This window comes from Methylibium sp. Root1272, assembly GCF_001425905.1.
GTDB lineage: Bacteria > Pseudomonadota > Gammaproteobacteria > Burkholderiales > Burkholderiaceae_C > Methylibium.
The window spans coordinates 329144-384395 of the sequence record NZ_LMDY01000013.1 but is presented as its reverse complement, the minus strand read 5'-3'; the positions used below and the strand labels follow the sequence as shown (position 1 = coordinate 384395).

55 protein-coding genes (1 of these 55 only partly in view) are annotated in these 55252 nt (G+C 68.1%); 40 read left to right on the top strand and 15 right to left on the bottom strand.

Features of this window, described 5'->3' with window-relative positions:
• Positions 1–204 precede the first annotated feature (204 nt).
• From ASC67_RS10840 to dnaA, 5 genes are all read right to left on the bottom strand, one after another.
• Positions 205–513, bottom strand: a complete 309-nt coding sequence (locus ASC67_RS10840; protein WP_056319631.1) for a hypothetical protein — start codon at positions 511–513, stop codon at positions 205–207.
• A gap of 95 nt (positions 514–608) precedes the next feature.
• Entirely contained in the window at positions 609–1406 is a 798-nt protein-coding gene (locus ASC67_RS20595) for a hypothetical protein (protein ID WP_156466735.1), read from the bottom strand.
• A gap of 95 nt (positions 1407–1501) precedes the next feature.
• Entirely contained in the window at positions 1502–4057 is a 2556-nt protein-coding gene (gene gyrB / locus ASC67_RS10830) for a DNA topoisomerase (ATP-hydrolyzing) subunit B (protein WP_056319624.1), read from the bottom strand.
• Between the two features lie 97 nt (positions 4058–4154).
• Positions 4155–5261, bottom strand: a complete 1107-nt coding sequence (gene dnaN / locus ASC67_RS10825; protein WP_056319621.1) for a DNA polymerase III subunit beta — start codon at positions 5259–5261, stop codon at positions 4155–4157.
• A gap of 234 nt (positions 5262–5495) precedes the next feature.
• Positions 5496–6899 (bottom strand): chromosomal replication initiator protein DnaA, encoded by a 1404-nt coding sequence (gene dnaA / locus ASC67_RS10820; protein WP_056319619.1) that lies wholly within the window; start codon positions 6897–6899, stop codon positions 5496–5498.
• A gap of 280 nt (positions 6900–7179) precedes the next feature.
• Between dnaA and ASC67_RS10815 the strand changes: the two genes are divergently transcribed.
• The gene (locus tag ASC67_RS10815) at positions 7180–7416 is read left to right on the top strand and encodes a hypothetical protein (RefSeq protein WP_056319616.1); all 237 of its coding nucleotides are present in this window, start codon (positions 7180–7182) and stop codon (positions 7414–7416) included.
• Positions 7417–7847: 431 nt separating this feature from the next.
• Here ASC67_RS10815 and ASC67_RS20590 read toward each other — a convergent pair whose 3' ends face one another.
• Positions 7848–8450: a hypothetical protein gene (locus tag ASC67_RS20590; protein ID WP_156466734.1), complete on the bottom strand. Its 603-nt coding sequence runs from the start codon at positions 8448–8450 to the stop codon at positions 7848–7850.
• Between the two features lie 138 nt (positions 8451–8588).
• Here ASC67_RS20590 and ASC67_RS10805 point away from each other — a divergent pair, with 138 nt between their 5' ends.
• Positions 8589–9413 carry a hypothetical protein gene (locus ASC67_RS10805; protein ID WP_056319610.1) on the top strand — a complete coding sequence of 275 codons (825 nt, stop codon included), beginning with the start codon at positions 8589–8591 and terminating at the stop codon, positions 9411–9413.
• 7 nt (positions 9414–9420) lie between these two features.
• On the opposite strand, the gene ASC67_RS10800 is transcribed toward ASC67_RS10805, so the two are convergent.
• Positions 9421–9996: a hypothetical protein gene (locus tag ASC67_RS10800; RefSeq protein WP_235566284.1), complete on the bottom strand. Its 576-nt coding sequence runs from the start codon at positions 9994–9996 to the stop codon at positions 9421–9423.
• Between the two features lie 664 nt (positions 9997–10660).
• Between ASC67_RS10800 and rpmH the strand changes: the two genes are divergently transcribed.
• From rpmH to ASC67_RS10770, 6 genes are all read left to right on the top strand, one after another.
• Positions 10661–10795 (top strand): 50S ribosomal protein L34, encoded by a 135-nt coding sequence (rpmH, locus tag ASC67_RS10795; protein WP_011831400.1) that lies wholly within the window; start codon positions 10661–10663, stop codon positions 10793–10795.
• A gap of 24 nt (positions 10796–10819) precedes the next feature.
• Entirely contained in the window at positions 10820–11254 is a 435-nt protein-coding gene (locus tag ASC67_RS20285; protein ID WP_082535950.1) for a ribonuclease P protein component, read from the top strand.
• A complete protein-coding gene (gene yidD, locus ASC67_RS10785; RefSeq protein WP_082535949.1) occupies positions 11251–11613 on the top strand; it encodes a membrane protein insertion efficiency factor YidD in 363 nt (120 codons plus the stop codon). Before ASC67_RS20285 ends, yidD begins: the two co-directional genes overlap by 4 nt.
• Positions 11610–13283 carry a membrane protein insertase YidC gene (gene yidC, locus ASC67_RS10780; protein ID WP_056319604.1) on the top strand — a complete coding sequence of 558 codons (1674 nt, stop codon included), beginning with the start codon at positions 11610–11612 and terminating at the stop codon, positions 13281–13283. The genes yidD and yidC overlap by 4 nt, the downstream gene beginning before the upstream one ends.
• 87 nt (positions 13284–13370) lie before the next feature.
• Positions 13371–14786 carry a tRNA uridine-5-carboxymethylaminomethyl(34) synthesis GTPase MnmE gene (gene mnmE / locus ASC67_RS10775; RefSeq protein ID WP_056319602.1) on the top strand — a complete coding sequence of 472 codons (1416 nt, stop codon included), beginning with the start codon at positions 13371–13373 and terminating at the stop codon, positions 14784–14786.
• Between the two features lie 106 nt (positions 14787–14892).
• Complete coding sequence (locus ASC67_RS10770; RefSeq protein WP_056320790.1) at positions 14893–15354, top strand: cyclic nucleotide-binding domain-containing protein; 462 nt, start codon at positions 14893–14895, stop codon at positions 15352–15354.
• Positions 15355–15443: 89 nt separating this feature from the next.
• On the opposite strand, the gene ASC67_RS10765 is transcribed toward ASC67_RS10770, so the two are convergent.
• The 3 genes from ASC67_RS10765 to ASC67_RS10755 form a co-directional block, all read right to left on the bottom strand.
• Entirely contained in the window at positions 15444–15983 is a 540-nt protein-coding gene (locus tag ASC67_RS10765; RefSeq protein ID WP_056319598.1) for an adenine phosphoribosyltransferase, read from the bottom strand.
• Positions 15984–16060: 77 nt separating this feature from the next.
• Positions 16061–16663 (bottom strand): histidine phosphatase family protein, encoded by a 603-nt coding sequence (locus ASC67_RS10760; RefSeq protein ID WP_056319594.1) that lies wholly within the window; start codon positions 16661–16663, stop codon positions 16061–16063.
• A 14-nt stretch (positions 16664–16677) separates the two neighbouring features.
• Entirely contained in the window at positions 16678–18675 is a 1998-nt protein-coding gene (locus tag ASC67_RS10755; RefSeq protein WP_056319590.1) for a monovalent cation:proton antiporter family protein, read from the bottom strand.
• Between the two features lie 169 nt (positions 18676–18844).
• Between ASC67_RS10755 and ASC67_RS10750 the strand changes: the two genes are divergently transcribed.
• The 4 genes from ASC67_RS10750 to ASC67_RS10735 are packed head-to-tail and all read left to right on the top strand — an operon-like array spanning position 18845 to position 21889.
• The gene (locus tag ASC67_RS10750; RefSeq protein ID WP_056319589.1) at positions 18845–19804 is read left to right on the top strand and encodes an SIS domain-containing protein; all 960 of its coding nucleotides are present in this window, start codon (positions 18845–18847) and stop codon (positions 19802–19804) included.
• Positions 19804–20412 (top strand): HAD family hydrolase, encoded by a 609-nt coding sequence (locus tag ASC67_RS10745; protein WP_056319586.1) that lies wholly within the window; start codon positions 19804–19806, stop codon positions 20410–20412. The genes ASC67_RS10750 and ASC67_RS10745 overlap by 1 nt, the downstream gene beginning before the upstream one ends.
• On the top strand, positions 20409–21110 hold the full coding sequence (gene lptC, locus ASC67_RS10740; protein ID WP_082535948.1) for an LPS export ABC transporter periplasmic protein LptC: 702 nt from the start codon (positions 20409–20411) through the stop codon (positions 21108–21110). The genes ASC67_RS10745 and lptC overlap by 4 nt, the downstream gene beginning before the upstream one ends.
• Positions 21107–21889 (top strand): SDR family oxidoreductase, encoded by a 783-nt coding sequence (locus ASC67_RS10735; RefSeq protein WP_056319583.1) that lies wholly within the window; start codon positions 21107–21109, stop codon positions 21887–21889. Before lptC ends, ASC67_RS10735 begins: the two co-directional genes overlap by 4 nt.
• A gap of 126 nt (positions 21890–22015) precedes the next feature.
• On the opposite strand, the gene ASC67_RS10730 is transcribed toward ASC67_RS10735, so the two are convergent.
• Complete coding sequence (locus tag ASC67_RS10730) at positions 22016–22522, bottom strand: RNA-binding protein (protein WP_056319579.1); 507 nt, start codon at positions 22520–22522, stop codon at positions 22016–22018.
• A gap of 261 nt (positions 22523–22783) precedes the next feature.
• Here ASC67_RS10730 and ASC67_RS10725 point away from each other — a divergent pair, with 261 nt between their 5' ends.
• The 7 genes from ASC67_RS10725 (at position 22784) to ASC67_RS10695 (ending at position 30150) form a co-directional block, all read left to right on the top strand.
• Positions 22784–23422 (top strand): MarC family protein, encoded by a 639-nt coding sequence (locus ASC67_RS10725; protein WP_056319575.1) that lies wholly within the window; start codon positions 22784–22786, stop codon positions 23420–23422.
• Positions 23419–25065, top strand: a complete 1647-nt coding sequence (locus ASC67_RS10720) for a GMC family oxidoreductase (protein ID WP_056319571.1) — start codon at positions 23419–23421, stop codon at positions 25063–25065. Before ASC67_RS10725 ends, ASC67_RS10720 begins: the two co-directional genes overlap by 4 nt.
• Before the next feature lie 321 nt (positions 25066–25386).
• A complete protein-coding gene (locus ASC67_RS10715) occupies positions 25387–26148 on the top strand; it encodes a TSUP family transporter (protein WP_056319568.1) in 762 nt (253 codons plus the stop codon).
• A 39-nt stretch (positions 26149–26187) separates the two neighbouring features.
• Positions 26188–27669: an alpha/beta fold hydrolase gene (locus ASC67_RS10710; RefSeq protein WP_056319564.1), complete on the top strand. Its 1482-nt coding sequence runs from the start codon at positions 26188–26190 to the stop codon at positions 27667–27669.
• Positions 27666–28454, top strand: coding sequence for an ATP-binding cassette domain-containing protein (locus ASC67_RS10705; protein ID WP_056319561.1), 789 nt, complete (start codon positions 27666–27668; stop codon positions 28452–28454). The genes ASC67_RS10710 and ASC67_RS10705 overlap by 4 nt, the downstream gene beginning before the upstream one ends.
• Positions 28451–29644 carry an ABC transporter permease gene (locus tag ASC67_RS10700; protein ID WP_056319557.1) on the top strand — a complete coding sequence of 398 codons (1194 nt, stop codon included), beginning with the start codon at positions 28451–28453 and terminating at the stop codon, positions 29642–29644. Before ASC67_RS10705 ends, ASC67_RS10700 begins: the two co-directional genes overlap by 4 nt.
• Before the next feature lie 35 nt (positions 29645–29679).
• Entirely contained in the window at positions 29680–30150 is a 471-nt protein-coding gene (locus tag ASC67_RS10695) for a GNAT family N-acetyltransferase (protein ID WP_082535946.1), read from the top strand.
• A gap of 19 nt (positions 30151–30169) precedes the next feature.
• On the opposite strand, the gene ASC67_RS10690 is transcribed toward ASC67_RS10695, so the two are convergent.
• Positions 30170–30496: a hypothetical protein gene (locus ASC67_RS10690; protein WP_056319555.1), complete on the bottom strand. Its 327-nt coding sequence runs from the start codon at positions 30494–30496 to the stop codon at positions 30170–30172.
• Positions 30497–30703: 207 nt separating this feature from the next.
• On the opposite strand from ASC67_RS10690, the gene ASC67_RS10685 reads away from it, so the two are divergent.
• The 8 genes from ASC67_RS10685 (at position 30704) to ASC67_RS10655 (ending at position 39691) form a co-directional block, all read left to right on the top strand.
• On the top strand, positions 30704–31498 hold the full coding sequence (locus tag ASC67_RS10685; RefSeq protein WP_156466732.1) for a LuxR family transcriptional regulator: 795 nt from the start codon (positions 30704–30706) through the stop codon (positions 31496–31498).
• A 134-nt stretch (positions 31499–31632) separates the two neighbouring features.
• On the top strand, positions 31633–31800 hold the full coding sequence (locus tag ASC67_RS20585) for a hypothetical protein (protein ID WP_156466731.1): 168 nt from the start codon (positions 31633–31635) through the stop codon (positions 31798–31800).
• 85 nt (positions 31801–31885) lie between these two features.
• Positions 31886–33169 (top strand): HlyD family secretion protein, encoded by a 1284-nt coding sequence (locus tag ASC67_RS10680; RefSeq protein WP_156466730.1) that lies wholly within the window; start codon positions 31886–31888, stop codon positions 33167–33169.
• 13 nt (positions 33170–33182) lie between these two features.
• Entirely contained in the window at positions 33183–35321 is a 2139-nt protein-coding gene (locus ASC67_RS10675; protein WP_056319539.1) for a peptidase domain-containing ABC transporter, read from the top strand.
• Positions 35322–35402: 81 nt separating this feature from the next.
• On the top strand, positions 35403–36167 hold the full coding sequence (gene otsB, locus ASC67_RS10670; protein ID WP_056319528.1) for a trehalose-phosphatase: 765 nt from the start codon (positions 35403–35405) through the stop codon (positions 36165–36167).
• Positions 36164–37963, top strand: coding sequence for a glycoside hydrolase family 15 protein (locus ASC67_RS10665; RefSeq protein WP_056319524.1), 1800 nt, complete (start codon positions 36164–36166; stop codon positions 37961–37963). Before otsB ends, ASC67_RS10665 begins: the two co-directional genes overlap by 4 nt.
• A 19-nt stretch (positions 37964–37982) precedes the next feature.
• Positions 37983–39374 (top strand): alpha,alpha-trehalose-phosphate synthase (UDP-forming), encoded by a 1392-nt coding sequence (otsA, locus tag ASC67_RS10660; protein WP_056319520.1) that lies wholly within the window; start codon positions 37983–37985, stop codon positions 39372–39374.
• A 95-nt stretch (positions 39375–39469) separates the two neighbouring features.
• On the top strand, positions 39470–39691 hold the full coding sequence (locus ASC67_RS10655; RefSeq protein ID WP_056319517.1) for a DUF2061 domain-containing protein: 222 nt from the start codon (positions 39470–39472) through the stop codon (positions 39689–39691).
• 28 nt (positions 39692–39719) lie between these two features.
• Here ASC67_RS10655 and ASC67_RS10650 read toward each other — a convergent pair whose 3' ends face one another.
• Positions 39720–39980, bottom strand: coding sequence for a hypothetical protein (locus tag ASC67_RS10650; RefSeq protein WP_056319510.1), 261 nt, complete (start codon positions 39978–39980; stop codon positions 39720–39722).
• A gap of 111 nt (positions 39981–40091) precedes the next feature.
• On the opposite strand from ASC67_RS10650, the gene mnmG reads away from it, so the two are divergent.
• From mnmG to ASC67_RS10590, 12 genes are all read left to right on the top strand, one after another.
• Positions 40092–42095, top strand: coding sequence for a tRNA uridine-5-carboxymethylaminomethyl(34) synthesis enzyme MnmG (gene mnmG, locus ASC67_RS10645; RefSeq protein WP_056319506.1), 2004 nt, complete (start codon positions 40092–40094; stop codon positions 42093–42095).
• Entirely contained in the window at positions 42092–42757 is a 666-nt protein-coding gene (gene rsmG / locus ASC67_RS10640; RefSeq protein ID WP_056319501.1) for a 16S rRNA (guanine(527)-N(7))-methyltransferase RsmG, read from the top strand. Before mnmG ends, rsmG begins: the two co-directional genes overlap by 4 nt.
• Before the next feature lies 1 nt (position 42758).
• Entirely contained in the window at positions 42759–43352 is a 594-nt protein-coding gene (locus ASC67_RS10635) for a lipocalin family protein (RefSeq protein ID WP_056319497.1), read from the top strand.
• Positions 43353–43446: 94 nt separating this feature from the next.
• Positions 43447–43686 carry a type II toxin-antitoxin system Phd/YefM family antitoxin gene (locus ASC67_RS10630; RefSeq protein ID WP_056319491.1) on the top strand — a complete coding sequence of 80 codons (240 nt, stop codon included), beginning with the start codon at positions 43447–43449 and terminating at the stop codon, positions 43684–43686.
• The gene (locus ASC67_RS10625; RefSeq protein ID WP_056319486.1) at positions 43686–44105 is read left to right on the top strand and encodes a type II toxin-antitoxin system VapC family toxin; all 420 of its coding nucleotides are present in this window, start codon (positions 43686–43688) and stop codon (positions 44103–44105) included. The genes ASC67_RS10630 and ASC67_RS10625 overlap by 1 nt, the downstream gene beginning before the upstream one ends.
• Positions 44106–44108: 3 nt before the next feature.
• Positions 44109–44882: a ParA family protein gene (locus ASC67_RS10620; RefSeq protein ID WP_056319480.1), complete on the top strand. Its 774-nt coding sequence runs from the start codon at positions 44109–44111 to the stop codon at positions 44880–44882.
• A 12-nt stretch (positions 44883–44894) separates the two neighbouring features.
• Positions 44895–45440, top strand: a complete 546-nt coding sequence (locus tag ASC67_RS10615) for an alpha/beta hydrolase (RefSeq protein ID WP_056319475.1) — start codon at positions 44895–44897, stop codon at positions 45438–45440.
• A 55-nt stretch (positions 45441–45495) separates the two neighbouring features.
• Positions 45496–46407 carry a ParB/RepB/Spo0J family partition protein gene (locus ASC67_RS10610; protein ID WP_056320779.1) on the top strand — a complete coding sequence of 304 codons (912 nt, stop codon included), beginning with the start codon at positions 45496–45498 and terminating at the stop codon, positions 46405–46407.
• A 386-nt stretch (positions 46408–46793) separates the two neighbouring features.
• Positions 46794–48716: a PrkA family serine protein kinase gene (locus ASC67_RS10605; protein ID WP_056319468.1), complete on the top strand. Its 1923-nt coding sequence runs from the start codon at positions 46794–46796 to the stop codon at positions 48714–48716.
• A 71-nt stretch (positions 48717–48787) separates the two neighbouring features.
• Positions 48788–50098: a YeaH/YhbH family protein gene (locus ASC67_RS10600; RefSeq protein ID WP_056319463.1), complete on the top strand. Its 1311-nt coding sequence runs from the start codon at positions 48788–48790 to the stop codon at positions 50096–50098.
• A 25-nt stretch (positions 50099–50123) separates the two neighbouring features.
• The gene (locus tag ASC67_RS10595; protein WP_056319458.1) at positions 50124–51740 is read left to right on the top strand and encodes a SpoVR family protein; all 1617 of its coding nucleotides are present in this window, start codon (positions 50124–50126) and stop codon (positions 51738–51740) included.
• A gap of 128 nt (positions 51741–51868) precedes the next feature.
• Positions 51869–52912 (top strand): sensor domain-containing diguanylate cyclase, encoded by a 1044-nt coding sequence (locus ASC67_RS10590; RefSeq protein WP_082535944.1) that lies wholly within the window; start codon positions 51869–51871, stop codon positions 52910–52912.
• 37 nt (positions 52913–52949) lie between these two features.
• Here the strand turns inward: ASC67_RS10590 and ASC67_RS10585 are convergent, their stop codons facing one another.
• Together ASC67_RS10585 and ASC67_RS10580 are read right to left on the bottom strand one after the other, a co-directional pair.
• The gene (locus ASC67_RS10585) at positions 52950–53501 is read right to left on the bottom strand and encodes a class I SAM-dependent methyltransferase (RefSeq protein ID WP_056319447.1); all 552 of its coding nucleotides are present in this window, start codon (positions 53499–53501) and stop codon (positions 52950–52952) included.
• Between the two features lie 70 nt (positions 53502–53571).
• Positions 53572–54987, bottom strand: a complete 1416-nt coding sequence (locus ASC67_RS10580) for an FAD-binding oxidoreductase (RefSeq protein WP_056319442.1) — start codon at positions 54985–54987, stop codon at positions 53572–53574.
• Between the two features lie 90 nt (positions 54988–55077).
• Between ASC67_RS10580 and ASC67_RS10575 the strand changes: the two genes are divergently transcribed.
• On the top strand, positions 55078–55252 hold the beginning of the coding sequence (locus ASC67_RS10575; RefSeq protein WP_056319438.1) for a cob(I)yrinic acid a,c-diamide adenosyltransferase. The gene runs 404 nt beyond the window's last position; only the first 175 of its 579 coding nucleotides appear in the window; the start codon lies at positions 55078–55080; its stop codon lies off the right edge, out of view.

Below are 55252 nucleotides of genomic sequence, written 5' to 3'. Positions count from 1 at the left end.
CACCGTACCAAGCTCCACGTGCTCCGCGATCGACTCAAGCGCGCCACGCGCGATGCCAAGCGCGGCCTCGCGGGCGCCGCGGAACGGGTGGCCGCGCACAGCGCGAAGCGCGCGGCCTACCGCGCTGCCAATCCCTGACGGCAGCGCGCACAGCACAGCACAGCGGGGGACGATCATCGGCCAGCGGCTGAGCCGCTTGTCCCCCTACGGCGCGAGCGCCGGCCACTCCAGCAGCTCCGCCAGCCGGCGCACCACCCAGTGCGCCTCACCGGGCATGACGACCGAATCGGCTGTCTGCAGGCCGCGAAGCAACTGCCCCAGCACGTCGAGCTCGGTGACGCCCAGGTCGGCGCGCGTCGCCACGGCGTGCTCGGTCAGCATCTGCGCCAGGTCTTCACACAGCTCGTAGCGCGCGGCGATGACCTCGCGGCTCTCGCTCGGGCGCGTGGCGCCGCGGGGGATGAAGAGGGCGATGAACGAGGAGGGGACTTCGTTCTGGTTGATTTCGTACACCTTTGTCGGCCCTGAAGTGTTGTTAGATCGCCAGCGACTTTCGGTGCGGCTTCAATGGTTCACCACGAAGCCGATTGCGCTATCGCACTTCAGAATCAAGCGTAGGGCGGCTGATAGTGCAGCGACTGGATGATGCGATTTTCAGGCACGCCCAACTCTCGTACGAGCTTACGCAGTTGATCTTGGTGCTCGATGTCGGTCGTCGGCCCGATCATGACCGCCTCAATTAGCTTTAGCGGTTGTACGGCGACTTCGATCTCTTCTTGCGGTTGGTCCTTGCCAACCCACAAGAAGCGAACCTCGTTCTCAAACTGATAGGCCCGACGCTTCATGCAAAGCGCTGTAGCTGCCGTGCTGTTTTTGGCGGCAATAGCTCGCGCGCGGTAGCTGGCAGCAAACTCGATGGGTTCTCGGCTGCTCTTTGCATAACTTACGTGTCCGACATATGCCTTGCCGCGCTTCGCTTGAACAGCATCTGTCGCGACGTCTAACAGACTGCCCACCTTGACCGCAATTCGAACAGCTGGGAGTGGGGCCGGCTGACCGTGGCACCGGCAGGTGTAGAGCCGCCAGAATGGTTCGTCCGCAAAGTTGAAGGTCCAGCACGAAGCGTAGGCTTGTGTTGAGTTCATTGGCCCGTCGACGCCGAACAACTGGTCGCACCACCAACCCTCGTAGGGGTCAGCAGCAATCCACATTCGCGGCGATTTCAGAACCAAGCTCTTGGTCGTGAATAGTTCGCGAAGCTGTTCAAGCCGCATGTACCGGTAAACGGTGTCTGCAGGCGAAACGCCGCGGTACAGGACGCGCGCCTTGTTCTGGAATGAGCAGAATGTCTTCCACCCCTTTGGGCGCTCCACGGAACCGGCTTGCAGAACGGTTCGATCATTCATCAAACGACTGCGCGGTAAGCTGTCCCGACTGCTGGTCAAGCGTCGTGAAGACTTGCGGGCACGGTCTCGAGGTTATCCCTGTTCGTCGAGACCGCTCACACGTCGATATTCGCTGCCCTCAACGCATTCGTCTCGATGAAGTCGCGCCGCGGCTCCACCTCGTCGCCCATCAGCATGGTGAACACGCGGTCGGCCTCGATGGCGTCGTCGATCTGCACGCGCAGCAGGCGGCGCACCGTGGGATCCATGGTGGTTTCCCAGAGCTGTGAGGGGTTCATCTCGCCCAGGCCCTTGTAGCGCTGGCGGCCCACGCTGTTCTCGGCCTGCAGCATCAGCCAGGCCATGGCCTCGCGGAAGTCGGTCACCTTGGCTTCTTTCTGCTTCTCGCCTTCGCCCTTCTTCACCACGGCGTCGGCCGACACCAGGCCCTTGAAGGCCAGGCCGGCGGTGCTGAGCGCCTCGTAGTCGGCGCCGTGCACGAAGTCGGCGGTAATCACGCTGCTCTTGGTGTTGCCGTGGTGGCGGCGGCTGATGCGCAGCAGGTGCTTGTCGACACGGGCGTCGAACTCGGCGCTCACGTCGGCGTCGTGCAGCGCCGCCTTCAGCGCGGCGGCGGAGGTCTCGGCGTCGGCCAGGGTGTCCAGGTTGAGCACCAGGCCGGCGGCGATGGTGCGCAGCGCCTCCACGTCCATCCAGTTGGCCAGGCGGGCGGTCACGTTGTTGGCCAGCACGTACTGGCGCGCCAGCGATTCGAGCGCTTCGCCCAGCAGCACGGTGCCGCCCACGCCGGTTTCCAGCCGCGCGTCGCGCAGCGCCACGCGCAGCAGGTAGGCGTCGAGTTCGGTGCCGTCCTTCAGGTACTGCTCTTCCTTGCCGAGCTTCACCTTGTAGAGCGGCGGCTGGGCGATGTAGATGTGGCCGCGCTCCACCAGCTCGGGCATCTGGCGGTAGAAGAAGGTGAGCAGCAGCGTGCGGATGTGGGCGCCGTCCACGTCGGCATCAGTCATGATGATGATGCGGTGGTAGCGCAGCTTGTCGGGGTTGTACTCGTCCTTGCCGATGCTGGTGCCCAGCGCGGTGATGAGCGTGAGGATCTCGTTGCTGGTGAGCAGCTTCTCGAAGCGGGCGCGCTCCACGTTCAGGATCTTGCCGCGCAGCGGCAGGATCGCCTGGAACTTGCGGTCGCGGCCCTGCTTGGCGGAGCCGCCGGCGGAGTCGCCCTCCACGATGTAGATCTCGCAGAGCGCCGGGTCCTTCTCCTGGCAGTCGGCCAGCTTGCCGGGCAGGCCCATGCCGTCGAGCACGCCCTTGCGGCGCGTCATTTCGCGGGCCTTGCGCGCGGCCTCGCGGGCACGCGCGGCCTCCACGATCTTGCCGCAGATGATCTTGGCGTCGATCGGGTTCTCGAGCAGGTAGTCGGTGAGCAGCTTGCCCACGATCTCTTCCACCGGGCCGCGCACTTCGCTGGACACCAGCTTGTCCTTGGTCTGGCTGCTGAACTTGGGCTCGGGCACCTTCACGCTCACCACGCAGGCCAGGCCTTCGCGCATGTCGTCGCCAGCGATCTCGACTTTGGCCTTCTTGGCGAGCTCGTTGTCCTCGATGTACTTGTTGATCACCCGCGTCATGGCGGCGCGCAGGCCGGTGAGGTGGGTGCCGCCGTCACGCTGCGGGATGTTGTTGGTGAAGCACAGCACCTGCTCGCTGTAGCCGTCGTTCCACTGCATCGCCACTTCGACACCGATGTTGGTGTTGAACTCGCTCATCTTGTCGCCCAGCGCGTGGAAGATGTTGCCGTGCAGCACCTTCTTGCCGGTGTTGATGAACTCCACGAAACCCTTCACGCCGCCGGCGTAGGCGAAGTTGTCTTCCTTGGCGTTGCGCTCGTCCACCAGGCGTATCTTCACGCCGTTGTTCAGGAAGCTCAGCTCGCGCAGGCGCTTGGCCAGCACGTCGTAGTGGAAGTCGATGTTGGTGAAGATCTCTTCGTCGGGCAGGAAGTGCACCTCGGTGCCGCGCTTCTCGGTGTCGCCCACGATGGCCATCGGCGAGATCTCGAAGCCGTTGCGCATCTCCAGCACGCGGTCCTGCGGGAAGCCGCGGCGGAACTCCATGAGGTGCACCTTGCCCTCGCGGCGCACGGTGAGTCGCAGCCACTTGGAGAGCGCGTTCACGCAGCTCACGCCCACGCCGTGCAGGCCGCCCGAGACCTTGTAGCTGTTCTGGTTGAACTTGCCGCCGGCATGCAGCTCGGTCAGCGCAATCTCGGCGGCACTGCGCTTGGGCTCGTGCTTGTCGTCCATCTTCACGCCGGTGGGGATGCCGCGGCCGTTGTCGGTGACGCTGATGGAGTTGTCGGAGTGGATGGTGACCACGATGTCGTCGCAGTGGCCGGCCAGTGCCTCGTCGATGGAGTTGTCGACCACCTCGAACACCAGGTGGTGCAGGCCGGTGCCGTCGGACGTGTCGCCGATGTACATGCCGGGCCGCTTGCGCACCGCCTCCAGGCCTTCCAGGATCTGGATGGAGCCCTCGCCATAGGCCACCGACGCGTCCGACCCCACGGAGATGGCATGGCCTTCTGCCGACGGCACGGGTTGCTGCGTGACGCCGCTCTGGGCGTCGTGTTGCGGGGTCTTGGGGTCGCTCATGGGGGCTCTTTTCCATCACGGGGCCGGTGGACCGGCCCCTTCAAAAACGCTGCAGCGGGCTCTCGGCCCGCTGTGCTGGTGTCGGCAGCGTGGCGCGCTAGATGCGCATCGGCATCACCACGTACTTGAAGCCGCCTTGCTCGGGCACGGTGACGAGGGCCGAGCTGTTGGAGTCCTGCAGCGACAAGGTGACCATCTCCTGGCCCATGTTGGCCAGCACGTCCATCAGGTAGGTGACGTTGAAGCCGATCTCGATGGCGTCGCCGCCGTAGTCGATCTCGAGCTCTTCCTTGGCCTCTTCCTGCTCGGCGTTGCTGGAGGCGATGCGCAGCGTGCCGGGGTCGAAGTTCAGGCGCACGCCCTTGAACTTCTCGCTGGTCAGGATGGCGGCGCGCTGCAGGCTGGCCAGCAGCGGCGCACGGCCCAGCGTGACGTGGTTCTTGTGGTTCTTGGGGATCACGCGGTTGTAGTCGGGGAACTTGCCCTCGACCAGCTTGGTCACGAACTCCATGCCCGAGAACGCGAACTTGGCCTGGTTGCCGGCGAAGCGCATCTCGATGGCGGCGTCTTCGTCCTTCAGCAGGCGCTGCAGTTCCAGCACCGTCTTGCGCGGCAGGATGACCTCCTGCTTGGGCATCTCCACATCGAGCGTGGCCTGGGCCAGCGCAAGGCGGTGGCCGTCGGTGGCCACCAGCGTGAGGCTCTTGCCTTCGGCGACGAACAGGATGCCGTTGAGGTAGTAGCGGATGTCGTGCACCGCCATCGCGAAGTGCACCTGGGCGATCAGTGCCTTCAGGCTCTTCTGTGGCACGCTGAAGGCCGGACCGAAATCGGCCGCCTCCTGCACCAGCGGGAAGTCTTCGGCGGGCAACGTCTGCAACGTGAAGCGGCTCTTACCGCCGGTGAGCGTGAGCTTGCTCTGCGCGCTGCTGAGCGTCACGTTCTGGTCGGCCGGCAGGGTGCGCAGGATGTCGATCAGCTTGCGCGCACCGACGGTGGTGCTGAAGTTGCCGGCATCGCCGTCGAACTCGGCCTGGGTGCGGACCTGGATCTCGAGGTCGCTGGTGGTGAACTCGATCGCGTTGCCGGTCTTGCGCATCAGCACGTTGGCCAGCACCGGCAAGGTGTGGCGCCGCTCGACGATGCCGGCGACGGCTTGCAGTGCACCCAGAAATTTTTCCTGCGGGCTCTTCAAGACAATCATTTAAACCTCTTCAGATAGTCGTTTTAGTAGGGGCCGGCACTTCGTGTGGACAAGGCCATTTTCGCTTGTTCCGGCAATCACTTAGCTTGGCTTCAACCCTGTGGGCCGTGGCTCGGTTTGCGCGGGAGCCGCCGACAACAACTCTGGCGGTCGGCCTCGGGCTGTGGATGACTCGATGCTTGTTCCGAACTTGTCCCCAGGCTTGTCACTTGACGGCATCGGCTTGCGCATGCTTCAACCCTTGAGAGTCTGTTCCAGCACGTGGAGCTGCTGGTTCAGTTCGGTGTTCTTGCCGCGCTCGCCGCCGATCTTGCGCACCGCGTGCAGCACCGTGGTGTGGTCCCGGCCACCGAACAGCTCGCCGATCTCGGGCAGGCTCTTCTGCGTCAGTTCCTTGGCGAGGTACATCGCGATCTGGCGCGGCCGGGCGATGCTGGCGGGGCGCTTCTTCGAGTACATGTCGGCGACCTTGATCTTGTAGAAGTCGGCCACGGTCTTCTGGATGTTCTCCACACCCACCTGGCGGTTCTGGATCGACAGCAGGTCCTTCAGCGCCTCGCGGGCCAGCGCGATGTTGATGTCCTTCTGGCTGAAGCGCGCATAGGCCAGCACCTTGCGCAGTGCGCCCTCGAGCTCGCGCACGTTGGCGCGCACGTTCTTGGCCACGAAGAAGGCCACGTCCTCGGGCATCGGCGTGCCTTCGACGTCGGACTTCTTCATCAGGATCGCGACACGCATCTCCAGCTCGGGCGGCTCGATGGCCACCGTGAGCCCGGCGTCGAAGCGCGAGGTGAGGCGCTCGTCGATGTCGGCCAGCCCCTTGGGGTAGGTGTCGCTGGTCATGATGATGTGCGCGCGCTTGGCCAGCAGCGCCTCGAAGGCGTTGAAGAACTCCTCCTGGGTGCGCTCCTTGCCGGCGAAGAACTGCACGTCGTCGATCAGCAGCAGGTCGAGCGAGTGGTACTTGGCCTTCAGCTCGTCGAAGGTCTTGCGCTGGTAGTTCTTCACCACGTCGGTGATGAACTGCTCGGCGTGCAGGTAGAGGATGCGGGCATCGGGCTTGTCGCGCAGCAGCGCGTTGCCCACCGCGTGGATGAGGTGCGTCTTGCCCAGGCCCACGCCGCCGTAGATGAACAGCGGGTTGTACATGACGCCCGGCGCGCCGGCCACGTGCAGCGCCGCGGTGCGCGCCATCTGGTTGGCCCGGCCCGGCACCAGGGTGTCGAAGGTCAGGGCGGTGTTGAGCCGGTGCTGCGGCGTCGGTGCGGCGGCCTGCGCGTAGGCCCCGGCGTTCGATGACGAGGGGGCACCGAGCCACTGGCCGGCGGCCTGCGGATGGCCGTTGCTGCGCGGCGCCTCGGACGACGGCCGCGGTGGGGCTTCGCGGGCGGCGAGTTGCAGGTCCAGGCGCACCGGCTTGCCGGCCAGGTCGCTGAGCACGGATTCGATGCGCGCGGCGTACTGGTTGCGGATCCAGTCGAGCTTGAAGCGGTTGGGCACCCGCAGCGTGGCCACGGCCGAATCACCGCGGTCGACGAGTTCGGCCGCGGGGAGAGGACGGATCCAGGTGTTGAACTGCTGCTCGGGCAGCTCGGTCGCCAGGCGTTCGCAGCCTTGGGACCAGACGTCGGCGCTCATCTTTCTTGTGGACAATTCTTTCTTCAGCCGAACGATTCTAGCGGTCGAAGAGCGGCTGGGAAGAGGTTATCCACAGTCGTTTTGCGTCTGACGAACCGGCCGTGAGCCCAGGGTTCTCGGTGGGTAGTGTCTCAGTTTGAAAGTAAGAAAAACCCACTTGACGGACGCCTGTGATAGTGTTTGTCCACTTGCCGACCCCGTCAGCCGTCGAGGCTGTGCATGGATTCACCCTAGCTCACCGGACTAGCCGTCCGGTGTGGCTGCCAGAGAAGCTCAGCGTATGCCCAAGAAGGATCTGAACCAGCTTGCTAAGTCCATCGTCGACCAGGCCGTCGGCGACGAGGCGAAGTACATGGATGCGCGCCGAGCGGCGTCCCGCAAGGGGGGTCTTGTGGGCGGTCAGAAGCGCACGGAGTCGATGACGGAGGCCGAGCGCAAGGCGTTGTCAGCAAAGGGCGTCGCCGCGCGGAAAAAGGCCCCGGCGGGTGAGGCCGGGGCGGGTCTGGTTAAGAAGTGATCAGTGGAACAAGTCCATCTGATCGGGGTGTGAGCGGCAATGCTCGCAGACGTTTTCCCACCGGCCGAACCGGAAGCGGACGTAAGCGCGCACATGAACGCCCTTGGGGTACATGCAGAAGTGCATGGTTTGTCCTCAAGGATTGAGGGCAAATTTCGTCCCATCACCGCTCCAGACCGCTTAAAATCTGGGGTGTTCTATCCGAACTGGTGGTGGGTGGCGCGAGCCCTAACCAACGCCAAAAGCGCCTCGGCTCCTACCCCGGGGCGTTTTACTTTCCGCCCTACGTTGCGGACATGGTTCCTCCATGATTCTTGGCTAGAATACGGACGTCCTTCCGGCGCATGACGCTTACACGCGCCGTCGCAACCAAGATGCCGCTGAAGGATAGAACGGCCACGGTCCCCAACGTGGCCGTTCGCCTTTGTGCGCTACTTGAAGATCGCATTCATGATCTCCTGCGCCTTAGCGATACCTTGGTTGTTCAACTGGTAGCGGCGCCCGCGGTGTGACCCCGCCGTCAGCACATAAGCAGCGTTCGGTGTCATCGCTCGGTCCACGCGATCCAACTGATGAAGCCCGGATTGTTTTGCGGCCTGCATGAGGCGAACGCCTGTCACGGGATACTCGGACGCCTTCAACTCCTGGTAGCCATACAGCAGCAGTAGAAGTGCCTCGCTAGCCGTCTTCGGCAGCGCCAGCAGCGAGACGATGGCGTTCTTCTCGGCAAAGACCCGACGCATACTCACCGTTTCCACGCCAGGCTGCGATGGTGGTGCTGCAGGCGTCGCGGCCAACTTCGATGGATCGTCGCCGTCGCCGCTCGGGGCAGGCGCAGGAGTTGGTGCAAAAGAGGCGGCAGCCGGGGCAGGAGTGGGTGCCACAGGCGGCGCTGCAGGAGCGATCTTCCCAATACCACCGACCGCCGCGAGGAAGGCTTTGTACGCTTCCGCCGCATCCTCTGGGCGCCCCTCGAACTCGAACTCATGCTCGCCGAGTTTGAACTTGATCTTTGACGTGCCAGAGTCAGCCATCGCAACCATCCTACGAAGCCGGTCCCCACCAGCTCGCGCCGATTATGGCATCCGTCACGCCGTGACGCAACTACACGTCGCCTGCTGTTGACGTGTAATTTGCTCTGGTTTATAGTTCAGTTCAAACGAGGCCTGAACATGAACCGACTCCCCATCGAGAAGCGCGCCCAGATCATTGGTCTGCTGGTCGAGGGCATGTCGATGCGGGCCGTGACCCGGATCACCGGCGTCTCGATCAACACCGTCACGAAGTTGCTGGAAGATGTGGGCATGGCCTGCAACTTCTACCAAGCGCAGACGCTCGTGAACCTGCCGTGCAAGTCGGTTCAGTGCGATGAAATCTGGGCCTTCTGCGGCAAGAAGCAGAAGAACGCGCGCGGCGCCGAACTGGACGGGCTGGGCGTCGGCGACGTGTGGACCTGGACGGCCCTGTGCGCCGATACCAAGCTGATCGTGTCGTACATGATCGGCAAGCGCGATGTGACCTACGCCGGCCCGTTCATCGCCGATCTGGCGTCGCGCTTGTCAAGCCGCATTCAACTGTCCACGGACGGCCACCACGCCTACGTCAAGGCGGTGGATATGGCCTTCGCTGGCGATGTCGACTACGGGATGCTCAAGAAGGTCTATGGCTCGCCGATGGAGGGTCAGCGCCGCTACAGCCCGGCCGAGTTCGTTTCCGCTGAGAAGCGCGTCATGGTTGGCAACCCTGACGACGCGAAGATTTCGACCAGCTTTGTCGAGCGTCAGAACCTGACCATGCGCATGGGGATGCGCCGCTTTACGCGGCTGACCAACGGCTTCAGCAAGAAGGTACAGAACCTAGAGCACGCAGTCTCGCTGCACTTCATGCACTACAACTTCGCGCGCATCCACAAGACGCTGCGCGTCACGCCAGCGATGGCGTCCGGCGTCAGCGATCATGTTTGGTCGCTTGAGGAGATTGCAGCGCTGGCAGACTAACCGCCAACTACAGGCCCGGAAGACGAAAGTAGCCTTTGATGCAGTTCGGATCGCACACAGCAATCTGAATGTGGTTCTTCTTTCGGAAGCCGGCATTTTCATAGAGTTCCGGGCCTTCGAAGAAGGCCGCGCGGACCGACTGAAAGGGCGTGAGTCCTTCTTCTCGCCGAAGGTCGTGCATGGCTTTGACGACTATCCTGTCGCGATAACGCCGAACCCGATCCGGGCCAAGATCATTTTCCGGCATCGGACGCCCCGCTGCAGCGTAAATCTGGCTGATGAAATTGAAGGCGCGCTCAAGTTCTTCACTTCGCTCCAAGTCGAGCAGATTGCAGCAGTGTCCCAAGTCGATGATTGCGCCGACAACAAAGGGTTCGTCAATCGAACCTGCGACCTGCGCGGGCTTCAGTTTTGCTTCCCAAGCCCAATCGTGGGCTCGCCACGGATCGTTCTCCCAGAAATAGATACCTTCGCCGAGCCAGTCGTGCGAGTTGCTACTGGTACGCAGATGCTTGCCAGAACTAAGCACGGCTTCTCCATGGCTGCGGTCGCAGCCGTGAAAACCGAGCACAAGACCTGGCATTCGCTTGTATTCAGGCCACTCCGGTGGCGCTGGTCGAGCGGTTGGCGGCTTAGCCGCCATACTTCTTCGGAGTGTTCCCGTGCGCGGTGACGAACCCGCTTTGCTTTAGGTAGTCCATCGCCCTCGATGGATTGCTAGTCAGCCGCTCTTGCAGCCGATCAACCCGACCAGCTACGTCTGGGTCGGTTAGCCTCCGACCATCATCCCGAACTGCACCAGCGGAGGACGCGCTTTTCCCTCGACGTGAAGTCACGCCAGAAGTTGCCATGTCATTTCTCCTGATGAACCGGCGGCCGGCGGCCACCTGTTGGACGCTTTGAATGTAGGCATAAGTGCTTGTGGATAGTGTGGACAACCACGTTATATGTTGACGACTTAGCAAAAACCCCACTGCGACTGGAGAGGCCAACCGGAGCACCCGCAGCGACCGTTACATCTCAAACTGAGACACCACCTCTCGGTGCAAGTCGTTGACCGAAAAGGGGATTTTTGATGTAATCCTGGGTTCCCCGCATCGGGTACGCGGCTGGTTCGGGCAAGGTGCTCGGGCCGCTGCAGGCTCACTGCAGCATTGCCTGAACCCGGCCTTCCCGCGAGTCCGGCCCCTCGGCACGCTGACGTTCCCTATGCCCCCGCATTGCCCGTCCAGGGGCCAGAGGCTCACATGAAACGCACCTACCAACCTTCGAAGACCCGCCGCGCCCGCACCCATGGCTTCCTCGTGCGCATGAAGACGCGCGGCGGCCGCCGGGTGCTGAACGCACGCCGCGCCAAGGGCCGCAAGCGCCTGGGTCTCTGATCCAGCCGCTTCCGCTCGCGAGGCGTGAGCCGCACCACCGCCCCTGCGGGGTTGCGCGCTGCCGATTTCGAGCGGGTGCTCGCCCAGCGGCCCTGTGCCCGGACCGAACACTTCGTGCTTCACCACCTGTCCGCCACGAAAGAGGGCGCCGCCGGCGAGTTGTCAACACCGGCGAGCAGCGTGCCCGATGGGCTTGTGGATGAACCGCTGCGTTTCGGCCTGGTGATCCCCAAGCGCCATGCGCGCCGCGCCGTGACGCGCAGCCTGATCAAGCGACAAGGGCGCAACGCCTTCCAGCGCGGCGCGGCCGCCTTGCGCGCGGGCGACTGGGTGCTGCGCCTGCGCAGCCCGTTCCCGGTGGCCCAGTTCCCCAGTGCTGCATCGAACGCACTGCGCACGGCCGTGCACGGCGAGCTGGCCGCGCTGTTCCTCGCGGCGGCTTCCGGGGCACGGCGATGAGGGCCGCGCCGGGTGCGGCGGCCTGGCTGGGCCGCCTGCCGCAGCGGCTTCTGATCGGGGCGGTGCAGGGCTATCGCCTGTTCTTCAGTGCCTGGCTCGGCAGTGGCTGCCGCTTCACGCCCACCTGCTCCGTCTACGCGATCGAGGCGCTGGAACGCCACGGCGCGCTGAGCGGCAGCTACCTGACCACGCGACGCCTGCTGCGCTGCCATCCTGGCTGCGACGGCGGCCACGACCCGGTTCCCGGTCGGCCGCCCGGCTGGCTCACCGGCCACCGTGCCGCTGAATCGTCTTCTTCTTCCTCTTCCAGCGAGGTGGCCGCATCGGCACCGCGCGCTCCCTGCGAGATCTCGTCATGACCGATATGCGCCGCACCCTGCTGTGGGTGGTGTTCACGATGTCGCTCGTCCTGTTGTGGGACGCGTGGAACAAGCACACCGGCCAGCCTTCGATGTTCTCCCCCGCGACACGGCCGGTCGCGGCCGGCAGTGCACCCGGGGCGACGCCGCCGGCCTCTGCCGCGCTGCCGTCGGCCACGGCGGCGGCGCCCGCTTTCGGCGCGGCTGACGGCGGCAGCACGCCGCCGGCCCTGGTGGCACCAGCGGCCACCGCGCCGACCGTGACCGTGAGCACCGACGTGCTGAAGCTCACGCTCGACGCGCGCGGTGGCGACGTGGTGCACGCCGAACTGCTGACGCAGGTGGATCAGAACGACCGCACCCGCAACGTGGTGCTGTTCGACCGCTCCAAGGAGCGCGTCTACCTCGCTCAGACCGGTCTGGTGGGCGCGCCCAACCTGCCCAACCACCTGACGGCCTATACGCTGGTGCCCGGCGAGACCAGCCTGGCCGCCGGCAAGGACGCGCTGGAGGTGGTGTTCGAGTCGCCCGAGCAGGGCGGCGTGAAGCTGAAGAAGACGCTGACCCTGCAGCGCGGCAACTATGCGGTGCAGGTGCGCCACGAGCTGGTCAACACGGGCGCGGCCGCGATCTCGCCGCAGCTGTACGTGCAACTGGTTCGCGACGGCAATGCGCCCCCTGGGGAATCGAGCTTCTACAGCACCTTCACCGGCCCGGTGGTCTACACCGACGCCAGCAAGTTCCACAAGGTCGACTTCAAGTCGATCGAGAAGGGCAACGCCGAGCACGACAAGACCGCCGACAACGGCTGGGTCGCGATGGTGCAGCACTACTTCTTCTCGGCCTGGCTGCACAACGACAAGGCGCCGCGCGAGTTCTACACGCGCAAGATCGACGTCAACCTGTACGCGGTGGGCCAGCTGTTCCCGCTGGGCGAGATCGCCCCGGGCGCGAGCAAGCAGTTCGACAGCGTGCTGTTCGTCGGCCCGCAGGAAGAGAAGAAGCTCGAGGCGCTGTCCCCCGGCCTGGAGCTGGTGAAGGACTACGGCTGGTTCACGATCATCGCGAAGCCGCTGTTCTGGCTGCTCGACCAGCTGCACAAGCTGATCGGCAACTGGGGCTGGGCGATCGTGGCACTGGTGGTGCTGCTGAAGGCGGCGTTCTACTGGCTCAACGCCAAGGCCTATGCGTCGATGGCGAAGATGAAGGCCATCAACCCGAAGATCATGGAGATGCGCGAGCGGCTGAAGGACAAGCCGCAGCAGATGCAGCAGGAGATGATGCGCATCTACAAGGAGGAGAAGGTCAACCCGCTGGGCGGCTGCCTGCCGATCCTGGTGCAGATGCCGGTGTTCATCGCGCTGTACTGGGTGCTGCTGTCGAGCGTGGAGATGCGCAATGCGCCGTGGCTGGGCTGGATCACCGACCTGTCGGTGCGCGACCCGCTGTTCATCCTGCCGGTGGTGATGACCGGCACCACGCTGCTGCAGACCTGGCTGAACCCGACGCCGCCGGATCCGATGCAGGCCAAGATGATGTGGATCATGCCGCTGGTGTTCTCGGTGATGTTCTTCTTCTTCCCGGCCGGCCTGGTGCTGTACTGGATCACCAACAACCTGCTGTCGATCGCGCAGCAGTGGGTGATCAACCGACGGCTGGGCGTGAACTGATTCCAGGCGTCGTCGGCCCGCCCCGGCCGATCCGTCACGACGCCCCGCTCGCGGGGCGTCTTGCTTTCCGGGCCGACAATCGCGCGCATGCAGCTGCCCCGCCACCACGACCCCATCGTCGCGATCGCGACGGCGCCCGGGCGCGGCGCCGTGGGCATCGTGCGCGTGTCCGGGCGCGGCCTCGGGGCGCTGATCGAAGCGGTGTGCGGACGCGCGCTGAAGCCGCGCCACGCCCACTACGGCCCCTTCCTCGACGCGCAGGGCGAGGCCATCGACCAGGGCCTGGCGCTGCACTTCCCGGCGCCGCACAGCTACACCGGCGAGGAGGTGCTGGAGCTGCAGGCGCACGGTGGCCCGGTGCTGCTGCAACTGCTGCTGGCGCGCTGCCTGGAGGCCGCCGCGCAGCCCGATGCGCGCAGCGGCTTGCCGCGCCTGCGCGGCCTGCGCGTGGCCGAGCCCGGCGAATTCACCGAGCGCGCCTTCCTGAACGACAAGCTCGACCTGGCCCAGGCCGAGGCGGTGGCCGACCTGATCGACGCCAGCACCGAAGCTGCGGCTCGCTCGGCCGGCCGGGCGCTGGCCGGTGCCTTCTCGCAGCAGGTCGACACGCTGCGCGACCGGCTGATCGAGTTGCGCATGCTGGTCGAGGCCACGCTCGACTTCCCCGAGGAGGAGATCGACTTCCTGGAAAAGGCCGACGCACGCGGCCGGCTCGCCCGCATCGCCGACGCGCTGGACGCGGTGCGGGCGCGGGCGAAGCAAGGCGCGCTGCTGCGCGAGGGCTTGCGCGTGGTGCTGGCCGGGCAGCCCAACGTCGGCAAGAGCTCGTTGCTGAATGCGCTGGCCGGCGCCGAGCTGGCGATCGTGACGCCGATCGCCGGCACCACGCGCGACAAGGTGGCCGAGACCATCCAGATCGAAGGCGTGCCGCTGCATGTGGTCGACACGGCCGGCCTGCGCGCCGAGGACGATGCGCGTGACGAGGTCGAGCGCATCGGCATGCAGCGCAGCTGGGGTGCGATCGGCGAGGCCGATGCGGTGATCTTCCTGCACGACCTCACGCGTGCCGGCGATCCGGGCTACGACGCCGCGGAGCGCGACATCTCGCAACGCCTGCCGGCCGGCGTGCAGGTGCTCGACGTGCACAACAAGGCCGATGCGGCAGCGGACAGCGCCGCTACGCTGCCACCGCAGGCGCTGCGGCTGTCGGCGCGCACCGGCGAGGGCCTGGACCCACTGCGCCGCCGGCTGCTGCAGCTGGCCGGCTGGCAGGCCGGCAGCGAGGGCGTGTTCATCGCCCGCACGCGGCACCTGCAGGCGCTGCAGGCGACGGCCGAGCACCTGGTTCGCGCACAGCAGCTGGCGGCCCGCGCCGACGCCGCGCTCGACCTGCTGGCCGAGGAGCTGCGGCTGGCGCACGATGCGCTCGGCGTGATCACCGGCCGTTACACGCCGGACGACCTGCTGGGAGACATCTTCAGCAGGTTCTGCATCGGCAAGTGACGCACTTCACGTTCGGCACCGCGACCCTCCCCGAAGCACGCGTTTGGCGTGCATGGCCGACCTGCCGATAATCGGTTCCCGCCAGGGCTTCGAACCAGACACCGCCATGACCACCGACGAACTGATCCACGCGATCCAGTCGCTGAACGCCGAAGACGCGTTCCGCCCGCGGCTCGACCCACAGCAATGGCGCACCTTCACGCAGTACCTGACGCGCCACGAGATCCGCTCCGGCGAGCTGCTGCTCAAGCAGGGAGAGCAGGACCGCACGCTCTATTTCCTGGGCCAAGGTTCGCTGCAGGTGTATGCGACCGGCGGCACGACGAACAAGATCGCGATCCTGCGGCCCGGCGCGATGTGCGGCGAGCCCGGTCTGTTCGCCGACGGCGAGCGCACCGCCTCGGTCGAGGCGATGACGGCCAGCGTGGTGTGGGCGCTGCGCCTGCCGCGTTTCGAGGAGCTGTGCGCCCGCGTGCCGGTGATCGCGCTCGAGGTGCTGCGCGCGGCGGGTTCGGTGATGGCGCTGAGGATGCGCGGCAACATCGCGCGGCAGACGCCGATCACGTAAGCGGTTCGCTGCGGTGAGGAATGTCGACGAGGGCCGCATTCGCGGCCCTTGGTCTTGCTGCGCGGTGAGAAACCGCCTGGTGATGAGGCTCAGTGCCCGTCGAACGACACCAGCGTGAACAGAGACAGGCCGGCGGCGCGCAGCTTGGCGGCGCCGCCGAGTTCCGGCAGATCGACGATCGCCGCGCCCTCGATCACGGTGGCGCCGAGCCTTTCGAGCAGGCGCTTGCCGGCCATCATGGTGCCGCCGGTGGCGATCAGGTCGTCGATCAGCAGCACGCGGTCGCCGGCCTTCACCGCGTCGGTGTGGATCTCCACCGCGGCCGAGCCGTACTCGAGCTCGTAGCTTTCCTCGACGGTGGTGTAGGGCAGCTTGCCTTTCTTGCGGATCGGCACGAAGCCGATGTTGAGCTCGTAGGCCAGCACCGAGCCGATGATGAATCCGCGCGCATCCAGCCCGGCGATCGCATCGGGCCGCAGGTCGAAATAGCGGTGCACGAACTGGTCGATCAGCACGCGGAACACCTTCGGGTTCTGCAGCAGCGGCGTGATGTCGCGGAACTGCACGCCCGGCGACGGCCAGTCGGGCACGGTGCGGATGGTCTGGCGGATCAGGCTGCGGTCGTCCATGCGGGTGGCGTGCCGGTGAGTTGAAGCGCGTAGCGAGGCCGGCCATTATCGGCAGCCCGACCGACGAGCGGGCCGTGTCAGGCCGGCGGCAAGCGGCCGAGCAGCACTGGTGGCCCGCCGCCTGACGCCGCGCGCAGCACCAGACCTTCGCCCGACGCGGTGCTCTCGCCGAGCAGCGCGCTCAGCGTGAACTGGTGGCTGACCCACACCTCGAAACTGCCCGGGGGCACTTTCGCGAGCGCCTGCCGTAGCGCGGCGACCTGTGACGAAGCGGCGTCGGTTCCTGTGCGCACCGAGCCGAGCGCGTCCCAGCGTTCCACCGTGCCGAACGCGAGCGTGGCGGTCTCGATGCAGCGGCACCACGGGCTCGATCTCACGGCCGACGGCTGCAGGCTTTGCGCCGCGAACCACGCACCGATCCGGCGAGCCTGGGCTCGCCCGGCGTCATCGAGGTTGCGCTGGGTCGTGCATTGCTCGAGCGTGAAGCCCGGCGGGTCGAACGTGCCGGGGGCGTAGGCATGGCGGAACGCGGCCACCACGGCGCCGGCCCGCAGCGCCTGCGCCAGATCCGGCGCGGCGAGCAGCTCCGCGCCTGCGGCCGACCGGTGGAACGACAGGCCGGCGGGCGCGGCGGTCACCAGCGTGGCGTTCAGCAGCAGCGAGCGGCGCGACAGCAGCATGGTGAGACCACCGCTCAGCCGCGCAGCAGCCGCGCCTCGGCGCGAGCCAGCGTTTCGGGCCGACCCGACAGCACCAGCGTGTCGCCGGCGGCGAGCACCAGCGTCTCGTCGGGGTGCACCACGTTGCCGCGGGCGCGGCGCAGCGAGACGACCTGCACCTGCAGTTCGTCGAGCGCCTGTTCGATGATCGTGCGGCCGAGGCTGGCGCTGCTCTCGGACAGCGTGATGCTCTGCAGGCGCCGCTGCTGCAACTCCTCGACGGTGTCGTCGTCGGCGCCGTGGAAGTAGCCGCGCAGCAGGCCGTAGCGTGCGTCGCGCTGGTCCTGCACGAGACGGATCACGCGCCGCATCGGCACGCCGACCAGCGCCAGCACGTGCGAGGCCATCATCAGCGAGCCCTCGATCGCCTCGGGCACCACCTCGGTCGCGCCGGCGGCCTGCAGCGGCTCGAGGTCGCTGTCGTCGAGGGTGCGCACGATCACCGGCACCGTGGGGGCGTGCTCTCGCACCAGACGCAGGATCTTCAGCGCCGACGGGGTGTCGTGGTAGCTGATCACCACCGCCGTCGCGCGCGCCAGGCCGGCGGCCATCAGGCTTTGCAGCCGGGCCGCGTCGCCGAACACCACGTTCTGGCCGGCGGCGGCGGCCTGGCGCACGCGGTCGGGGTCGAGGTCGAGCGCCATGTAGGGGATGTGCTCGGAACTCAGCAGCTGCGCCAGGTTCTGGCCGCTGCGGCCGTAGCCGCAGATGATCACGTGGGCCTCGGCGTGGATCGCCTTGGTGGCGATGCTGGTCAGCGCCACCGACTGCAGCAACCAGTCGCTGGCCGCGAGCCGCATCACGATGCGGTTGCTGTAGAGGATGAGCAAGGGCGTGGCGAGCATCGACAACACCATCGACGCCAGCACCGGGCTCTGCAGGCGCGCGGGCAGCAGCTGGTTCTGCGTGGCCAGCGCCAGCAGCACGAAGCCGAATTCGCCGGCCTGTGCGAGGTAGAGCCCGGTGCGCAGCGCCACGCCGGCCGGCGCGCCGAAGACGCGTGCCAGCAGCGTGACGAGGCCGAACTTGAACAACACCGGCAGCACCGTCAGCGCGGCCACCACCATCCACTGGTCCCAGATGGCGCGCCAGTCGAGCTTCATGCCGATGGTGATGAAGAACAGGCCGAGCAGCACGTCGTGGAAGGGCCGGATGTCGGTCTCGACCTGGTGCTTGTATTCGGTCTCGGCGATCAGCATGCCGGCGATGAAGGCGCCGAGCGCGAGCGACAGGCCGGCGTGCTCGGTCAGCCAGGCCAGACCCAGCGTGACGAGCAGCAGGTTGAGGATGAACAGCTCCTCGCTGCGACCGCGCGCGACCAGCGTGAGCCACCAGCGCATCACCCGCTGTCCGCCTACCAGCAGCAGCGTCAGCAGCACCGCGGCCTTGAGCGCGGCAAACAGCAGCGCGCGCGTCATGTCGCCGGCCGATTCGCCGAGCGCCGGGATCAGCACCAGCAGCGGCACCACGGCCAGATCCTGGAACAGCAGCACGCCCATCACGCGGCGACCGTGCGGCGTCTCGAGTTCGATGCGCTCGGCCATCATCTTGACGACGATGGCGGTGCTGCTCATCGCGAGCGCCGCGCCCAGCGCGATCGCGCTTTGCCAGCCCAGCCCCCAGGGCTTGCCGGCGAGCGCGAGGCCCCAGGCCAGCAGCGCGTTGCCGGCCACGGCGGCGGCGATGGTCAGCGACACCTGAGACAGGCCGAGGCCGAACACCAGCGTGCGCATGCTGCGCAGCTTGGGCAGGTTGAACTCCAGCCCGATCACGAACATCAGGAACACGACGCCGAACTCGGCGAGGTACTGCACGCCGCCGGAGTCGCGCGCCAGCGCCAGCGCGTTCGGGCCGATGAGCACGCCGGCGGCCAGGTAGCCGAGCATCGGCGGCAACTTCAGGGAGCGGCAGGCCGCGACGCTGAGCACCGCGGCCACCAGGTAGAGCAGGGCGAGTTCGAGGGAGGAGGCCATCCGTTGGGGGCTTGCAGGATCGGTGCCGCGGGCGGCGACCCGCGCGAGAGGCGGCGCCTAGAATGGTCCGATGCTACCCAAGGCCCTGCGGCGCGAGCCCGGGGTGCACCCTGTGACGCCACCCTCCGCTTCTTCTTTCTCCTCCTATTCCCCGCAGCGCAGCGTCGAGATGGGCGCGCAGGCGCTGGCGGTCGAGACGCAGGCGCTGGATGCGCTGCAGCAGCGCATCGCCGGGCCGATGGCCGACGCGTTCGCGCGGGCCGTCGCGGCCATGTTGGACTGCCGCGGTCGCGTGGTCGTGATGGGCATGGGCAAGAGCGGCCACGTGGGCCGCAAGATCGCCGCGACGCTGGCCTCGACCGGCACACCGGCGATGTTCGTGCACCCCGCCGAGGCGAGCCACGGCGATCTGGGCATGGTGACCCTGTCCGACATCGTGCTGGCGATCTCGAACTCCGGCGAGAGCGACGAGCTGGCTGCCATCCTGCCGGTTCTCAAGCGCCTGGGCGTGATGCTGATCGCGATCACCGGCCGGGCCGACTCCAACCTCGCGCGGCACGCCGAGCTGGTGCTCGACAGCGCGGTCGCGCAGGAGGCCTGCCCGCTGAACCTGGCGCCGACGGCCAGCACCACCGCGCAGATGGCGCTGGGCGACGCGCTCGCCGTGGCGCTGCTCGACGCGCGCGGCTTCAAGGAGGAAGACTTCGCGCGCTCGCATCCGGGTGGCTCGCTGGGGCGCAAGCTGCTGACGCACGTGCGCGACGTGATGCGCGGCGGCGACGCGGTGCCGAGCGTGGGGCCGGCGACAGTGTTTACCGACCTGATGCGCGAGATGAGCGCCAAGGGGCTGGGCGCCACCGCGATCGTCGATGGCGCCGGCCGGGTGCAGGGTATCTTCACCGACGGCGACCTGCGCCGCCTGATCGAGAAGGGCGGCGACCTGCGCGCGCTGACGGCCGCCGAGGTGATGCACCCGGCCCCGCGCACGGTGCGTGACGACGCGCTGGCCGTCGACGCCGCCGACCTGATGGAGACGCACCGCATCACCAGCGTGCTGGTGGTCGACGCGCAGGGCGCGCTGGTGGGTGCGCTGAACATCAACGACCTGCTGCGCGCGAAGGTCATCTGATGCGCGAGGACACCCGGCGCGAACTCCGCGCGACGCTGCAGTTCGCGCCGTCGCTGCTGCTGAAGGCGCAAGGCCTGCGTGCGGCGATCTTCGACGTCGACGGCGTACTGACCGACGGGCGGCTGTACATCGGCGAGCACGGCGAGACCGTCAAGGCCTTCAACTCGCTCGACGGCCATGGCCTCAAGCTGCTGGCCCAGGGCGGTATCGCGCCGTTGGTGATCACCGGCCGCGACTCGCCGGCGGCGCGCCGGCGCGTGGCCGACCTGGGCATCGCGCACGCGGTCTACGGCGCGCACGACAAGCTGGCGGCCGCGAGCGCGCTGCTGGCGACGCTGGGGCTGGACTGGCCGCGGGTGGCGGCGATCGGCGACGACTGGCCCGACCTGCCGCTGCTGGTGCGGGCCGGCTTCGCAGCGGCGCCGGCCAATGCGCATGCCGAGGTGCGCGTGTTGGTCGACCATGTGACGGCGGCGACCGGCGGCCACGGTGCGGCGCGCGAGTTCTGCGACCTGCTGCTGGTGGCCAGCGGGCGCTACGCCGACCTGCTGCAGGGCCATCTCACCACGCTGGACGGCGGGACGCCGGCGGCAGCGTCCACGCCATGACCGATCGCGGCGACAGCCCCGAACCGCCGTTCGCCGAGCTCCTGCCGCTGGCCCCGCAGGGCAGCGTGCGTGAGGCGGTCGGCGGCCCGTGGACCGCGCGCGCGCTCGATCACGTGCTGCGCTACCTGCCGGTGCTGCTGATGGGCGCGCTGGCGGCGCTGAGCTGGTGGCTGGTGAAGAACACCCCGGTGCCGGGCGACACCAAGGCGGCCCAGGCGCTGCGGCACGAGCCGGACTACACGATGCGCGGCTTTTCCGTCGTGAGCTACACGCCGAGCGGCCAGTTGCGCTCGCGGCTCGAGGGCGACGTGATGCAGCACTACCCGGACACCGACACGATCGAGGTCGAGGGCGTGCGCCTGCGGGCGGTCGACGAGACGGGCCGCGTCACGCTGGGCAGCGCGCAGCGGGCGCTGAGCAACGGCGACGCGACCCAGGTGCGGCTGACCGGCGGTGCGCGCGTGATCCGCGAGCCGGGTCCGGGCGAAGGCCCGTCGGCGCGACTCGAGATCCGCGGCGAATTCCTCGAGTTGTTCACCGAGACCGAACGGGTGCGCTCGCACCTGCCGGTGACGCTGTTCACCGGGCGCGGCGAGATGCGCGCCGGCAGCCTCGACTACAGCCACCTCGACCGCATCGGCCAGTTGAGCGGGCGTGTCACCGGCGAGCTGCTCGCCACGCCGCAGGCGGCGCCGTGAGCGCCGCCGCGCCGCTGGTCTTCATCACCGGGGCGTCCAGCGGCATCGGTCAGGCGCTGGCGGCGCGCTTTGCGCACGCCGGCTACCGCCTCGCACTGGTGGCGCGCCGCGCCCACGAGATCGAGGCCTGGTGCCGTGCCCAGGGGTGGCCGCCCGAACGTTGGGCGGTCTATGCGGCCGATGTGCGCGATGTCGCCGGCATCACCGCGGCCGGACGCGACTGCCTGCAGCGCCAGGGCCTGCCCGACGTGGTGGTGGCCAACGCCGGCATCAGCGTCGGTGTGGATACCGCGGAGTACGAGGACCTGGAGGTGATCCGAGCCACCTTCGAGACCAACAACCTCGGCATGGCCGCCACCTTCCAGCCCTTCCTGAAGCCAATGCGCGAGCGGCGTGCGGGCACGCTGGTCGGTGTGGCGAGCGTCGCCGCGATCCGCGGCCTGCCGGGCCACGGCGCCTACTGCGCGAGCAAGGCGGGCGTGGTGAGCTACTGCGAGAGCCTGCGCGGCGAGTGCCGCGCCTTCGGCATCCGGGTGGTGACGCTGGTGCCCGGCTACGTGGCGACGCCGCTGACCGCCGGCAACCGCTACGGCATGCCCTTCCTGATGACGCCCGAGGCCTTCGCCGAGCGGGCCGTGGCGGCGATCCGGGCCGGGGTCAGCTACCGGGTGATCCCGTGGCAGATGGGGCTTGTCGCCAAGCTGTTGCGGCTGTTGCCCAACGCGGTGCTGGACCGGGTGCTGGTGGGGCGGGGCCGCAAGAAGCGCCAGGGCGAATAGGGCCGGTTGACGCGCCCGGCGCGGCAGGCAGCGCGCCGTCCGGCAAGGCAAAAGGCGGTGGGCCGAAGCACCACCGCCTTTGATGTATCCCTGGAGCCGGCATCGACCGGCTCGTGCAACGTGGACTCAGTAGCCGCCGCGGCCACCACCGCCGCCGCCGTAGCCACCACCACCGCCGCTGCGACCACCGCCGCCACCGCCGTAGCCGCCGCCACCACCGCTGCGACCACCGCCGCCGCCGCCATAGCCACCACCACCGCCGCTACCGCCGTAGCCGCCACCACCGCCGCTGCGGCCACCACCACCGCCGCCACCGCCGTAGCCGCCGCCACCACCGCCGGCGCCACCGCCGCCGTAGGGACCACGGAAGCCGCCCGGCCGCTCTTCACGGGGACGCGCTTCGTTGACGACGATCGCGCGACCGGACAGGGACTGACCGTTCATGCCCTCGATCGCGGCCTGAGCCTCAGCGTCGGAGCCCATCTCGACGAAGCCGAAGCCCTTCGAGCGGCCGGTGTCCCGGTCCATCATGACCTTGGCCGAGGTGACGGCGCCGAACTCGCCGAACGCCTGTTGCAGATCGTCGTCGCGCACACTGTAGGCAAGGTTGCCCACATACAGCTTGTTGCCCATGGGAGAGCGCCTTTCTTCCTCTGAAAACCGGTACAGCGGTACCGAACAATATGTGGAGCCTCAACCCGCCGGAACCGATCCAGAGAAGGCGCCGCATCCAAACACGAAAGCCCATTATGTGTGAAGAGGTGACTTTCGGTGTAGTGGGCCACCCGAGTGTTGTATCGGAGTCGAGCAAACATGCGGCCTGGCGGCCCCTCGAGTGGCGGCCGGACACGCCTTCGGTCGACAAGCGAATGGCCGGGGGCTGAGAATCCCGCGATGGATCTGAAACCCCTGATCGCTCTCCTGGCCATCGTCAATCCGATCGGCGCCATTCCGTTCTTCATCACCTTCACCAGTGGTTTCAACCGGCAGCAGCGCCAGCGCACCATTCGGGTGAGCGCTTTCAGCGCCTTCCTCGTGATCGCGATCAGCGCGGTGGCGGGGCTGAAGATCATCGAGTTCTTCGGCATCAGCATCGCGTCTTTCCAAGTGGGTGGCGGCACGCTGCTGCTGATCAGCTCGCTGCAGATGCTCAACGCCCAGCCGGCCGACACCAGCAAGGAAGACATGAGCGAGGGTGCCGAGAAGGCCGACGCCGGCGCCAGCATCGCGGTCGTGCCGCTGACGATCCCGCTGCTGACCGGCCCCGCGACGATCTCGACGATGGTCATCTACGCCGAGCGCACGCGCCACTGGTGGCAACTGGGCACGCTGGTGCTCTACGGGGTGGTGATCGGCGCGGCGGTCTACCTCGCCTTCATGGCCTCGGGCCGCATCGCGCGCGTGCTGGGCAAGACCGGCATCAACGTGATGACGCGGCTGATGGGCCTGATCCTGGCGGCGATGGCGGTGGAGATCATGGCCGAAGGGCTGGCCAAACTGTTCCCGGTGCTCGCATCGGCGATTCCGCGATGAACGACGACGACACCCCCACCTTCGATTACGTGATCATCGGCGGCGGCACGGCCGGCTGCCTGCTGGCCAACCGCCTGAGCGCCGATCCGGCCAAGCGAGTGCTGTTGCTCGAGGCCGGCGGCCGCGACGACTACCACTGGATCCACATCCCGGTCGGTTACCTGCACTGCATCGGCAACCCGCGCACCGACTGGCTCTACCAGACCGAGCCCGATCCGGGGCTGAACGGCCGCTCGCTGCGCTACCCGCGCGGCAAGGTGCTCGGCGGCTGTTCGAGCATCAACGGCATGATCTACATGCGCGGCCAGTCGCGCGACTACGACCACTGGGCAGCGGTGACCGGCGACGACGGCTGGCGCTGGGACGCCTGCCTGCCGGTCTTCAAGCAGCACGAGGACCACCACGGCGGCGCCGACGAGATGCATGGTGCCGGCGGCGAATGGCGCGTCGAGAAGCAGCGCCTGCGCTGGGACGTGCTGGAGGCGTTCGCGCAGGCCGCGCAGCAGGCCGGCATCCCGGCGAGCGCCGACTTCAACCGCGGCAACAACGAGGGCGTGGGCTACTTCGAGGTCAACCAGCGCGCCGGCTGGCGCTGGAACACGGCCAAGGCCTTCCTGCGGCCGACCTGCTACGGCCGGCCGAACTTCGAGATGTGGACCGGCGTGCAGGTGACGCGCCTGCTCGTCGAGCGCGGCGCCGGCGGCGCCTTGCGCTGCACCGGCTGCGAGGTCCAGACGCCCCACGGTCCCGAGACCGTGCGGGCCAGCGCCGAGGTGCTGCTGAGCGCCGGCGCGGTGGGTTCGCCGCAGCTGCTGCAGCTGTCGGGTCTCGGGCCGGCGGCGTTGCTGCAGCAGCATGGCATCCCGGTGGAGCACGACCTGCCCGGCGTCGGCGAGAACCTGCAGGACCACCTGCAGATCCGCGCCGTGTTCAAGCTGCAGGGCGTGCCGACGCTGAACACGCTGTCGGCGTCGTGGTGGGGCAAGGCCCGCATCGGGCTTGAATACGCGTTCAAGCGCACCGGGCCGATGAGCATGGCGCCATCGCAGCTCGGCGCCTTCACGCGCTCGTCGCCAGCGCACGTGTGGCCCAACCTCGAGTACCACGTGCAGCCGCTGAGCCTGGAGGCGTTCGGCGAGCCGCTGCACCGCTTCGATGCCTTCACCGCGAGCGTCTGCAACCTCAACCCGACCAGCCGCGGCGCGATCCGCATCCGCAGCCCGCGGTTCGAGGACGCGCCGCTCATCGCGCCGCGCTACCTGTCCACCGAGGCGGATCGCCAAGTGGCCGCCGACAGCCTGCGGGTGACGCGGCGCATCGCGGCGCAGCCGGCGTTGGCCAAGTATCGGCCCGAGGAGGTGAAGCCCGGCCTGCAGTTCCAGACCGACGCCGAGCTGGCGCGGCTGGCCGGCGACATCGGCACCACGATCTTCCACCCGGTGGGCACCTGCCGAATGGGGCGTGACGACGATCCCCAGGCCGTCGTCGATGCACGCCTGCGCGTGAGGGGCGTGGCCGGACTGCGGGTGGTCGATGCGAGCGTGATGCCGACGATCACCAGCGGCAACACCAACAGCCCGACGCTGATGATCGCGGAGAAGGCGGCCCAGTGGATCCGGGCCGATCACGGCCACCGGCGCTGACGGCTGGGTGCGATGGCCGCACCAACATGCTGCGGAAAACCCCGATGCGGTGCCCTGAGGGGCTCCCTATAGTGCGCTCACTCGCGGCGGGCCAGTCCCGTCAGGCGGGGGTTCGAGGAGACAAGCGAAGACTGCGGCGGAGTGGACGACCGCCAGCATCCAGGAGACGACAGCGCGGGCCCATCCGCTACGCGCCAAGAGCGCCGGTACCCCCGGCGCTCTTTTTATTTGCGGCGCTCGTTGTCGTTGCGCCGGGCGGTGTCTGACGGTGAGCAGGCATCATGCGCGGCGCCCCGCGCAACACCGCTGCCTGCCCGTCCCATGCTCGATCTCGCCACCGTCACTCTTGCCTCGCTGTTCGCCGGTTTCGTCGATGCCATCGTCGGCGGGGGCGGACTGATCCTGGTGCCGGCGCTGTTCAGCGTGTTCCCGAACACGGCCCCGGCCACGCTGTTCGGCACCAACAAGGGCGCGGCGGTGTGGGGGACGGCCTGGGCCACGGCCCAGTACGCGAAGCGGGTCACGCTGTCCTGGCATGCGCTGCTGCCGGCGGCCGGCGCGGCGCTGCTGGGCAGCTTTGCGGGGGCCTGGGCGGTGATGCAGGTGTCGGCCGACGGCCTGCGGCGTGCCCTGCCCTTCATCCTGCTGGGCGTCCTGTTGTACACGCTGGCCCGCAAGGACCTGGGCCGGACCCACCAGCCGCAGCACCGAGGCCGCCGCGAGGCGGCCTGGGCCAGCGGCATCGGCGCCGTGGTGGGCTTCTACGACGGCTTCTTCGGCCCGGGCACCGGCAGCTTCTTCGTGTTCCTGTTCGTGCGCTTGCTCGGCTACGACTTCCTGCACGCCAGCGCGAGTGCCAAGCTCCTGAACACGGCGACCAACCTGTCGGCGCTGGCGGCCTTCGCGTGGACCGGCCACGTTTGGTGGCATGTCGCGCTGGTGATGGCCGTGGCCAACGTGGCGGGCAGCCTGCTGGGCACGCGGCTCGCGCTGCGGCACGGCGCGGGCTTCGTGCGCGGTGTCTTCATCGTCGTCGTCTCGCTGCTCATTGCGAAGACGGGCTACGACGCGTTCCTGCGCTGAGCCGTGCGGCGCCGCCGGCCTCGCGCAGAATCGCGGCGCATGAGAAGAAGCCGAATCCTCCGCTGGGCGGCCTGGCTGCCGGCGCTGTGGCTGGCGAGCGCGGCCACCGCCGGCGCTGCGGAGGACGCGGCGCCGGCGGCCTGTCGCGTCAAGGGCCTGAAGCACGAGGTGCTGTGCGGCCACGTGACGCGGGCCTTGGACCCGGCGCAGCCCGGGGGCACGACGATCGCGGTGCACTACGTGGTCGTGCCGGCCGCGGCGCGCTACAAGCGGGCCGACCCCGTGTTCTTCTTTGCCGGTGGCCCGGGGCAGAGCGCCATCGCGCTGGCCGGTTCGGTGCTGCCGCTGTTCCAGCGCCTGAACCACCGGCGCGACCTGGTCTTCATCGACCAGCGCGGCACCGGGCGCTCGGCGCCGCTGGCCTGCGACGCCGAGGATGGCCTGCCGCTGGCGCAGCGCCTCGACGCCAAGCGGGGCCTCGCGCGGCTCACCGCCTGCCTGGCTTCGCTGCGCGAGCTGCCGCACGGCGATCTGCGCCAGTACACGACGAGCATCGCGATGGCCGATGCCGATGCGGTGCGGGCCGCGCTGGGCGCGCCGCAGATCAACCTGGTGGGCGGCTCCTATGGCACGCGGGCGGCGCTGGACTACCTGCGGCAGTTCCCGTCGCGTGTGCGGCGGGTCGTGCTCGACGGCGTCGCACCGCCCGACATGATGTTGCCGGTCAGCATGGGCCAGGACGTGGAGGCCGCGCTGGCGCGACTCTTCGCCGACTGCGAGCGGGAGCCCGCCTGCAGCACGCGCCACCCGCGGCTGCGGATGCATTGGCAGGAGCTGCTGGGCGGTGCGCCGCGGCGCGCGAGCGTGGTGGATCCGCTGGACGGTCAACCGACCGAGGTGAGCATCGACGCCGACCTGCTGGCCACCGCGGTGCGCGGGCCGCTGTATGCACCGGGCCTGGCGGCGGCGTTGCCGTTCGCGATCGACGAGGCCGCGGCGGGGCGCTATTCGGCCCTGGTCGGTCTGGCCGGGGCGCTGGGCGGTGGGGCACGGGCGGTGCGGCTGTTCGAGGGCATGCATTTCTCGGTGGTGTGTGCGGAAGATGCGCCGGATCCGTCGGCTTCGCCGACGTCGGGGCTGGGCGCCGTCTACCAGCGGCCTTATGCGGCGCTGTGCCGCGACTGGCCGCGTGGCAGCGTGTCGCCGGCCTTCCGCGACCTGCCGACCAGCCCGGTGCCGGTGCTGGCTTTCAGCGGCACGCTCGACCCGGTGACGCCACCGCGCCATGGCGAGCGCGTGGTGAAGGCGCTCGGGCCGCGCGCGCGCCACGTGGTGGTGCCGAATGCCGGCCACGGTGTGATGGCGATCGGCTGCACGCGCGAGGTGACGCACCGCTTCATCGATGCCGAGGACGAGGCGCAGGCGCTGGCGGTCGACGCCGGGTGCCTGGCGCGGCTGCCGCGTCCGCCCGCCTTCGAGCCGCCGCGGCCCGCGCCGCCGCCATCAGGAGCCGCGCGATGATCCGAGTCGATGCCCTGCACAAGCGCTTCGCCGTGCCGACGCGCCGCTGGCTCGCGCGGGACCGGCCGGCGCCGGTCGTGGCGGTGGAACAGGTGGGCTTCACCGCGGTCGACGGCCGCATCACCGGCCTGTTGGGCCCCAACGGGGCCGGCAAGACGACGACGCTGCGCATGGTGGCCGGCCTGGTCGTGCCCGACGCGGGCGCGATCGAGGTCGATGGCATCGACGTGCTGCAGGCGCCGCGGCAGGCCTTGCGCCGCATGGGGGTGCTGAGCGACGCGCGCGGCCTTTATCCCCGCCTGAGCGCGCGCGAGAACATCGTCTACTACGCGGCATTGCATGGGCTGGAGCGCGACGCCGCGCACGCGCGTGTCGATGCGCTGGCGCAGATGCTCGACATGAAGCCGCTGCTCGACCGGCGCACCGATGGCTTCAGCCAGGGCGAGCGCATGAAGACGGCATTGGCGCGCGCGCTGGTGCACGATCCGGCCAACATCATCCTCGACGAGCCGACCAACGGACTCGACGTGCTGGCCACCCGCGCGCTGCGCGAGGCGCTCAGGCACCTGTGCAGCCCCGCCGGTGGCGGCAAGTGCATCGTGCTGTCGAGCCACATCATGCAGGAGGTGGAGCGGTTGTGCGACGAGGTGGTGGTCGTCGCGCACGGCCGCACCGTGGCGGTGGGCACAGTCGCGCAGCTCTGCGAACGCGCCGGTGAGCGCGATTTCGAGGAAGCCTTCGTGAAGCTGGCCTTCGCGCAGGAGCTGCAGGAGGTCCGCGCATGACGCGCCGTCATCTCGGGCCCGCGAGCCCGTCCGGAGCCGCAGCGGTGTTTCGCAAGGAACTGGTCGATGCCTTGCGGGACCGGCGCACGCTGGCGACGGTGCTGCTCAGCTCGGTGCTGATGGGTCCGCTGGTGCTGCTGCTGCTGTCGAGCCTGGTCGCGTCGCTGGAATCGCGGGCCGAGCAACGCGTGGTGGTGGTGCAGGGCATCGAGCACGCGCCGACGCTGCGCAACTTCATCGAGCGCCAGACCTTCCGCGTCGAAGCGGCGCCGCCGGACTACGAGGCGCGCCTGCGCGACGCCCAGCTCGGCGATCCGGTGCTGGTGATCGGCAAGGAGTTCGAGCGCCAACTGGCGGCCGGCGACGCGCCCGAAGTGCTGCTGGTCAGCGACAGCAGCAACCGGCAGGCCGAGGCCGGTACGGGACGGTTGGCCCGGCTGCTCGATGCGTTCAGCCGCGAGCGCGGCACGCTGGTGCTGGCCTTGAGGGGCGTGCCGGGGTCCTTGCTGCAGGCTATCGACGTCGAGGAGCGCGATCTGGCGAGCACGCGCAGTCGCGCGGCGCAGTTCACCAGCCTGCTGCCGTTCTTCGTGATCATGGCCGTGCTCTACGGTGCGTTGAATGCGGCGCTGGACACGACAGCCGGCGAGCGTGAACGTGGTTCGCTCGAGCCGCTGTTGACGAACCCGGCCGCGCCGCTGGCGCTGGTGATCGGCAAGTGGGGAGCGGTGGCCGCCGTGAGCATGCTGATCGCATTGCTCAGCGTGCTGAGCTTCCTGCCCGCCCAGTGGCTGATCCGCAGCGAGACACTGCGCTCGCTGTTCCTGTTCGGCCCGCGCGAGGCGCTCGGTTTCGTGGTCGTGCTGCTGCCGTTGGCCGCGTCGCTGTCGGCCCTGATGATGGCCGTGGCGATCCGGTGCAGGAGCTTCAAGGAGGCGCAGGCCAACAACACGGTGGTCATCCTGGCGGTGTCGCTGCTGCCGCTGCTGACCCTGTTCAACCAGGGCGGCGAGAAGCCCTGGTTCGTGTGGCTTCCGGCCCTGGCCCAGCACACGCTGATGAACCGGGTGCTGCGCGGCGAGAGCCTGTCGGCGACGGACGTGCTGGCGCCGCTGGCCGTGGGCGTGCTGCTGACCGGCGTGTGCCTGGGCTACATCGCGCGGCGGCTCCGCGCGGCGGCGGTGCGCTGAGGGCAGCAGGCGCGCCTGCGGCATCATCGGCGGCGATGCAAAAGCCAGCGCTCCCCGAAATCGTCTGGCGCTGCGCGCGCCTCCCTGAACTGTCGTCGCTCGAACTGCAGCGCATTCACATCGCTCGCCAGCAGGTGTTCGCCGTCGAGCAGGACTGCGTGTTCCAGGACGCCGACGAGGTCGACGAGCAGTCGGCCCATCTCGCTGCCTGGCGCGAGGACGGCGTGCTGCTCGCTTACGCGCGCCTCGTCGACCCCGGCGTCAAGTACGCCGAGCCGTCGATCGGCCGGGTGCTGACGACGGCGGCGGCGCGCGGCACGGGCGTGGGCCGCGTGCTCGTGCGGCGCGCCGTCGAACACGCGACCGCGGTGTTTCCGGGGCAGGGCCTGCGCATTTCGGCGCAGCTGCGGCTCGAGCGCTTCTACGCGGAAGCGGGCTTCGTCTGCGTCGGCGAGCCTTACCTCGAGGACGACATGCCGCACGTCGAGATGCTGCGTCGCGGCTGAGACGCAGCGGCGGCGAACGTCAGCTCAGCCAGCCGCTCACGCCTGCCGACAGCGATCTCGAGGTCACGCTCGTAAAGAGCGCCGGCGGCCTGGGCGGCTGGTGCTGCGCCTGCTCGAGGGCCCGGCTCACCTCGGCCTGCCAGGGCAGGCGGTGCACCAGGCTGTTGAGGTGCGGGGCCACCTCGTGTGCGGTGAGCACCTCGCCCTCGGCGCCGAGCAGGCGCAGGTTGGTGGTCATCATCATCGGGTCGGCGATCGCGACGATGCCTTCGGACACCTCGATCCAGTCCCAGGAGATGCCCGCGGCGCTGTCGCCCGCACGACCGCCCCAGACGGTCTGACCCATGCTGGGCCAATCCTTGTTCAGTCGAGTCGACACATGCGTGCCAAGGTGCACAAAGTGCAGCGGCGCATCGCGGCCGGGCTGCCACAATGCAGACGGCCACGCGTTGACGGTCCATGCAGGAATCATGATAAGAACGGGCTTGCACCCGGCAACTGCTTCAGAGGTCGGAAGTGTGTAGACCAGGGCGATCGTTGGCAGCTGTAAACCTTGTCAGGGACGCTCGCATGGAACGAAGGAACATCGATTCCTTCACGAGCCGTTCATGACAGAACCGGGATAGACAACAGGATGCTGCTAGGCAGCTATCAGTCAGTGCTCGAGGCGCGCAACCGCGATGAATTTCGCGGGGAGGTCGTTCGCTTCGCCAAGCTGCTCGGCTTCGAGACGGTATCGGCCATCACGGTGGTCGACCACCCGGTGGGCGATACGGAGTTCGTTGCGATCGACAACGCGCCGGACGCGTACAAGGACGCCATCGAAGATCCCAAGGCCGGTCAGCTCGACCCGGTGATGCAGCACTGCAAGCGCCAGAGCGTGCCGATCATCTGGGATCAGAGCACCTATGTTTCTGCCGGGCAGGGGAGCATGTGGGAGGCTCAGGCCCGATTCGGCTTCCGTACGGGGATCTGTCTTGCGCTGCACATGCCCGAAGGCCGGCACTTCGTGATCGGCGTGGACCGCGATCAGGCCTTGCCGAAGGACCGTGGCGAAGTGACGCGCATCGTTGCCGACCTGCAGCTGTTCGCCGTGCATGCGCAGGACACCGCGATGCGGGTGCTGGTGCCGGAGCGCCTGCAACTCGAGAGGCCGAAGCTGACGCCCCGCGAGCTGGACAGCCTGCGCTGGACGATGGACGGCAAGACGGCCTGGGAGGTCGGGGCCATCATGGGCATCTCGGAGCGGACGGCGGTGCTGCACATCAACACCGCCATGCACAAGCTGGCTTGCACGAACAAGCATCAGGCCGTGCTCAAGGCCTTGCGCCTCGGGTTGCTCCGCTGAGGGGTGTGGCAATTCGCTGCTAGGGTTTGCCCTTTACCCTGTAAGAGTTTTCAGTATCCCTTGTTCGTGGGGGCTGCTTCAATCTGGACAACCCACCGCTGTGGCGGTGCTTATCGGTCCAGCCAGGAGCAGCCATGCAGATCGTCCGCCAGTTCACCGAGCGCTTTTCACGTGTCAAGGCCGCCAAGCGTGCCCAGCAGAAGTCGGCAGAGCCGCAGACCGCTCCGCAGCCGCTGGATGCCGGCCAGCTGCGCCAGATCAGCGGGGGCGCGCGCGTGCCCGCGCCGAAGAACACCTGGTGATGATGGCCGCTTGCGATGCCCGACGGCTGTCGCAAGCGTGAGGGGTATGCGAAATCCGCCTGCTCCGATGGCAGGCTAGCGACGCATGCCACCCCTCTTTCGTTCCGAAGCGGTTGACGCCCACCAGCATGCCTGGCTGGGCGGCATCCAGCTGATCCGACCACTGTCTCTTTCCGTGTTGACGGTCTGTGCCGTCGGCGTTGCGGCGACAGTGGTCGCTTACCTCTTTGTCGGTGAGTACACCCGCAAGGCACGGGTCGCAGGGGTGCTGGTGCCCGATCAGGGCGTGATCCGCCTGCTGCCCCCAGAGTCGGCGACGGTGCTCGAGCGCCATGCGCAGGAGGGGCAATCGGTGCGGCGAGGCGACACGCTGTTCGTCCTGTCGGTCGATCGCTCGACCACCAGCGGTGATGCCCAGGCCTCCGTGCAACGCAGTCTGGCGGTCAAGGAGCGCAGTCTGCAGGGTGCCGTGCAGCAGCAGGCGGCCCTGCTCGATGCGCAGCGGATCGCGCTGGAGCGGCAGATCGTCGACCGCCGTGGCGAGCTCGCCCAGCTGCAGGTCGAGACGCAGTTGCATCGCCAGCGACTGGTGCTGGCCGAGCAGGCGATGGCCCGGCTCGAGTCGCTGCGGGCCGACAACTTCATCTCCTCGGCCCAGGTGCAGGCCAAGTCGGAAGAGGTGCTGGCAGTGCAGGCGCAGTTGCAGGGCCTGGAGCGGCAACGCGCGACCCAGTTGCGCGAGATCGGTGCGCTGGAAGTGCAGCGACGTGAGCTGCCGTTGCGCGCCCAGGTGGCGACCGGCGAGCTAGAGCGAGACCTCGCCACCGTGGCGCAAGAGGCAGCTGAGACGGAGGCACGGCAACGTATCGTCGTGCGCGCGCCGTCGGACGGCGTGCTGGGGGCGGTGCTGGCCGATCCGGGACAGTCCGTGTCGCCCGCCGCGGCGCTGGCGAGCCTGGTGCCGTCGGATGCGCGACTGCAGGCCCATCTGTATGCGCCATCCAGCGCCCTCGGCTTCGTAAGGCCGGACCAGACCGTCCTGCTGCGCTACCAAGCCTACCCTTACCAGAAGTTCGGCCACCAGACGGGCCATGTGCTGCAGGTATCGCGCACGCCGCTGCAGTCGGCGGAGCTCGCCGGTGTCCCGCTGGCCGGCGTGGCGAACTATTCCACCGTCAGCGGCGAGCCGCTGTACCGCATCACCGTCGCGCTCGACCGGCAGAGCGTGCCGGCCTACGGGCAGCTGCAGGCCTTGTCGGCCGGCATGCAACTGGAGGCTGACGTGCAGCTCGACCGGCGCCGCCTGATCGAATGGCTGTTCGAACCGCTGCTCGGTCTCACCGGCCGGGTGGCGGCCGGCCGCTCCTGATCGTTCAGAACCGATGTCGAACGCCTTGCGCATGGGCTTCGGCGCGCCGCGCCTGCCGATGATTCTGCAGACAGAGGCAGCGGAGTGCGGCCTGGCCTGCCTCGCCATGGTGGCCTCTCACCACGGCCTTCGCAGCGACCTGCCGACGCTGCGGCAGCGCTTCTCGCTGTCGTTGAAGGGCGTGACGCTGGCCGACCTGGTGGCGATGGCGGGGCAGCTGCAGCTCAATGCGCGACCCTTGCGCGCCGAGCTCGAGCATCTTTCGCAACTGCAGCTCCCTTGCATCCTGCACTGGGATCTGAGCCACTTCGTCGTGCTGGCGAAGGTGCAACGCGGTGTCGCCGTCATCCACGATCCGGCGCACGGGGTGCGGCGACTGCCGCTGGCCGAGGTCTCGCGTCACTTCACCGGCGTGGTGCTGGAGCTGATGCCCGGCACCGGCTTCGAGCCGCGCACCGAGCGCCAGCACGTCAGTCTGAGGCAGCTGCTCGGCCCGGTGCGCGGCCTGAAGCGTTCGCTGGCCCAGGTGTTCGTGCTTGCGCTGGCGCTCGAGGTCTTCATGCTGCTGGCGCCGTTCTTCCTGCAGTGGGTGGTCGATGGCGCGCTGCTCAGTTCGGATCGCGACCTGTTGCTCACGCTGGTGATCGGCTTCGGCCTGCTCGTGGTGATCCAGGTCGCCACCGGCGCCCTGCGATCCTGGGCGGTGCTCTACCTGTCGAGCACGCTCAACCTGCAGTGGCTGGGCAACGTGTTCGCACATCTGATGCGCCTGCCGGTCGAGTGGTTCGAGAAGCGCCATGCCGGCGATGTGATGTCGCGCTTCGGTGCGGTCCAGAAGATCCAGCAGACGCTGACCACCAGCTTCATCGAGGCGATGCTCGACGGGCTGCTGGTGGTCGCGACGCTGGCGATGATGTGGGTCTACAGCGGCACGCTGACGGCCATCGCGATCGGTGCGGTGGTGCTCTACGCGCTGCTGCGCTGGGCGTTCTTCACGCCGCTGCGCGACGCAACCGAAGAGGCGATCGTGCACGACGCGAAGCGCTCGACGCATTTCCTCGAATCGCTGCGCGGCGTGCAGGCGATCAAGCTGTTCAATCGCCAGGACGAGCGCCGCGCCCGCTTCATGAACCTGGTGGTCGACGCGATGAACGCCGACATCGCGATCAAGAAGCTCGAGCTCGCCTTTGCCGTGCTCAACAAGCTGGTGTTCGGCGTCGAGCGCATCGCCGTCATCGGCGTCGGTGCGCTGCTGGTGATGGATCAACAGTTCACCGTGGGCATGCTGTTCGCGTTCCTGGCCTTCAAGGAGCAGTTCGCGCAGCGCGTCAGCGGGCTGATCGACAAGGCGATCGAGCTGAAGATGTTGCGCTTGCAGGGCGAGCGTCTGGCCGACATCGTGCTGGCGGCACCCGAGGCGCAGGGCGAGGGCCTGCACGCGGCGCGCGACCTCGCGCCGCGCATCGAGTTGCGCGACGTGAGCTTCCGTTATGCCGACACGGAGCCCGACGTGCTGAAGGGCTGCAGCCTGCACATCGAGCCCGGCGAGGCGGTGGCGATCGTCGGGCCGTCGGGCTGCGGCAAGACCACGCTGCTCAAGCTGATGCTCGGCATCCACGCACCCGCCGCCGGCGAGATCCGCATCGGGGGCCTGCCGCTGTCGCAGCTGGGGTTGGGCCGCTGGCGCGCCATGATCGGCACGGTGATGCAGGACGACCAGCTGTTCGCCGGATCGATCGCCGACAACATCTCCTTCTTCGACGTGGATGCCGATGCCACCTGGATCGAGCAGTGCGCCCGGCTGGCCTGCGTGAACGAGGAGATCGACGCGCTGCCGATGGGCTACCACACGCTGATCGGCGACATGGGCGCCAGCCTGTCCGGCGGACAGCGGCAGCGCATCCTGCTGGCCCGTGCGCTGTACAAGCGACCGCGCATCCTGTTCCTCGACGAGGCGACGAGCGCGCTCGACGTCGAGCGGGAGCGGCAGGTCAACCAGGCCATCCGCGGGCTGGACATCACGCGCGTGATCGTCGCCCATCGGCCGGAGACCATCGCGGCCGCGGCCCGCGTGATCGTGCTTCAGCAAGGGCGCGTCGCGCAGGATCTGCGCAGCGTGCCGAGCATGCAGCAGTCCGAGCCGGGCAACTGACCGAAAGCCGCAGCAGGCCGCTGCGGCTCTGGGCTGCGGCCGGCCGCGCCGGGCCGCGACTTTGCTAGGGTACGCTTTGCCATGGAAGACACCCTGCGTCCCCCGGCGCTCGATCCGCACGCCGCCCTGTTCCTCGACTTCGACGGAACCCTGGTGCCGATCGCCCCGCGGCCGGACGGCATCGAGGTCGGCGCCTGGCTGGTGCCGACGCTGCAGCAGTTGCACGCGATGCTCGGCGGGGCGCTGGCTCTCGTCAGCGGGCGCCCGCTCAGCGAACTCGATGCCTGGCTCGCGCCGCTGCGGTTGCCGGCGGCGGGCGTGCACGGCGTCGAGCGTCGCGACGGCGACGGGCCCACGCGCCGGCTCGCCGGTGGCCTGCCGGACGCCCTGGTCCACCGCGTCGAGCGCCTGGTGGCGCGCACGCCCGACCTGCGGCTCGAGCGCAAGCCGGGTGCGCTGGCCCTGCACTACCGCGACGCGCCGCACCTGGGCGACATGTGCGCACGCATGATGCTGGCGGCCGCGCGGCCGCATCCCGAGCTGACCGTGCTGCTCGGCAAGTGCGTGGTCGAGGTCAAGCCGCGCGGCGCGACCAAGGCCAACGCGGTGCGCGAATTCCTGGCGCGCCCGGCGTTCGCCGGCCGGCAGCCCGTGTTCATCGGCGACGATGCGACCGACGAGGACGGCTTCGCCGCCGTGCAGGCGGTCGGCGGCATCGGCATCAAGGTGGGCGACGGGCCGAGCGGCGCCCAGTACCGCCTGGGCGGCCCCGAGGCGGTGCGGCTGTGGCTGCAAGCCGCGCTGCCGTCGCCGGCGCATCCCGTCGCACTGGAGGTCACCCGGTGAGTGCTGCCGCGGCCTCGCTCGAACTGGGCTTGATCGGCAACTGCGCGATCAGCGCGCTGATCGATCGCGAGGCCCGCATCGTCTGGTGCTGCCTGCCGCGCTTCGATGGCGACCCGACCTTCCATGCGCTGATCGACACGCCCGACGCGTGGCCGGCCGACGGCAGCTGGTGCATCGAGATCGAGAACTTCGAGCGCAGCGAGCAGGCCTACGACGAAGGCACGGCGATCCTGCGCACGCGGCTGTACAGCGCCGACGGCGATGCGATCGAGATCACCGACTTCGCGCCGCGCTTCCTCAGCCGGGACCGCACCTTCCGGCCGGCGATGCTGGTGCGGCGGGTGCACCCGCTGCAAGGGCATCCGCGCGTGCGCATCAGCCTCCGGCCACGAGCCGACTGGGGGCGCATCGCGCCCGAGGTCGCGCGGGGCAGCCATCACCTGCGGTACGCCGGCCCGACCGGCACGCTGCGGCTGACCACCGATGCGCCCATCACCTATGTGCAGGACGAGACCTGGTTCTCGCTGGCGGCGCCGCTGAACCTGCTGCTCGGCCCGGACGAGACCCTGGAGCGCGGTGCCGCCGAGGTGGCGCGTGATTTCGAGGAGCTCACCTCGCTCTACTGGCGCACCTGGACCCGCCGGCTGGCCCTGCCGCTGGAGTGGCAGGCGGCCGTCATCCGCGCTGCGATCACGCTCAAGCTGTGCCTGTTCGACGAGACCGGCGCGATCGTCGCGGCGATGACCACCAGCCTGCCCGAGGCGCCGGGCAGCGGCCGCAACTGGGATTACCGGTACTGTTGGTTGCGTGACGCCTTCTTCGTGGTGCGGGCGCTCAACAGCCTGTCCGAACTGGAGACGATGGAGGACTACCTGCGCTGGCTGCACAACGTGGTGCGCGACGCACGCGGCGGCTTCATCCAGCCGCTGTACGGCCTGGGTCTCGAGAAAGACTTGCCCGAGGAAGAGCTCCCGCATCTGCGCGGCTACCGCGGCATGGGCCCCGTGCGGCGCGGCAACCAGGCGCACACGCACGCACAGCACGACGTGTACGGCAACGTGTTGCTCGGGGCGTCGCAGTCCTTCCACGACCTGCGGCTGTTCCGCCGCGCCGATGCCGACGACTTCGCGCGGCTCGAGGCGGTGGGCGAGCAGGCCTGGCTGGTGCACGACCAGCCTGATGCGGGCATGTGGGAGCTGCGCACGCGCGCGCGGGTGCACACTTCGTCGGCGCTGATGTGCTGGGCGGCCTGCGACCGGCTGGCGAAGATCGCCACCCGCCTGGGCCTGCCCGAGCGCGACGCGCACTGGCGCGGCCGGGCCGCGGCGATCCGCGAGCGCGTGCTGAGCGAAGCCTGGAGCGAGAAGCGTCAGGCCTTCGCCGAGAGCCTGGGCGGCGAGGATCTCGACGCCAGCGTGCTGTTGATGGCCGAGGTGGGCTTCATCGACCCGATGGACCCGCGTTTCGTCGCCACGGTCGACGCACTGGAGACGCACCTGTGCGACGGCCCCTACATGCGCCGCTACGAGGCGGCCGACGACTTCGGCAAACCGGAGACGGCCTTCAACATCTGCGCGTTCTGGCGCATTGACGCGCTGGTGCGCATCGGCCGACGCGAGCAGGCCCGGCAGATCTTCGAGGCCATGCTCGCGTCGCGCAATGCGCTGGGCTTGCTGTCCGAGGACACCGACCCGCGCACTGGCGAACTGTGGGGCAACTTCCCGCAGACCTATTCGATGGTCGGCATCATCAACGCCGCGATGCGGCTGTCGGTGCCCTGGGACACGGTGATCTGATGCGAACCGGGTCCACGCTATGACGTCTCGGCTGGTGGTGGTGTCCAACCGGATCGGCGACCCGCGCAAGGCGGCCGCCGGCGGGCTGGCCGTCGCTTTGGGCGACTCGCTGTCGGAAACCGGTGGCCTGTGGTTCGGCTGGAGCGGCAAGGTGGTGGCCGGCGGCGCACGCGGCGAGGGCGATGTGCACCTGCAGCCGTCGGGCAAGGTCACGCTGGCGACGCTCGACCTCAGCAGCGACGACCACGCGGCCTATTACGCCGGCTACTCGAACCGCGTGCTGTGGCCGGTATTCCACTATCGGCTCGACCTGGCGCAGTTCGACGACGGCTATTTCGAAGGCTACCAGCGCGTCAACCGACTGTTCGCGCGCAAGCTGAGCACGCTGCTGAAGCCGGACGACATCATCTGGGTGCACGACTACCACCTGATCCCGCTGGCGGCTGAGCTGCGGGCGTTGGGGTGCCGGCAGCGCATCGGTTTCTTCCTGCACATCCCGATGCCACCGCCGCTGGTGATGGCGGCGATCCCGGCGCACGACTCGCTGATGCGTTCGCTGTTCGCCTACGACCTGATCGGACTGCAGAGCCAGGCCGACGTGGACCACTTCTCGCGCTATGTCGCGATAGAGGCCGGCGCGGAGCCGCTGGGCAAGGACCATTACCGCGCCTTCGGTCAGCAGGTCTGCGCGCGGGCCTTCCCGATCGGCATCGACGTCGACGAGTTCCAGGCGCTGGCCCAGACCCCGGAATCGATCGAGACGCGCGAGACGTTACGCAGCCAGTACCCGCTGCGGCAGCTGTTGATCGGGGTCGACCGGCTCGATTATTCGAAGGGCCTGCCGCAGCGACTGCGGGCCTTTCACCGGCTGCTGGCGGACTACCCCGAGAACCGCAACAGCGCCACGCTGATCCAGGTGGCGACACCGACGCGCGAGGGCGTGGAGAGCTACGAGGACATTCGCAACGAGCTAGAGGGCCTGTCGGGGCAGATCAACGGCGAGTACGGCGAACTCGACTGGATGCCGGTGCGCTACATCCACCGTACGCTAGCGCGGCGGCGGCTGCCGGGGCTCTACCGGGCCGGGCGCGTCGCCCTGGTGACGCCGCTGCGCGACGGCATGAACCTCGTGGCCAAGGAGTTCGTCGCGGCGCAGGACGCGAAGGATCCGGGCGTGCTGGTGCTGTCGCGCTTCGCGGGCGCAGCCGAGCAAATGCACGCGGCCCTGCTGGTCAATCCGTACGACATCGGCGCGACCGCGGGCGCGGTGCAACGTGCGCTGCGGATGCCACTGGCCGAGCGGGTGGAGCGGCATCAGGCCTTGCTGGCGGGCGTGCGCGAGCACGACGTGCACCGCTGGCGGCGCCATTTCCTGCAGGCCTTGCAGGACGCCGAACGCGCGCCCGAGTGAGCCGTGCTATCCCGGCGATCGAGCCGGGCGATTGGCAGGCGGCCGACATCGGAGTATCTTTGACTATCGAAAATATTCACCGATAGAGTAAAGATATGGCAAAGACCGCAAGCTTCGGCGTGATGCACCTCGGCATTGCCTTTGGTGTGAGCTATGCCTTGACGGGCAACGTGGCGATTGCCGGCGCCATCACCTTCGTCGAGCCGCTGGTGAACACGGTGGCGCATTACTTCTTCGACAAGGCCTGGGACTCGCCGCGCTGGAAGGCCTGGCGAGCCAGTCGTCGCGCGCATCCCGTGGTGCCGGCTGCAGCCTGACGGAGCGGCGCCTCGGCGTTGGCGCTTCTCAGCGCGTCGCGGCCGTTTCCCTTTCCAGCCATGTCAGCCAGTGCATCGCCTGCTCGCGGCGCGTGCCGCACATCTCGGCCGACGGCTGCAGCGAGCCGCACACCGCCGGGCGCTCGGGCCGGCCGAACAGCCGGCAGCGCAGGTCGGCGTCAAGCTGCGCGCAGGCCACGCCGGCCGGCTTGCCCTGGGGGTGGCCGGGCAGCGGGGTCGAGATCGACGGCGCGATGCAGCAGGCGGCGCAAGCGGGGCGGCAGTCCATCGATGGATTGTCGTCGGCATGAGTGGGCAGGCGTCCCCACGGCGTGACGGGCAGGGGCGGACTGCTTAAAATTGAGGCTTTTCCGGCCGACTCCGGCCCCGAAAGCCCCCGATGCTCTATCCCCAGGAATTCGACGTGATCGTCGTCGGTGGCGGCCATGCCGGAACCGAGGCGGCGCTCGCCGCGGCGCGGATGGGTTGTGCAACGCTGCTGCTCACGCACAACATCGAGACGCTGGGGCAGATGAGCTGCAACCCGTCGATCGGCGGCATCGGCAAGGGTCATCTGGTCAAGGAGATCGACGCGCTCGGCGGCGCGATGGCGCTGGCGACCGACGAGGCCGGCATCCAGTTCCGCATCCTGAACGGCTCCAAGGGCCCGGCGGTGCGCGCTACCCGCGCGCAGGCGGACCGCGTGCTCTACAAGGCGGCGATCCGCCGACGGCTCGAGAACCAGCCGCGGCTGTGGCTGTTCCAGCAGGCGGTCGACGACTTGATGGTCGAGGGTGACCGTGTCGTCGGGGCTGTGACGCAAGTGGGTGTCCGCTTTCGTGGCAAAACCGTCGTGCTGACGGCCGGGACCTTTCTTGACGGGCGCATCCACGTCGGGCTGCAGAACTACCCGGCTGGGCGCGCCGGCGACCCGCCGGCGCAGAGCCTGTCGGCGCGCCTGAAGGAGCTGCGGCTTCCGCAAGGACGGCTGAAGACCGGTACACCGCCGCGCATCGACGGCCGGACCATCGACTTTGCGAAACTGGTGGAGCAGCCCGGCGATGCGGACCCGATGCCGGTGTTCAGCTACATGGGCGATGCGGCGATGCACCCTCGCCAGCTGCCGTGCTGGATCACCCACACCAGCGAGCGCACCCACGAGATCATCCGCAGCGGCTTCGACCGCAGCCCGATGTTCACTGGCGTGATCGAGGGGGTGGGGCCGCGCTACTGCCCCAGCATCGAGGACAAGGTGAACCGCTTCGCCGACAAGACCTCGCACCAGATCTTCCTGGAGCCCGAGGGGCTGACGACGCACGAGTTCTACCCGAACGGCATCTCGACCTCGCTGCCGTTCGACATCCAGCTCGCAGCGCTGCGATCGATGTCCGGGCTGGAACAAGCGCACATCCTGAGGCCCGGGTATGCGATCGAGTACGACTACTTCGATCCGCGCGGGCTGACGTCGAGCTTCGAGACCAAGGCGATCGGGGGCCTGTTCTTCGCCGGTCAGATCAATGGCACGACCGGCTACGAGGAGGCGGCGGCACAGGGGCTGTTCGCCGGCGTGAACGCCGCACGGCAGGCGCGTGACCGTGAAGCCTGGCTGCCACGGCGCGACCAAGCTTACCTGGGTGTGCTGGTGGACGACCTGATCACGAAGGGCGTGACGGAGCCCTACCGCATGTTCACCAGCCGGGCGGAGTTTCGACTGCAGCTGCGGGAAGACAACGCCGACCTGCGATTGACCGATGCCGGGCGCGAGCTGGGGCTGATCGACGATGGGCGATGGGCGGCATTCAATCGGAAGCGCGATGCTGTTTCACGTGAAACAGAGCGCCTCAAGTCGACCTGGGTGAACGCGGCGCTCCTGCCGGCTGCAGATGCGGAGCGTCTGGTGGGCAAGGCGCTGGAACACGAGTACGCCCTGGTTGACCTGCTGCGCCGGCCGGGCGTCGATTTCGACGCGGTTGCAGAGGTGGCTCAGATCGCCCAGGCGAAGCGCGCCGAAGGGCGTCAGGACGCGGATGTATCTGTCGTGGCTTGGTCGCGGGCCGCACTGCGGGCCGAATGGGGCGATGCGCTGGCAGATGCCGTGATCCAGCAGCTGGAGATTGCGACCAAGTACGCCGGCTACATCGACAAGCAGAACGAACAGGTCGAACGGGCTGCGCAGTATGAGGATCTCAAGCTGCCCGACTCGCTGGACTACCGACAGGTCTCGGCGCTGAGCCACGAAGTTCGCCAGAAGCTCCAGACGCTGCGTCCCGAGACGCTGGGGCAGGCCGCACGCGTCTCGGGCGTAACGCCGGCGGCGATCTCCCTGCTGCTGATCCATCTGAAGAAGGGTCGCCATCGCAGCTTCGGCGCCGCCGCTGCCGAGCCGGACAGCGCGGCCGCATGACGCCAGACCGGTTCGATGAAGCGGCGCTGGCGCACGGTCTGGGGCAGGGCGCGCAAGCGCTCGGACTCGATCTGAGTGCGACGCAGCAGCAGCAGTTGCTGCAGCACTTGGCGCTGATCGTGCGCTGGAACCGGGTCTACAACCTCACCGCGGTGCGTGAGCCCGTGCAGATGCTGACCCAGCACGTGCTCGACAGCCTGACCGTTGTCAGACCTTTGCGCAGACACACACAGCAGGCGGCGACCACGTTGCTCGATGTCGGCAGCGGCGCAGGGCTGCCGGGCGTGGCGATCGCCGTGGCGTGCCCGGAGATCCGTGTCAGTTGTATCGATACGGTGGCGAAGAAGGCGAGCTTCATCCGGCAAGTGGGCGCCGAACTGGGCCTGGATCACTTCAGCGCGCTGCATGCGCGAGTGGAGTCGTTGACGGCCGGGAACTTCGACGTGATCACCTCGCGGGCCTTTGCGTCGTTGGCCGACTTCGCCGCGCTCACGGACACCGCGCTAGCACCGGGCGGCGTATGGATGGCGATGAAGGGGCAGATTCCACAAGAGGAAATAGCGGCTTTGCCGTCGACGATCGAGATGTTTCACGTGGAACCATTGCGGGTGCCCGGACTGGATGCCGAGCGCTGCATCGTCTGGATGCGGCGAAGGGGCTGAAATGCACGTTCATCGCCGGCTCGGCATTCTGATTCTTGGTTTGACCCTGAACAGTACGTACGCGGGGGGCGGCGCGCCGCAGCAATCGTTGCCGGCGCTCCAGTCGCTGCCGAGCTTGGACGTGTCGGCCTACATGGGTACCTGGTACCAGGTTGCCTGGTATCCGAACCGCTTTCAGCGACAGTGTGTCAGCGACACCCGCGCCACCTACCGCCTGCTGGAACAGGGAGAGGTCGAGGTGGCGAACCAGTGTCGGAATGCCGAGGGGCGCATCGAATCGATCCGCGGGGTCGCGCAAGCAGTGGGCAGCGTTGTCGAAGGGCAGTTGATCCCGGCGCAACTGCGGGTGAGCTTTCTGCCGGCGCTGATCCGGTGGTTGCCTGTCGGCTGGGGTGATTACTGGGTGCTGGCGCTGGGCCCCGAAGGGCGCTACGCGCTGGTGAGCGAACCGACACGCGAGTACCTCTGGGTGCTGTCCCGGACGCCATCGCTCTCAGACGACGACGACCGGGTGGTGCGTGCCACCCTGCAAACTCAGGGATTCGATCTGGCGCGGCTCGAACGGCATCGCCAGACGGCGCCGGCTGCACCCTGATACTGCATGCGAGCGTCGCGGTCGACCGCGCTTGACGCTTCCGTCGGCAGCCTCGAAAATAAAACCAGTCTAAAAACTGGTTTAAATTCTAGAAATGCTATCCACCACGGTCGGCGCATTCGAGGCGAAGACTCACTTGTCGGCACTGCTAGAGCGTGTCGAACGCGGCGAGGAGATCGTGATCACCCGCCACGGCCACCCGGTGGCAAGGCTGGTGCCGATCGCTCGCTCCGCCGCCGACGCGCAGGCGGCCGTGGAGCGCCTGCTGCAGATTGGCCAGGATCAGGCGCTCGGCCTGGACTGGCGGGCCTCGCGCGGAGAAGGGCAGCGCTGATGGCAGCCGTGGTGCTCGATGCATCGGCCGCGTTGTCGTGGCTGTCGTCCGATGAACAGACCCCGGCCTCGCGCGAGCTCGCGCACGAGGTGGCGCGCCATGGCGCGGTGGTGCCGGAAATCTGGCATGCCGAGGTGACGCAGCTCCTGCTGCTCGCCGAGCGGCGTGGCCGCACCACGATGGGGCGAGTCGCCGAGATCGTCGCGCTGCTGGACGAGTTGCCGATCGAAACCGAAGCTGGCGTGCCCCAGCGCATGCGGCACGAGGTACTGGAATTGGCGCGAGACCGTGGCCTCAGCACCTGTGATGCGCTCTACCTCGACCTTGCCCAGCGTCGCGGCCTGCCGCTTGCGACGCTGGACCCCGCCCTCAGCCGCGCAGCCCGCGCGGTGGGCGTTCCTGTCGCACTCGGCGACTGAGCCATGGCCAAGATCTTCTGCATCGCGAATCAAAAGGGCGGCGTCGGCAAGACGACGACCACCGTCAACCTGGCCGCCGGCTTGGCGCTGATCGGCCAGCGTACGCTGGTGGTCGACCTCGACCCCCAAGGCAATGCCACCATGGGCTCGGGCATCGACAAGCGCGCGCTGGAGCTGTCGGTCTATGACGTGCTGCTCGAATCGGCGTCGATCGCCGAGGCGCGCCGCCGTTCCGAAAAAGGCGGTTACGACGTCCTTGGCTCCAACCGCGAGCTGGCGGGCGCCGAGGTCGAGCTGGTCGCGCTCGAGCGCCGCGACCAGCGCCTCAAGACCGCGCTCGCTGCGGTCGATGGCGAATATGACTTCGTGCTGATCGACTGCCCGCCGTCGCTGAGCCTGCTCACGCTCAACGGACTGTGTTCGGCGCACGGCGTGGTGGTGCCGATGCAATGCGAGTACTTCGCGCTCGAAGGCCTGTCCGACCTGGTGAACACCATCAAGCAGGTGCATGCCAACCTCAACCCGGCGCTGCAGATCATCGGCCTGCTGCGCGTGATGTTCGATCCACGCATCACCCTGCAGCAGCAGGTGAGCGAGCAGCTCAAGGCGCACTTCGGCGACAAGGTGTTCGACACCGTGATCCCGCGCAACGTGCGCCTCGCCGAAGCGCCGAGCTACGGCCTGCCGGGCGTGGTGTTCGACGGCCAGTCGAAGGGCGCCCTGGCCTTCGTGCAGTTCGCCAACGAGATGGTGAAGCGCCTCGCCGGCATGCGCTGAGCAGCGACGAACATGAACGGCTCTCCGTCCCCCGTGCTGGTGCTGCCCGGTTGGCAGAACTCCGACGCCGCCCATTGGCAGACGCGGTGGGAGCAGCGCCATGGCTACCGTCGCGTCGAACAGGACGACTGGCACTGGCCGCGCCGCGGCGACTGGATGGCGCGTCTCGAGGAGGTGCTGCTGGCGGCCCCGCAGCCGTGCTGGCTGGTGGCTCACAGCCTCGGCTGCCAACTGGTCGCTGCCTGGGCCGCGCACACGCGGCACGCCGATCGCGTGCGTGGCGCGCTGCTCGTCGGCCCGCCCGACACCGAGCGCGAGGACATGCCGCCGCAACTGCACTCCTGGCGACCGGTGGTGCGCCAGCGCCTGCCGTTTCCGGCGACGGTGGTGATCAGTACCGACGATCCCTATTGCGCTGCGCAGCGCGCCGGCGCGATGGCGCAGGACTGGGGCGCGACCCTGGTCGTGGCCGGGTCGCTCGGTCACCTCAACAGCGAATCGGGCCTGGGCGACTGGGACGTGGGTCATCAGCTGCTGATCGCACTGCGCACGGCCTGAGCGTCGTGGCGCGTTCGATGCACCGGTGGCGGTCGGCTCGGTGAGAATGACCGTCATGGTCACCAAGAAACCCAAAGGCCTCGGCCTCGGCCTCGAAGCCCTGCTCGGGCCCAAGGCACAGGACACACCGGCGCAGGCGGCCGGCAACGGCCTGCCCACGACACTGAAGCTGAGCCAGCTGCAGACCGGTAAATACCAGCCGCGCACGCGCATGGACGAGGGCTCGCTCTATGAGCTGGCCGAAAGCATCCGGAGCCAAGGCGTGATGCAGCCGATCCTCGTTCGCCCGGTCGGCGACGCCGCGCTCGGCCGCTACGAGATCATCGCCGGCGAACGCCGCAGCCGGGCCGCCAAGCTGGCCGGTCTGAGCGAGGTGCCGGTGCTCGTGAAGGACGTGTCCGACGAATCGGCCGCGGTCATGGCGCTGATCGAGAACATGCAGCGCGAGGACCTGAACCCGCTCGAGGAGGCGCAGGGCCTGCGGCGCCTGACCGAAGAATTCGGCCTGACGCACGAGCAGGCGGCGCAGGCGGTCGGCCGCTCGCGCAGCGCCGCGAGCAACCTGTTGCGGTTACTGAACCTGGCCGAGCCGGTGCAGCAGATGCTGATGGCCGGCGACCTCGACATGGGGCATGCACGGGCTCTGCTGGTGCTCGAGCGGGCGCAGCAGGTCACCGCAGCCCACGAGATCGCCGCGAAGAAGCTGACGGTGCGCGATGCCGAGAAGCTGGTGGCCCGCGCCACGGCCGGTGGCCGGCAGACGCAGCTGTTGCGCGGCCAGCAGGCCAAGTCGCGCGATATCGTGCGTCTGGAGGAAGAGCTGGCCGACCTTCTGACGGCGGCGGTCGAGATCCGCGTCAAGAAGCGCAGCAAGCGCGGCGAGCAGGGCGAGGTGGCCATCGCCTTCGGCTCGCTCGACGAGTTGTCGGGACTGCTCGACAAGTTGCGCGGTCCGGCTGCCGGCTGAGGGCTGCCGCTGGCGTGTGCTTGCGGGCGTCTTGCGCCCGCGCCGCGCACGGTGAACCGTTGCGTGCACTCGGGCGTTGAACGGGCGTGCGCCATCACCTTCGTCCGGGGGAACCACTCACCTGCTGCAGGGCTCCCACGCCATGACTGGCGGATTGCGGCGGAAAGGGGCATGCTATTTGCACAGTCGGTGGCAGGGCTCGATTCCTGCAATTGACCCGAAAAGTGCCTTGTATTGTTGTCGTCGCACGGGGCAAGGATGCATGATCGTCGAGACCGCTTGATCGATAACCGCAGGCAGCGCTGCACAGTGGCCAGCCGAGATCTCTCCGGTAACAGGCCGACCACGTGGCGACGCCGCCTCCCGAATCTGGAACGGAGGACGTGATGGATGTGATCAGCAGCTTTGCGGCGCGCTACGAGCGCAGCCGCGAGGAAGAGTTCACGCTCGAGGAGTACCTCGACATCTGCCGGCGCGAGCCGGTGGCCTATGCCACGGCGGCCGAGCGCATGCTCAAGGCCATCGGCGAGCCCGAACTCGTGGACACGCGCAACGATCCACGCATGTCGCGCCTGTTCGCGAACAAGGTGATCAAGCGCTACCCGGCGTTCGCCGAGTTCTACGGCATGGAAGACTCGATCGAGCAGGTCGTCTCTTACTTCCGCCACGCGGCACAGGGGCTCGAGGAGAAGAAGCAGATCCTCTATCTGCTGGGACCGGTGGGCGGCGGCAAGAGCTCGATCGCCGAGCGGCTCAAGCACCTGATGCAGGAAGTGCCGTTCTACGCCATCAAGGGCTCGCCGGTGAACGAGTCGCCGCTCGGCCTGTTCGACATGGACGAGGACGGCCCCATCCTGGAGAAGGAATACGGCATCCCGCGGCGCTACCTGAACCGCGTCCTGTCGCCCTGGGCCGTGAAGCGGCTCGACGAGTACGGTGGCGACATCCGCCAGTTCCGGGTCGTGAAGCGCTATCCGTCGATCCTGAAGCAGGTCGGCGTGGCCAAGACCGAGCCGGGCGACGAGAACAACCAGGACATCAGCTCGCTGGTCGGCAAGGTCGACATCCGCAAGCTCGAGACCTACGCCCAGGACGATCCGGACGCCTACAGCTACTCCGGCGGCCTGTGCCTGGCCAACCAGGGCCTGCTCGAGTTCGTCGAGATGTTCAAGGCGCCGATCAAGGTGCTGCACCCGCTGCTCACGGCGACCCAGGAAGGCAACTACAAGGGCACCGAGGGCTTCGGCGCGATCCCCTTCGACGGCATCATCCTCGCGCACAGCAACGAGAGCGAGTGGAAGACTTTCCGCAACAACAAGAACAACGAGGCCTTCCTCGACCGCATCTACATCGTCAAGGTGCCGTACTGCCTGCGCATCGGCGAGGAGGTGAAGATCTACGACAAGCTGATCCGCGGCTCCTCGCTCAGCGATGCGAAGTGCGCGCCCGGCACGCTGAAGATGATGGCGCAGTTCGCGGTGCTGTCGCGGCTGAAGGAGCCGGAGAACTCCTCGCTGTTCAGCAAGGCGCTGGTCTATGACGGCGAGAGCCTCAAGGACACCGATCCCAAGGCCAAGAGCTACCAGGAGTACCGCGACTACGCCGGCGTCGATGAGGGCATGAGCGGTATCTCGACGCGCTTCGCCTTCAAGATCCTGTCCAAGGTGTTCAACTTCGATTCGTCGGAAGTCGCCGCGAACCCGGTGCACCTGATGTACGTGCTGGAGCAGCAGATCGAGCGCGAGCAGTTCCCCACCGAGACCGAGCAGAAGTACCTCGGTTTCATCAAGGAGTTCCTGGCGGCGCGCTATGCCGAGTTCATCGGCAAGGAGATTCAGACGGCTTACCTGGAGAGCTACTCCGAGTATGGTCAGAACATCTTCGACCGCTACGTCACCTACGCCGACTACTGGATCCAGGACCAGGAGTACCGCGATACCGACACCGGCGAGGTGTTCGACCGGGGCTCGTTGAACGCCGAACTCGAGAAGATCGAGAAGCCGGCCGGCATCGCCAACCCGAAGGACTTCCGCAACGAGATCGTCAACTTCGTGCTGCGCGCCCGCGCCAACAACGCCGGCAACAACCCGCTGTGGACGAGCTACGAGAAGCTGCGCACGGTGATCGAGAAGAAGATGTTCTCGAACACCGAGGAGCTGCTGCCGGTGATCAGCTTCAACGCCAAGGCCAGCGCCGACGAGGCGAAGAAGCACGAGGACTTCGTGAACCGGATGGTGCAGAAGGGCTACACGCCCAAGCAGGTGCGCCTGCTGTGCGAGTGGTACCTGCGCGTGAGAAAGAGTTCCTGACGATGGTTGCGAAACGCGAGCGGCGTCGTTGCCCCAGGCGCTGACCGCGACCGCCACTTCGAGGACAACGCATGGCGCTTCAGCAGATCATCGATCGCAGGCTCGCGGGCAAGAACAAGTCGATCGGCAACCGAGAGCGTTTCCTGCGCCGCCACAAGACGCAGATCCGCGAGGCCGTGCGCAAGGCGGTCAGTGGCCGCGGCATCCGCGACATCGAACAGGGCGAGGACATCACCCTGCCCAAGCGCGACGTGTCCGAGCCGCTGTTCGGCCATGGCACCGGCGGCAAGCGCGAGATGGTGCACCCGGGCAACAAGGAGTACGTGCGCGGCGACCGCATCAAGCGGCCCGAGGGTGGCGGCGGGCAGGGTGGCGGGTCGCAGGCCAGCGACTCGGGTGAGGGTGAGGACGATTTCGTCTTCCACCTGAGCAAGGAAGAGTTCATGCAGGTCTTCTTCGATGACCTGGCACTGCCCAACCTCGTGAAGACCCAGCTGGCCGAAACGCCGGAGTACAAGAACCAGCGTGCCGGCTTCACCAGCGATGGCACGCAGAGCAATCTGCACGTGGTGCGTTCGATGCGCGGCGCGATCGGCCGGCGCATCGCGCTCGGTGCCGATGCGCGGCGCGAGCTGCGGCACCTGGAGGCCCAGCTCGCGAGCCTGAAGCAGCGCGCGCGTCTCGACACCGGCGGCGTCGACCTCGATCCGGGCCACGCTCTGCGGCAGCGCGAGATCAAGGACCTGGAGAGTCGTATCGAGCTGCTGCGCCAGAAGGTCGCACGCATCCCCTTCCTCGACCCGATCGACCTGCGTTTTCGCAGCCGCGTCAAGGTGCCGGTCCCCACCACCAAGGCGGTGATGTTCTGCCTGATGGACGTGTCCGGCTCGATGGACGAGTCACGCAAGGACCTGTCGAAGCGCTTCTTCATCCTGCTGTATCTGTTCCTGACGCGCCACTACGAGAAGATCGACGTGGTCTTCATCCGCCATCACACGCAGGCGCAGGAGGTCGACGAGGAAGGCTTCTTCCACTCGACCGAAACCGGCGGCACGGTGGTCTCGAGCGCCCTGGTGCTGATGGAGGAGATCGTCCGGGCGCGCTACCCGACCAGCGAGTGGAACATCTACGGCGCCCAGGCCAGTGACGGGGACAACTGGCATCACGACAGCGGCCGCTGCCGCGAGATCGTGTCCACGCAGTTGCTGCCGCTGTGTCGCTACTTCGCTTACGTGCAGGTGGCCGAACCCGAGCAGAACCTCTGGGAAGAGTACGCTCAGGTGGCCCAGACGCAGCCGCACTTCGCGATGCGCAAGGTGCTCGAGCCCTCGCAGATCTATCCTGTCTTTCGCGAGCTGTTCAAGAAGGAAGGCGCGACATGAACGGTCGGCAGTGCAAGGAGTCGTCATGACACGCAAGCGAGAGGCGGCGTCGGTCGCGACGCCCGACCTGTTCACCGAGTCCGACGTGCCTGCGGCGGCGCGCGTCCGCGCCGCGAGCGAGATCGTCGCGCGTCCGCGGGCCAAGGCGCATCTGCCGAACTCGAGCGACTGGACCTTCGAGCTGATCGACCAATACCACGACGTGATCCGCGAGACGGCCAGGGGCTACGGCCTGGACACCTATCCCAACCAGCTCGAGATCATCACGGCCGAGCAGATGATGGATGCCTACGCGTCGGTGGGCATGCCGGTGAACTACCGGCACTGGAGCTACGGCAAGGAATTCATCGCCACCGAGAAGAACTACCGCCGCGGCCACATGGGCCTGGCCTACGAGATCGTCATCAATTCCAACCCCTGCATCAGCTACCTGATGGAGGAGAACTCGCTGGCGATGCAGGCGCTGGTGATCGCGCACGCCGCCTACGGGCACAACAGTTTCTTCAAGGGCAACTACCTGTTCCGCATGTGGACCGACGCGTCGTCGATCATCGACTACCTGGTCTACGCCAAGAACTACATCGCCGAGTGCGAGGAGCGGCGCGGGCTCGACGCGGTGGAGGATCTGCTCGACAGCTGCCATGCCTTGATGAACCACGGCGTGGACCGCTACCGCCGTCCGACCAAGCTGTCGCTGGCGCAGGAACAGACGCGCCGTGCCGAGCGCGAGGCCTATGCGCAGCAGCAGGTCAACGACATGTGGCGCACGCTGCCGCGGCGCGCCGAACCGGCCGCCGAGGAAGCCAATGCACAACGCTACCCGGCCGAGCCGCAGGAGAACCTGCTGTATTTCATCGAGAAGAACGCGCCGCTGCTCGAGCCCTGGCAGCGCGAGGTGGTGCGCATCGTGCGCAAGGTGGCGCAGTATTTCTATCCGCAGCGTCAGACCCAGGTGATGAACGAAGGGTGGGCCACTTTCTGGCACCACCGTCTGCTCAACACGATGTACGACAACGGCCACCTGGCCGACGGCATGATGGTCGAGTGGCTGAAGTCACACACCAACGTGATCTACCAGCCACCGGTCGGCCACCCGGCCTACAGCGGCATCAACCCCTATGCGCTCGGTTTCGCGATGTACACCGATCTCAAGCGCATCTGCGAATCGCCCGACGACGAAGACCGGCAATGGTTCCCGGAGATCGCCGGCGCCGACTGGCTGGTCACGCTCGATCATGCGATGCGCAACTTCAAGGACGAGAGCTTCATCGGCCAGTACCTCTCGCCACGGCTGATGCGCGAGCTGCGACTGTTCGCGGTGCTCGACGACGAGAAGGAATCCGAACTCGAGATTTCCGCGATCCACGACGAATCCGGCTATCGACGTCTGCGTGAGGCGCTGTCGCACCAGTACGACCTCGGCCAGCGCGAGCCCAACATCCAGGTCTGGAACGTCAACCTGCGCGGCGACCGCTCGCTGGTGCTGCGTCACACCCAGCACAACGATCGTCCGCTGAACGAGCAGACGACCGAGGTGCTCAAGCACGTCGCCCGGCTCTGGGGCTTCGACGTGCACCTCGAGAGCGCAGACGGTGCCGGCGAGATCACCAGAAAGTGGACGGTGCCGGCGCCGCCGAACTGAACGGCGCGGCACACATTCACGCAGCAGGCCGCGTTGGGGCGGTCCGGGTAGACGCCGCGCATCGGCCGGCGTCGCGTGAAGGCAGCGTTGCCGCCGTGGCGGTGGCGCGAGCGTGCGAGGAGAGTCTCATGGCCCAGGTGTCCTCTGGAACGGCGGTCGCGGGCGCGTGGTCGGGTGCCGCGATGTCGCCGACTGAAGCGGAGTCGCAGCGCCTCGCGGCACTCTATCGCTACGGGGTCCTCGAGACCGGCGCGGAGCCGGCCTTCGATGCGATCACGGAGCTCGCGGCCTGCATCTGCGGCACGCAGGCGTCGCTGATCTCGCTGGTCGATCGGGACCGCCTCTGGTTCAAGGCGCAGACCGGCTTCGAGGGCGACAGTGCACCACGCACCCACGCACCTTGCGCGCAGGCCATCGAACAGGCTGACGACAGACTCCTGCTGGCCGACCCGGCCGGCGATCCTCGCTTTGCCGCCCACCCGGCGCTCGGTGCCGCCGGCGGATGGCACACCTATGCCGGTGCGCCGCTCGTCACGCCGCAGGGCTGGGCTGTCGGCACGCTGTGCGTGCTGGACCGGACCGCGCGCAGCCTGTCGTCGCGCCAGCAGCATGCGCTGCGCCTGCTGGCCGAACAGGCGGTGGCCCAGCTCGAGCTGCGTCGTGCCAGCGCCTTGCTGGATCTGCAAGGCAATACCGACGAGGTGACCGGGCTGTGGAACCGCACGGCCTTCGAGCGCCGGCTCGCACAGGAATGGGCGCGCTGGGGCCGACATGGCGGTGACCTCGCATTGCTGGCCGTCGATCTGGATCACTTCAAGCACTTCAACGATCTCCACGGTCACCCGGTCGGCGACGAGGCGCTGCGGCAGGCGGCGCGGGGCCTCGAAGGCAGTCTGCGCGGCCACGACGTGCTCGCGCATTGCGGGGCCGGCGAGTTCAGCGTGCTGCTGCCATCGACCGATCCGGGCGGTGCGATGGCGGCGGCCGAGCGCATGCGCAGCGCATTGGCGGCGGTGCCCTGGGCGGTCGAGCCGTTGACGGCGAGCATCGGCGTCGCGGTGGCGGTGCACGCGGCCGACATCGAGCCGATCGCGTTGACGCGGCGCGCCCATCGCGGCCTCACGCACGCCAAGGCGCAGGGTCGCGACTGCGTGGAGCTGTGCCTGACGTGACCTTCGCCGGCGGTGCGGTCGATCGGCCCGTCGCGCTTCAGGCGCCGCCGCCCAGCACCCAGACGCCCGCCGGCGGCAGGTTGCCCCACACCACGTCGCGCAGCGACCAGCGCAGCGGGCTGTGAGCCGGCAGCTCGAAAGGAGCGCGCGGCTGGTAGGTGTACTGGACCATGCGGCGCGCCGGGTGGGCCTCGATGAACTGGAGCAGCGCCTCCAGTGTGGTCGTGCGCAGCGGCTCGGGCAGGCTGCGGAACGGCAGCGACGAGACCAGCATCGTGTCGACGGGTGCGTGCGAGTGCCGCGCCAGCACCTCGTGCGCGGGAGCGCAGGCCACCTCGATATCGGGGAAGCGTCGCTGCAGGCCACTGGCGAGATCGGACTGCAGCTCGACGGCCAGCAGCGGGGTTCCCGGTGCGGCGTGCCGCAGCGCCGAAGTCACGGCGCCGGTGCCCGCGCCGAGCTCGATCAGGGCGCCGGCATCGCCGATCTGCGACGCCATGGCCCGTGCCAGCCGTCGCGAGGACGGTGCGACCGCCCCCACGAGCCCGGGGCGCGTGAGGGCCAGCGCGATGAAGGCCGAGGTGTTCATGCCTCGGCGCGCCTTGGCAGCATCGGCGCAGGGATGCAGCTTCGCAAGCCGGTGTTGCCGTCGGCGCGTCTCACCACGTGAAGATCTTCCCGGGGTTCATGATGTTGCCGGGGTCCAGCGCGTGCTTGATCTGCCGCATCAGCGCCACGCCACCGGCGCCGGCCTCATCGAGCAGGAAACCCATCTTGTGCAGGCCGATGCCGTGTTCGCCTGTGCAGGTGCCCTCGAGCCGCAGCGCTCGCGCCACCAGCAACTGGTTCAGGCGCTCCGCCTCGGCGCGCTCGCCCGGCGCCGTCGGATCGATCAGGTAGCCGACGTGGAAGTTGCCGTCGCCGACGTGACCGACGATGAAATAGGGGATGCCGCTCTCGTCGGCCTCGGCAACCGTCTCGTTGATGCATTCGGCCAGGCGCGAGATCGGCACGCAGGTATCGGTCGTCACGGCACGGCAGCCGGGCCGGGTCTGCAGCGCCGAGAAGTAGGCATGGTGGCGGGCGGTCCACAGGCGCGTGCGCTCTTCCGGCGTGGTGGCCCACTGGAAGTCCTCGCCGCCGAGGTCGGTCGTGAGGGCCTGCACCGTCTCCGCCTGCTCCTGCACGCCCGCAGGGCTGCCGTGGAACTCCATCAGCAGCATCGGCGCCTCGCGCAGCCCCAGGTGGTCGTGTGCGTTGACGGCGCGCACCGCGTGCACGTCGAGCAACTCGCAGCGCGCGATCGGCACGCCCATCTGGATGACCTGGATGGTGCTGCGCACCGCGGCGTCGATGCTCGGGAAATGGCAGACCGCCGCGCTGACGGCTTCCGGCAACGGATAGAGCTTCAGCGTGATCTCGGTGATCACGCCGAGCGTTCCCTCGCTGCCGACGAACAGGCGCGTCAGGTCGTAGCCGGCCGACGACTTGCGGGCCCGCGAGCCGGTGTGGATCAGCTCGCCGCTCGCCGTGACCACGGTGAGGCCGAGCACGTTTTCCCGCATCGTGCCGTAGCGCACCGCGTTCGTGCCGCTGGCGCGCGTGGCGCACATGCCACCGAGCGTGGCGTCGGCGCCGGGGTCGATCGGGAAGAACAGCCCGTCGTGGCGCAGCGCTTCGTTGAGCTGCTTGCGGGTCACGCCGGCCTGCACGGTGACGGTCAGGTCTTCCGCGTTCACACGCAGCACACGGTTCATGCGCGACAGGTCGACGCTGACACCGCCCTGCACCGCCAGCAGGTGGCCTTCCAGCGAGGAGCCGACGCCGAACGGGATCACCGGCACGCCATGCGACTGCGCCAGCTCCACCAGGGCCACCACGTCCTCGTTGCTCGTCGCGAACACGACGGCATCGGGTGCCGGCACGTCGAACGGCGATTCGTCGCGACCGTGTTGCTCTCGGATGGCCTGCGCCGTGGAAAAGCGCTCGCCGAAGTGCGCCTTCAGCGCGGCGAGCATCGCCGCCGGCATGGGCCGCCGTGCGATTCGGGGCATAAGGTCGATCGGGGCGTTCATCGTGTCTCCTCGCGGCGGCTCGGTGCCGTGAACCATTCTAGGAACAAGGAGGCCAGGCTGCTGCGGGCCGGAGTCCGCTAGCATCGCGAGATGGGCAACCGACTGACACAGATCGCAACACGCACCGGCGACGATGGAACCACCGGGCTCGGCGACGGCACCCGCGTGGCCAAGGACCACCTGCGCGTGCAGGCCATGGGCGACGTCGACGAACTCAATTCGCTGCTCGGCCTGTTGCTGTGCGAGCCCTTGCCCGACGCGCTGC

Excerpts from the sequence above, each read along its gene's own strand:
- ASC67_RS20595 (WP_156466735.1), bottom strand. The coding sequence starts at position 1,406 with ATGAATGATCGAACCGTTCTGCAAGCCGGTTCCGTGGAGCGCCCAAAG.
- gyrB (WP_056319624.1), bottom strand. The coding sequence starts at position 4,057 with ATGAGCGACCCCAAGACCCCGCAACACGACGCCCAGAGCGGCGTCACG.
- dnaN (WP_056319621.1), bottom strand. The coding sequence starts at position 5,261 with ATGATTGTCTTGAAGAGCCCGCAGGAAAAATTTCTGGGTGCACTGCAA.
- dnaA (WP_056319619.1), bottom strand. The coding sequence starts at position 6,899 with ATGAGCGCCGACGTCTGGTCCCAAGGCTGCGAACGCCTGGCGACCGAG.
- ASC67_RS10815 (WP_056319616.1), top strand. The coding sequence starts at position 7,180 with ATGCCCAAGAAGGATCTGAACCAGCTTGCTAAGTCCATCGTCGACCAG.
- ASC67_RS20590 (WP_156466734.1), bottom strand. The coding sequence starts at position 8,450 with ATGGCTGACTCTGGCACGTCAAAGATCAAGTTCAAACTCGGCGAGCAT.
- ASC67_RS10805 (WP_056319610.1), top strand. The coding sequence starts at position 8,589 with ATGAACCGACTCCCCATCGAGAAGCGCGCCCAGATCATTGGTCTGCTG.
- ASC67_RS10800 (WP_235566284.1), bottom strand. The coding sequence starts at position 9,996 with ATGCCAGGTCTTGTGCTCGGTTTTCACGGCTGCGACCGCAGCCATGGA.
- rpmH (WP_011831400.1), top strand. The coding sequence starts at position 10,661 with ATGAAACGCACCTACCAACCTTCGAAGACCCGCCGCGCCCGCACCCAT.
- yidD (WP_082535949.1), top strand. The coding sequence starts at position 11,251 with ATGAGGGCCGCGCCGGGTGCGGCGGCCTGGCTGGGCCGCCTGCCGCAG.
- yidC (WP_056319604.1), top strand. The coding sequence starts at position 11,610 with ATGACCGATATGCGCCGCACCCTGCTGTGGGTGGTGTTCACGATGTCG.
- mnmE (WP_056319602.1), top strand. The coding sequence starts at position 13,371 with ATGCAGCTGCCCCGCCACCACGACCCCATCGTCGCGATCGCGACGGCG.
- ASC67_RS10770 (WP_056320790.1), top strand. The coding sequence starts at position 14,893 with ATGACCACCGACGAACTGATCCACGCGATCCAGTCGCTGAACGCCGAA.
- ASC67_RS10765 (WP_056319598.1), bottom strand. The coding sequence starts at position 15,983 with ATGGACGACCGCAGCCTGATCCGCCAGACCATCCGCACCGTGCCCGAC.
- ASC67_RS10760 (WP_056319594.1), bottom strand. The coding sequence starts at position 16,663 with ATGCTGCTGTCGCGCCGCTCGCTGCTGCTGAACGCCACGCTGGTGACC.
- ASC67_RS10755 (WP_056319590.1), bottom strand. The coding sequence starts at position 18,675 with ATGGCCTCCTCCCTCGAACTCGCCCTGCTCTACCTGGTGGCCGCGGTG.
- ASC67_RS10750 (WP_056319589.1), top strand. The coding sequence starts at position 18,845 with ATGGGCGCGCAGGCGCTGGCGGTCGAGACGCAGGCGCTGGATGCGCTG.
- ASC67_RS10745 (WP_056319586.1), top strand. The coding sequence starts at position 19,804 with ATGCGCGAGGACACCCGGCGCGAACTCCGCGCGACGCTGCAGTTCGCG.
- lptC (WP_082535948.1), top strand. The coding sequence starts at position 20,409 with ATGACCGATCGCGGCGACAGCCCCGAACCGCCGTTCGCCGAGCTCCTG.
- ASC67_RS10730 (WP_056319579.1), bottom strand. The coding sequence starts at position 22,522 with ATGGGCAACAAGCTGTATGTGGGCAACCTTGCCTACAGTGTGCGCGAC.
- ASC67_RS10725 (WP_056319575.1), top strand. The coding sequence starts at position 22,784 with ATGGATCTGAAACCCCTGATCGCTCTCCTGGCCATCGTCAATCCGATC.
- ASC67_RS10720 (WP_056319571.1), top strand. The coding sequence starts at position 23,419 with ATGAACGACGACGACACCCCCACCTTCGATTACGTGATCATCGGCGGC.
- ASC67_RS10715 (WP_056319568.1), top strand. The coding sequence starts at position 25,387 with ATGCTCGATCTCGCCACCGTCACTCTTGCCTCGCTGTTCGCCGGTTTC.
- ASC67_RS10710 (WP_056319564.1), top strand. The coding sequence starts at position 26,188 with ATGAGAAGAAGCCGAATCCTCCGCTGGGCGGCCTGGCTGCCGGCGCTG.
- ASC67_RS10705 (WP_056319561.1), top strand. The coding sequence starts at position 27,666 with ATGATCCGAGTCGATGCCCTGCACAAGCGCTTCGCCGTGCCGACGCGC.
- ASC67_RS10700 (WP_056319557.1), top strand. The coding sequence starts at position 28,451 with ATGACGCGCCGTCATCTCGGGCCCGCGAGCCCGTCCGGAGCCGCAGCG.
- ASC67_RS10695 (WP_082535946.1), top strand. The coding sequence starts at position 29,680 with ATGCAAAAGCCAGCGCTCCCCGAAATCGTCTGGCGCTGCGCGCGCCTC.
- ASC67_RS10690 (WP_056319555.1), bottom strand. The coding sequence starts at position 30,496 with ATGGGTCAGACCGTCTGGGGCGGTCGTGCGGGCGACAGCGCCGCGGGC.
- ASC67_RS20585 (WP_156466731.1), top strand. The coding sequence starts at position 31,633 with ATGCAGATCGTCCGCCAGTTCACCGAGCGCTTTTCACGTGTCAAGGCC.
- ASC67_RS10680 (WP_156466730.1), top strand. The coding sequence starts at position 31,886 with ATGCCACCCCTCTTTCGTTCCGAAGCGGTTGACGCCCACCAGCATGCC.
- ASC67_RS10675 (WP_056319539.1), top strand. The coding sequence starts at position 33,183 with ATGTCGAACGCCTTGCGCATGGGCTTCGGCGCGCCGCGCCTGCCGATG.
- otsB (WP_056319528.1), top strand. The coding sequence starts at position 35,403 with ATGGAAGACACCCTGCGTCCCCCGGCGCTCGATCCGCACGCCGCCCTG.
- otsA (WP_056319520.1), top strand. The coding sequence starts at position 37,983 with ATGACGTCTCGGCTGGTGGTGGTGTCCAACCGGATCGGCGACCCGCGC.
- ASC67_RS10655 (WP_056319517.1), top strand. The coding sequence starts at position 39,470 with ATGGCAAAGACCGCAAGCTTCGGCGTGATGCACCTCGGCATTGCCTTT.
- ASC67_RS10650 (WP_056319510.1), bottom strand. The coding sequence starts at position 39,980 with ATGGACTGCCGCCCCGCTTGCGCCGCCTGCTGCATCGCGCCGTCGATC.
- mnmG (WP_056319506.1), top strand. The coding sequence starts at position 40,092 with ATGCTCTATCCCCAGGAATTCGACGTGATCGTCGTCGGTGGCGGCCAT.
- rsmG (WP_056319501.1), top strand. The coding sequence starts at position 42,092 with ATGACGCCAGACCGGTTCGATGAAGCGGCGCTGGCGCACGGTCTGGGG.
- ASC67_RS10635 (WP_056319497.1), top strand. The coding sequence starts at position 42,759 with ATGCACGTTCATCGCCGGCTCGGCATTCTGATTCTTGGTTTGACCCTG.
- ASC67_RS10630 (WP_056319491.1), top strand. The coding sequence starts at position 43,447 with ATGCTATCCACCACGGTCGGCGCATTCGAGGCGAAGACTCACTTGTCG.
- ASC67_RS10625 (WP_056319486.1), top strand. The coding sequence starts at position 43,686 with ATGGCAGCCGTGGTGCTCGATGCATCGGCCGCGTTGTCGTGGCTGTCG.
- ASC67_RS10620 (WP_056319480.1), top strand. The coding sequence starts at position 44,109 with ATGGCCAAGATCTTCTGCATCGCGAATCAAAAGGGCGGCGTCGGCAAG.
- ASC67_RS10615 (WP_056319475.1), top strand. The coding sequence starts at position 44,895 with ATGAACGGCTCTCCGTCCCCCGTGCTGGTGCTGCCCGGTTGGCAGAAC.
- ASC67_RS10610 (WP_056320779.1), top strand. The coding sequence starts at position 45,496 with ATGGTCACCAAGAAACCCAAAGGCCTCGGCCTCGGCCTCGAAGCCCTG.
- ASC67_RS10605 (WP_056319468.1), top strand. The coding sequence starts at position 46,794 with ATGGATGTGATCAGCAGCTTTGCGGCGCGCTACGAGCGCAGCCGCGAG.
- ASC67_RS10600 (WP_056319463.1), top strand. The coding sequence starts at position 48,788 with ATGGCGCTTCAGCAGATCATCGATCGCAGGCTCGCGGGCAAGAACAAG.
- ASC67_RS10595 (WP_056319458.1), top strand. The coding sequence starts at position 50,124 with ATGACACGCAAGCGAGAGGCGGCGTCGGTCGCGACGCCCGACCTGTTC.
- ASC67_RS10590 (WP_082535944.1), top strand. The coding sequence starts at position 51,869 with ATGGCCCAGGTGTCCTCTGGAACGGCGGTCGCGGGCGCGTGGTCGGGT.
- ASC67_RS10585 (WP_056319447.1), bottom strand. The coding sequence starts at position 53,501 with ATGAACACCTCGGCCTTCATCGCGCTGGCCCTCACGCGCCCCGGGCTC.
- ASC67_RS10580 (WP_056319442.1), bottom strand. The coding sequence starts at position 54,987 with ATGAACGCCCCGATCGACCTTATGCCCCGAATCGCACGGCGGCCCATG.